Raw genomic sequence first — 57,671 nt, forward strand, 5'->3', positions numbered from 1 at the left:
CGTTGAAAAACAACACCCCACACCCACAAAGGACGCGAGGAAAAAGAGATGCCTGACAAGAACAAAACCCTGACATGATGTCAGAATCATTGTCTTACCAAAGAAACCATCAACCAACCCCCAAAAAAGGAGATCAGCCAACGGGGCATAACAAACTAATTCGTCGACTATGACACACTGTTGAGTTCTCAAGAATCAGACGCACACCGTCCTGCGACCTTGCGGTCGAAGCGGCGGGGCAACCTGCAGAAACTTACCGGTCCGACCTCAGCGCGTCAACTCCGTCGGAGTGACTCCCTGCCGTACGATCCGGCCGCCGCACGTGCGTCAACCACTCGGGTGACCTCTCGGTCCGAGTGGCAGCTGCTCGCTGCGACAGGAAGAACGTTACACACGTGTTGCGGGCAGGCCAAATCAGGGCGTCAACACCCCAACGGGGGTGCCTTGCGGTAGGCGCTGACGGTCGGCTCGTCCGCGATCCAGAAGCGCCACGGCCGCTCGGCGTCGCCCCGGAGCCCCACCCGTGGCCCCCGCTCCACGGACGTGACCAGCTCCCCCGGCTGCAGGGTGACGGTGCTCGGGGTCAGGAGATCCGTGCCGTCGAGGTCGAGCCGCAGGCCGAGGGCCTGGCCGAGCCGCCCCGGCCCCCGGGCGAGGTCGCGGGCGACGCCGGTGCGCCGTCGGGACCGGGCCTCGTCGGCACCCGCCACGACCTCGCCGGCACGCAGCAGCACCGCACCGGGCGATCCCTCGGGACCGGTGACGACGTTGGCGCACACGTGCAGGCCGTAGGAGAGGTAGACGTAGAGCCGCCCGGCGGGGCCGAACATCGTGGCGTTGCGGCGGGTGGGACCGCGATGGGCGTGGGAGCCGGCGTCGTCGGCGCCGCCGTAGGCCTCGACCTCCGTGAGGCGGATCGACACCCCGGCGTGGGAGACCACGGCACCGAGCAGCAGCGGCGCGACGCGCTCCACCGGGCCGGCGAGCAGCGCCGCCAGGTCGTCGGGCCCGGGACGCGCGCCGCTCATGTGTGTCGGCTCAGGAGCCGAGCCGTGCGCGGTGCGCGGCCACGACCGCACCGAGCTCGTCGAGCTGCTCGCGCACCCGGACGGGCGCGGTGCCACCGCGACCGTCGCGGGAGGCGACGGAGCCCTCGGCGCTGAGCACGTCGCGCACCCCCGGGGTCAAGGCCGGCGAGATCGCCGCGAACTGCTCGTCGGTGAGCTCGTGCAGCTCCAGGCCCAGTTCCTCGCACCGGCGCACGCAGGCGCCCGCGAGCTCGTGGGCGACGCGGAACGGCACGTTCTGCCGCACCAGCCACTCGGCGACGTCGGTGGCGAGGGAGAACCCCTGGGGAGCGAGCTCAGCGAGCCGCTCACGGTCGAAGACGAGGGTCGCGACCATGCCGGTGAAGGCCGGGAGCAGCACCTCGAGGGTGTCGACGGAGTCGAAGACCGGCTCCTTGTCCTCCTGGAGGTCGCGGTTGTAGGCCAGGGGGAGAGCCTTCAGGGTGGCGAGCAGACCCGAGAGGTTGCCGACGAGCCGTCCGGCCTTGCCGCGGGCCAGCTCGGCGATGTCGGGGTTCTTCTTCTGCGGCATGATGCTCGAGCCCGTCGACCAGGAGTCGTGCAGCGTCACGAAGCCGAACTCCCGGGTCGACCAGAGGATGACCTCCTCGGCCAGGCGGCTGACGTCGACCCCGATCTGGGCGCACACGAAGGCGAACTCGGCCACGAAGTCGCGCGCGGCGGTGCCGTCGATGGAGTTGGCGCTGGAGCCGGTGAACCCGAGCTCGGCGCTCACGCCCACCGGGTCGAGCCCCAGGCTCTGGCCCGCGAGAGCGCCGGAGCCGTACGGCGAGTCGGCCGCGACACGGGCGTCCCAGTCGAGGAACCGGTCGACGTCGCGCAGCAGGGGCCAGGCGTGGGCCATCAGGTGGTGGGCCAGCAGCACCGGCTGCGCGTGCTGCAGGTGGGTGCGGCCGGGCATGACGGTGGGCGTGCCCGCCAGGTGGTCGGAGGCCTGGGCCGCCAGCACGCCCACGAGGTCAAGCACCTGCCCGACCACCACGCGGCAGTGGTCACGCAGGAAGACCTTGAAGAGCGTCGCGATCTGGTCGTTGCGGCTGCGACCCGCCCGCAGTCGCCCGCCGACGTCGGGTCCGACCTCCTCGAGCAGCAGCCGCTCGAGGGCGCCGTGCACGTCCTCGTCGGAGTCGTCTGGCCGCAGGGTGCCGGCGGCGTACCGCTCCCCCAGCGCGTCGAGGCCGCGCAACAGCTCGGCGTGGTCGGCCTCGGTGAGCAGGCCGGCGCGGTGCAGCGCGTTGGCGTGGGCGCGCGACCCGGCGAGGTCGTAGGGCGTGAGTCGCCAGTCGAAGTGGGTGGAGCGCGACAGCGCCTCCAGCTCCGGCGACGGGCCGCCGGCGAAGCGGCCTCCCCACAGCTTGCCGGTGTTCGTGGTGCTCACTGGTCTCCTCCCAGGACGGCCCGGACGGCCGCGGTCATGATGTCGCACAGGTCGGGCGAGACGAGCCGGCCGTCGTCGGCCAGGTCGTCGGGGGTCCACCAGCGCGCCTCGAGGACGACCCCCACCTCGGCCTCCTCGAGGTGGTCGAAGACGACCTCCTGCGCCCGGTCGAGGGCGAGGGCGAAGAAGGTCGCGTCGCCCCGGTAGGTCGTGCCGCGCCAGGAGAAGTCCTGCACCTGGTGGTGGAAGGGCCCCACCAGGTCGGCCGCCCCCGCCCGGACCCCGGTCTCCTCGTGCAGCTCGCGCAGGGCGGCGTCGACGAGGGACTCCCCCTCGTCGACGCCACCGCCGACGGTGCCCCAGCGCGGAGCGTCGGGACGCTCGGGGTCGTGGTCGAGCAGCAGCAGGACCTCGCCAGTGGCGCTGACCGGCACCACCCGGGCGCTGCGGCGCAGGATCGGCTCCATCAGTCGGTGCCGAACTCCATGGCCGCATGGTCGAGCGCCTCGTCGTCGATGTCGCCCTCGCCGGCCGGGCGCGTGGCGATGCGCTTCGCACCGCCCGGCTCCAGCTCACCGAAGAGGGTGCCGTTCTCGACCAGCACCTGGCCCTGGTCGAGCGGCTGGGTGGCGTAGAGCTCGAGCTTGGCGCGCGAGTCGGCGATGTCGAGGTTGCGCATCGTGAGCTGGCCGATGCGGTCGGTGGGCCCGAACGCGGCGTTCTCGGTGCGCTCCATGGACAGCTTGTCGGGGTGGTAGGAGAAGGCCGGCCCGTCGGTGCGCAGGACGGTGTAGTCCTCGCCGCGCCGCAGGCGCAGCGTGACCTCGCCGGTGACCAGCGAGGCGATCCAGCGCTGGATCGACTCCCTCAGCATGAGCGCCTGGGGGTCCAGCCAGCGGCCCTCGTAGAGCAGCCGGCCGAGGCGGCGGCCCTCGTTGTGGTAGCTGGCGACCGTGTCCTCGTTGTGGATCGCGTTGAGCAGGCGCTCGTAGGCGATCCACAGCAGCGCCATGCCCGGGGCCTCGTAGATGCCGCGCGACTTGGCCTCGATGATGCGGTTCTCGATCTGGTCCGACATGCCCAGCCCGTGACGCCCGCCCACGGTGTTGGCCTCGTGCACCAGAGCCACGGGGTCGGCGAAGGTCTGGCCGTTGATCGCCACGGGGCGGCCCTGGTCGAAGCGGATCGTGACGTCCTCGGTGGCGATGTCGACCGCGGGGTCCCAGAACTTCACGCCCATGATCGGCTCGACCAGCTCGAGGGAGGCGTCGAGGTGCTCGAGCACCTTGGCCTCGTGGGTGGCGCCCCAGATGTTGGCGTCGGTGGAGTAGGCCTTCTCGGCGCTGTCGCGGTACGGCAGACCGTGCTCGGTCAGCCACTGGCTCATCTCGGCGCGACCGCCCAGCTCGTGCACGAAGTCGGCGTCGAGCCAGGGCTTGTAGATGCGCAGGGCGGGGTTGGCCAGCAGCCCGTAGCGGTAGAACCGCTCGATGTCGTTGCCCTTGAAGGTCGACCCGTCGCCCCAGATGTCGACGCCGTCCTCGTGCATGGCTCGCACCAGCATCGTGCCGGTGACGGCGCGGCCGAGCGGGGTGGTGTTGAAGTAGGTGCGGCCGCCGGAGCGGATGTGGAACGCACCGCAGGCGATGGCGGCGAAGCCCTCCTCGACCAGCTGGGTGCGGCAGTCGACGGCGCGGGCGATCTCGGCGCCGTACTGCAGGGCGCGGTCGGGCACCCCGGAGATGTCGGGCTCGTCGTACTGCCCGATGTCGGCGGTGTAGGTGCAGGGCACCGCACCCTTGTCGCGCATCCACGCGACGGCGACGGAGGTGTCGAGGCCGCCGGAGAACGCGATGCCGACGCGCTCGCCCTTCGGCAGGGTGGTGAGGACCTTGCTCACGGTGGGGCTCCTTGGGGATCGGGACGGAAGTCTGGTGGGGCGGCGCACGCTCCGAGCGGGGCGGGGCGCCGCGGCGTCAGGACGTGCGGGGAGGTGCGACGGGGGTCAGGGCGCCGGCGGGACGTGGGTCTCGGCCAGCGCCAGGAATCGTCGGGCCAGGTCGTCGCCGCCCGCGGGGTCGCGACCGATGACCAGGACGGTGTCGTCACCGGCGATGGTGCCGAGGATGTCGGGGAAGTCGGCCTTGTCGAAGGCGCTGCCGAGGAACTGCGCCGCGCCGGGCGGGGTGCGCAGCACCACGAGGTTGGCGCTCGCGTCGGCGCTCACGAGGAGCTCCGCGCACAGCCGGGCCAGTCGCGCGCGGGCAGCGGCGGAGTCGGCCGGCGGGGCCGGGCGACGGTCGCCGCCCTCACCGGGCACGGCGTAGACCAGCGCACCGGAGGCGGCGCGCACCTTGACGGCGTCGAGCTCGACCAGGTCGCGCGAGAGCGTGGCCTGGGTGACCCGGACACCGCTCTCGGCCAGCAGCACGGCGAGCTCGCCCTGCGAGTGGACCTCCTGGGTGGAGACCAGCTCGACGATCAGCTGGTGGCGCGCGTTCTTGGTCGCGGGCCGCAGGACCGACTCGGTCATCAGGCTCACCTCTCCCCCGCCGTCGGGTCCTGCGCGAGCGAGGGGTCGAGCAGGAAGGCCAGGACGGCTTTCTGGGCGTGGCGCCGGTTCTCCGCCTCGTCCCAGACCACGCTCTGCGGTCCCTCGAGCACCTCGGCGTCGATCTCCTTGCCGCGGTAGGCCGGCAGGCAGTGCAGCGCCACGGCGTCGGGTCGCGCGTGGGCCAGGAGCCGCGTCGTCAGCGACCACGGCGCGAACACCGCCGCCCTCGCCTCGGCCTCCTCCTCCTTGCCCATCGAGACCCAGGTGTCGGTGACCACGACGTCGGCGCCGGTGACCGCGGCCACCGGGTCGGCGACCGCCGCCACCGAGCCGCCGGTGCCGGCGGCGATCTCGGCGGCCCGCGCGAACATCGCCTCGTCGGGCAGGTAGCCCTCCGGGGCGCTGACACGCACGTGCATGCCGGCGGTGGCCCCGGCCAGCAGCCAGGAGTTGCCCATGTTGCACGCCGCGTCGCCGACGAAGGCGGCCGTCAGGCCGGCGAGGTCGCCCTTGTGCTCGCGCACCGTCAGCAGGTCGGCCACCAGCTGGCAGGGGTGGAACTCGTCGGTGAGGGCGTTGACGACCGGCACGCCGGCGTGGGCGGCCATCGTGTCGAGGTCGGACTGGTGGAAGGTGCGCCACACGACGGCGGCCACCTGGCGACCGAGCACCCGCGCGACGTCCTCGACCGACTCGCGCACGCCGATGCCGGCCAGCCTGCCCTCGACGACCATGGGGAACCCGCCGAGTTCGGCGATGCCGGCCGAGAACGAGGTCTGGGTGCGCAGCGTCGGCTTGTCGAAGATCATCGCCACCGACCGGGGACCGGCCAGGGGGCGCTGCTGGTGCGGGGAGGCCTTGAGCTCGGCGGCGAGGTCGAGCACGCGGGACTGCTCGGCCGGCGACAGGTCGTCGTCGCGCAGGAAGTGCCGCAGGGCCACCGCGGGAGGCAGGACCGCTCCGGTGGGGGCCGGGGCGCTCACGAGACGCCCGCGTCGTCGAGGATCCGCGGCCACGCCGCGAGGAAGGCGTCGACGTCGGCGGTGCCCAGCACGAGCGGCGGGGCGAGCCGGATCCGACGAGGCGTGGGGTTGTTGACGATGTAGCCGTGGGCCATCGCGGCCGCGGTGACCTCGGCGGCGTGCTCCGAGACCAGGTCGAGGCCGATCAGCAGTCCCTCACCCCTGACCTCCGTCACCCGCGGGTCGGCGATCAGACCGGCGCGCAGCCGGTCACCCGCCTCGACGGCGTGGGCCAGCAGGCCCTCGGACTCGATGGTGCGCACGACGGCCAGCGCGGCGGCGCAGGCCACCGGGTTGCCGCCGAAGGTCGTGCCGTGGTTGCCGGGGTCGAAGAGGTCCGCGGCACGGCCCAGTCCGAGGACCGCGCCGATGGGGAAGCCCCCGCCCAGGCCCTTGGCCAGCGTGATCACGTCGGGCACCACGCCGGAGGGCAGGTGGGCGTACCAGGAGCCGGTGCGGCCCATGCCCGACTGGACCTCGTCGAACCACAGCAGCGCGCCGTGCTCGTCGGCGACGCGCCGCGCCGCGGCGAGGTAGCCCTCGGGCGCGACCACGACACCGGCCTCGCCCTGGATCGGCTCGAGCAGGACCGCGGCGGTGTCGTCGGTGACGGCGGCGGCCAGCGCCGCCTCGTCGCCGTACGGCACGAACTCGACGTGGCCCGGCAGCGGCTCGAAGGGAGCGCGGTAGGCCTGCTTCGAGGTCAGGGCGAGCGCGCCCATGGTGCGGCCGTGGAAGCCGCCCTCGGCGACCACCACGTGGGTGCGCCCGGTGCGGCGGGTCAGCTTGAAGGCGGCCTCGTTGGCCTCCGCGCCGGAGTTGGCGAAGAAGGCCTTGCCGTCGGCGCCCGCGAACGCCAGGAGACGCTCGGCCAGCTCGACCTGGGGGGCGCTGGTGAAGAAGTTGGAGATGTGGCCCAGCGTCGACAGCTGCGTCGTGACCGCCTCGACCAGCGCGGGGTGGGCGTGGCCCAGGGCGTTGACGGCGATGCCGCCGAGCAGGTCGACGTACTCCTTGCCGTCGGCGTCCCACACGTGCGCACCCTTCCCGCGCGTCAGCACGAGCTTGGGCGGGCCGAAGGTGTTCATCAGCGAGTCGGCGTAGCGCTCCTGCAGCGCCTGCTGCTCGGTCATGGCTGGGTCTCCCGGGCCTTGCGAGTCTTGGTCTCGACGCCGGGCAGCACCTGCGTGCCGACGCCCTCCTTGGTGAACAGCTCCAGCAGCACGGCGTGCGGCTCGCGCCCGTCGACGACGGTGGCGCGCGGCACCCCGCCCTCGACCGCCAGCAGGCACGCGCCCATCTTCGGGACCATGCCGCTGGCCAGCGAGGGGATGACCTCGGCCAGGGACTCGGGGCTGATCTCGCCCACGACGTCCTCGGAGTCGGGCCAGTCGAGGAAGAGCCCCTCGACGTCGGTCAGCACGAGCAGCTTCTCCGCCTTCAGCGCCACGGCCAGGGCGGCGGCCGCGGAGTCGGCGTTGACGTTGTGGACGGTGCCGTCCTCGTCGGGGGCCACCGAGGAGACCACCGGGATGCGGCCGGCCTCGATGAGGTCGAGCACCGACTCCGGACGCACGCGGGTCACCTCGCCGACCAGGCCGAGGTCGACCTCCTCGCCGTCGACGACCGTGCCGGTGGCGGTGGCGGTGAACAGCCCGGCGTCCTCGCCGGAGCAGCCCACGGCCAGCGGGCCGTGCTCGTTGATGAGGCCCACCAGCTCGCGCTGGACCTGCCCCACCAGCACCATGCGCACGACGTCCATCGCCTCCGGCGTGGTCACGCGCAGGCCGCCGCGGAACTCCGACTCGATGCCGAGGCGGTCGAGCATGCTGGAGATCTGCGGCCCGCCGCCGTGCACGACGACGGGTCGGAAGCCGGCGAAGCGCAGGAAGGCGATGTCCTCGGCGAAGGCCCGCTTGAGGGAGTCGTCGGTCATGGCGTTGCCGCCGTACTTCACGACCACGATCTTGCCGTGGTACTGCTTCAGCCAGGGCAGGGCGGCGGCGAGCGTGCGGGCCTTGGCCTGGTCGGGCTTGCCGACGGTGAATTCTCCGGTGCTGGAATCGTTCATGATGAGTAGGCGCTGTTCTCGTGGACGTAGGCGTGGGTGAGGTCGTTGGTCCAGACGGTGGCCCGCTCGGAGCCCGCCTTGAGGTCGATGGTCACGCTGACCTCGCGGCCGGTGAGGTCGACGGTCTCGGGGTCGGCGTGCGGGGTGGAGCGCTGGCAGACCCAGACGCCGTTCATGGCGACGTCGAGGTCGGCGGGGTCGAAGGCCGCCTGCGTGGTGCCGATGCTGGCGAGCACGCGGCCCCAGTTGGGGTCGTTGCCGAAGATCGCGGCCTTGAAGAGGTTGCTGCGGGCCACGCTGCGCCCGACCTCGACGGCGTCCTCCTCGGAGGCGGCGTTGAGGGTCGTGATCGCGATCTCGTGGTCGGCGCCCTCGGCGTCCTTGAGCAGCTGCATCGCCAGGTCGGTGCACGCCTGGGTCAGGGCGTCGGTGAAGTCGTCGACCGAGGGCGTGATGCCGCTGGCGCCGCTGGCCATCACCGTGACGGTGTCGTTGGTCGACATGCAGCCGTCGGAGTCGAGCCGGTCGAAGGAGACCCGGGTCGCCGCGCGCAGCGAGGTGTCGAGGTCGGCGGCGGGCACGACGGCGTCGGTGGTGAGCACGACGAGCATCGTGGCCAGCTGCGGCGCCAGCATGCCGGCGCCCTTGGCCATGCCGCCGACCGACCAGCCCGCGCCCTCGACCACGACCTGCTTGCTCACCGAGTCGGTGGTCATGATCGCGTGGGCGGCCTGGTCGCCGCCGTCGGCGGAGAGAGCGGCGTGGGCGGCGTCGACGCCCGCGAGGACCTGCTCGCGGTCGTTGGTCAGGCCGATCAGACCCGTCGAGCAGACGACGACGTCGAGCGCCCCGATGCCGAGGTGGTCGGCGACGCGCTCGGCGACCGCGTGGGTGGTCTGGAAGCCCTCGGGGCCGGTGTAGCAGTTGGCGCCGCCGGAGTTGAGGACGACCGCGCGCACGGTGCCGTCCTTGACGACCTCCTGGCTCCACAGCACCGGGTTGGCCTTGCAGCGGTTGGCGGTGAAGACGGTGGCGGAGTCGTGGGAGGGTCCCTGGTTGACCACCAGGGCGACGTCCTTGCCGCCGGAGGCCTTCAGGCCGGCCTCGACGCCGGCGGCGACGAAGCCGGCGGGGGTGGTGACGCTCATCTCTTCCTCTTCTCGCTGCTGCTGGAGCCGGAACGCCGGTCCGGCTGCTGGTCGGACTGCGGATCCTTGCGGGAGCGACCGGTCGTGCGCGGGGGCTTGTCGGTGCCGTTGCCGGCGCGCGGCTCGCGCTCGCGCGGTGCCCGTGACGCGCCGACGGGCACCGCGGGTCGCACCGTGTGGCCGTGACGGCGCCAGGCCTCGGTGGCGCGCTCGGTGGCGCCCGAGGGCACCAGCACCCAGTCGGTCTCGAAGGTGGAGATCGAGAAGACGCTGATCTGCTCCTCGGCCAGCGGCACCAGCAGCGCGGCCAGCACCCCGGTCGCCTCGGTCGGGATCGGCCCCTGCACCGAGAAGGCGACCAGGCCCTTGTGGGCGACCTGCTTGGTGGGCACGTTGCGGCCCGCGCAGATCAGCGTGGTCTCGGTGGCGGTCGCCGTGACGGAGAACAGCGACGACGACTCCGCCCAGCTCGGCACCTCGGCGCCGACCGGGAGCTTCACCAGCGCGAGCTTCTCGGGGAACTGCTGCAGCACGTACGACACCGTGCCGCCCGACGCGGCGGGGCCGTCCTCGTGGGTGCCGGTCTCCGCCGGCTGATCGACGCTCACGGCGCGATCCCGACGGCGGTGAGGCCGGTGGTCTCGTCGATGCCGAGCGCGATGTTCATGCACTGCACCGCCGCACCGCCGGTGCCCTTGGCGAGGTTGTCGACCGCACCGACCGCCACCAGGCGGCCGGCGGCCTCGTCGACGGTGACCTGCACGTGCACCGCGTTGGAGCCCGTCACCGACTTGGTCTGGGGCCACAGGCCCGCGGGCAGCAGGTGCACGAACGGCTCGTCGGCGTAGGCCTCGGCGTAGACGTCGTAGGCCTCCTCCGCGCTGACCGGATCGACCAGCGGGGCCGAGCAGGTGGCCAGGATGCCCCGTGGCATCGGCACCAGCAGCGGGGTGAAGCTGACGCTGACCGTGCCCTCGACGAGGCGCGAGAGGTTCTGGGTGATCTCGGGGGTGTGACGGTGGGTGCCGCCGACGCCGTAGGCGCTGGCGTTGCCCATCACCTCGCTGCCCAGCAGGTTGGTCTTGGCCGCCTTGCCGGCGCCGCTCGTGCCGGAGGCCGCGACCACGACGACCTCGGGGTGCACCAGCCCTGCGGCGATGGCCGGGGCGAGGGTCAGCGAGGACACGGTGGGGTAGCAGCCCGGCACAGCGAAGCGCGTGCGGCCCTCGAGACGCTCGCGCTGGCCGGGGAGCTCGGGCAGGCCGTAGGGCCAGGTGCCGGCGTGGTCGCCGCCGTAGAACTGCGCCCAGGCGGCGGGGTCCTCGAGACGGAAGTCGGCGCCGCAGTCGATGACGATCGTGTCGTCACCGAGCTGGGCGGCGAGCTCGCCGGACTGGCCGTGGGGCAGGGCGAGGAAGACGACGTCGTGACCCGAGAGGACCTCGAGCGTCGTCTCCTCCAGCACCCGGTCGGCCAGCGGCACCAGGTGCGGCTGCAGCGCGCCCAGGGGCTGGCCCGCGTTGGAGGCACCGGTCAGGGCGCCGATCTCCACCTCGGGATGGCCCAGCAGCAGGCGCAGGACCTCTCCCCCGGCATAACCGCTGGCACCGGCGACAGCGACACGTCTCCTCGTCATGTGCATGACTATACAAGTCAATGCATGAGCATGTGCAAGTCGGTCGTCGACGTGACGCCTGCGTTGGTCGTAGCGACGCCGGAAGCGCCGCGCCCGCCGCGGGCCCGGTCGCACGCGGTGCGGGTCGCACGCGGTGCGGGGGGGGCGGGCGAAGCCGCTGACGGGCGAGCGGGCCGGGCGTCCGCAGCAGCCGCGCGAGAGGCGGCACGCGGCGGCGCGCAATTGCGCCGGTTGCGCACCCGACTCAGCCCCGCATCGGCACCAGCCACGCAAACCCACGCGACCACGCCAGCGACCCCACGCACTTGCGCCACTTGCGCACACCACCCAGCACCCCACCAGCACCAGCCGCGCAAACACACGCGACCACGCCAGCGACCCCACGCAATTGCGCCGGTTGCGCACGGGTGGGGTGTTGCGGTGGGGGCCCGGGGCGGGCGACCGCGGCTCCGCACGCAGGGTGCGGAGCCGCGGGGACCTCAGACGCGCTGGACGGCGCCGGTGCGCTCGACGGCCGCGTCGACGGCGGACTGTCGGGCCGCGACGATCTCGTCGTCGGTCAGCGTGCGGTCGGGGGCACGCAGGCGCAGGGCGAAGGCCAGCGACTTGCGTCCCTCGCCGAGCTGCTCGGAGCGGTAGACGTCGAAGAGCCGGATCGACTCCAGCAGCTCGCCGGCGCCCGCCACCAGGGCGGCCTCGACGTCGGCGGCCGTCACCGACTCCGCCACCACGAGGGCGACGTCCTCCTTGGCGAGCGGGAAGCCGGAGACCACCGGGCCCGGCACGACGTCGACCGCGTGGCGCAGGAGGGCGTCGAGGTCGACCTCGACCGCGGCGGAGCGTGCCGGGAGGTCGAAGGCCTTGCAGACCCGCGGGTGCAGCTCGCCGGCGTGGCCGACCACGACCCGGTCGTCACCGTCGCCGACGGCGACCTCGGCGCAGCGGCCCGGGTGCCAGGGCATCCGGGTGGCCGCGGCGACCTCCAGCCCGATGCCGAGCTCGGTCGCGACGCGGCGCAGCACGGCGAGAGCATCGGCCCAGCCGGCGTCGCGGCCCTCGCCCCACCAGCCGGCGCGCTCGCGCTCACCGGCCAGCACCACCGACAGGTGCTGCGGCTGGCGCGGGATGGCGTCGAGCAGGGCCTGCAGCTCGGCGTCGGAGGGGCGCTGCTCGACGCCGTAGATCGGGGCGGGGCCGCCGTCGACCGGGAAGGCCACCGTGCCGGTCTCGAAGAGGGCGACGCCGGCGGCCCCGCGCCCCAGGTTGCGGGCCGCGGCGCGCAGCAGGCCCGGCAGCAGCGTCGTGGTGTACGCCGGCTCCTCGGAGCTGATCGGGTTGGCCAGGCGCACCGTGCGGCGCAGCGGGTCCTCGGCCGGCAGCCCGAGCGCGTCGAACGTCGCCTCGCCGACGAACGGGAAGCTGATCGCCTCCACGCACCCGGCGCCCGCGAGCACCCGGCCCACCCGACGGCGCAGTCGCTGCTCGCGGGTCAGACCGCGCCCCGCGGCCTCGGTGGGCAGCACCGAGGGCACCTCGTCGTAGCCGACGATGCGGGCGACCTCCTCGACCAGGTCGAAGGGGTCGGTGACGTCGGGGCGCCAGGTCGGCGCCGTGACCGTGAGGGCCTCGCCGTCGACCTCGACCGTGCAGCCGACCGCGCGCAGGTGCGCGACCGTCGTCTCGGCGCTGATCGACATGCCGGTCACCCGCGCGGGGAGGTCGGCACGGGCGTGGACCACGGCCGGAGCGGGCGCCTGGCCGACCACGGTCACCCCCGTGTCGGCCCGGCCCCCGCCCAGGGCGGTGAGCAGCTCGACGGCGCGGTCGGCGGCCACCTCGGGCAGCCGCGGGTCGACGCCGCGCTCGTTGCGCTTGCCGGCCTCGGAGCTGATGCGGTGGCGCTTGCCGGAGCGGAAGACCGAGGTGGCGTCGAAGTGGGCCGACTCCACCACCACGTGGGTCGTCGAGGCCGACATCTCGGTGCGGGCGCCGCCCATGACGCCGGCGATGCCGATCGGGCCGGTCGCGTCGGCGATGAGCAGGTCCTCGGGCGAGAGCTCGCGGTCGGTGTCGTCGAGGGTGGTGATGCGCTCCCCCGGCTCGGCGCGACGCACGCGGATCGCCCCGTCGAGGGTGTCGCCGTCGTAGGCGTGCAGGGGCTGGCCCAGCTCGAGCATGACGTAGTTGGTCACGTCGACGCCGAGGGAGATCGAGCGCATGCCGGCCTGCTGGAGGCGGCGGACCATCCAGTCCGGCGTGGGGGCCGTGGCGTCGAAGCCGGTGACCGTGCGCGCCACGAAGAGCGGGCAGCCCGCGGCGTCGTCGACCACCACCGGGTGGCCGTGGTCGTCGGCGGGCGGCACGTCGCGCTCGGCGGGGTCGACGTAGGGCAGGTCGTAGGCCAGGGCCGCCTCACGGGCGATGCCGCGCAGCGACAGGGCGTAGGCACGGTCGGGGTTGATCTCGAACTCGATGACCTCCTCCCGCAGGCCGAGCAGGTCGAAGACGTCGTCGCCCGGCTCGCCGGCGTCGGCGGGCAGCACGATGATGCCGTCGTGCTCCTCGCCCAGCCCGAGCTCGGAGGAGGAGCAGATCATGCCGGCCGAGACGTGGCCGTAGGTCTTGCGCGCCGAGATCCGGAAGTCACCGGGCAGCACGCCGCCGGGCAGGACGGTGACGACGAGGTCGCCGGGGGCGAAGTTGTGGGCTCCGCAGACGATGCCCTGCGGCTCGCCGGTGCCGTTGGCGTCACCGACGTCGACGGTGCACCAGTTGATGGTCTTGCCGTTCTTCTGCGGCTCCGGCTCCATGGTGAGCACGCGGCCCACGACGAGCGGGCCGGTGATGCCGGCACCGGCGCGCTCCACGGCCTCGAGCTTGAGGCCCAGGGCGGTCAGGCGTGCGGTGAGGTCGTCGGTGGTGACGTCGGCGGGCAGGTCGACGAGCTCGCGGATCCACGAGACAGGGGCCTTCATCAGATCTCACTCCCGAACGCGGTGGTGAAGCGGACGTCGGCCTCGAAGAGCGCGCGCAGGTCCTCGATGCCGTGGCGGAACATCAGCATCCGGTCGATGCCGAAGCCGAACGCGAAGCCGGTGTAGCGCTCCGCGTCGATGCCGCAGGCGGTGAGCACCCGGGGGTTGACCACCCCGCAGCCGCCGAGCTCGATCCAGCCCTCGCCGCGGCACGTGCGGCAGGACGCGGCGTCGGCAGCGCCGTCGTCGCCCGTGGCGAGCCCCGTGCCGCGGCACACGAAGCAGACCATGTCCATCTCCGCCGACGGCTCGGTGAAGGGGAAGTACGACGGGCGGAAGCGCGTGGAGATCCCGGCGCCGAACAGCGAGGAGACCAGGTGGTCGAGGGTGCCCTTGAGGTGGGCCATGGTGATGCCCTCGTCGATGGCCAGGCCCTCGACCTGGTGGAAGACCGGGCTGTGGGTCGCGTCGTACTCGTCGGTGCGGAAGACGCGACCGGGGCAGGCGATGTAGATCGGCGGGGTGCGGGTCAGCATCGAGCGCGCCTGCACCGGCGAGGTGTGCGTGCGCAGGACGACGCCGTGGTCGGCCGGGTCGGCCCAGAAGGTGTCCTGCATCGTGCGCGCCGGGTGGTCGGGGCCGAGGTTGAGGGCGTCGAAGTTCAGCCACTCGGCCTCGAGCACCGGCCCCTCCGCGATCTCCCAGCCCATCGCGACGAAGATGTCGGCGATCAGCTCCGAGCCGGTGGTCACGGGGTGGCGGGCGCCGACCGGGAGCCGGTCGGTGGGCAGGGTGACGTCGACGGTCTCCTCGACGAGCATCCGCTCCTCGTGCTCGACCTCGAGCACCTGCTGGCGGCGTGCGAGCGCCTGGTTGACGGCACCGCGCGCCTGGCCGATGCGCTTGCCGGCCTCCTTGCGGGCCTGCGGGGGCAGCGCGCCGATCTCGCGGTTGGCCAGGGCGAGCGCCGAGCGGTCGCCCGCGTGCTCGAGCCGGGCCGCCTTGAGCTGCTCCAGGTCGGTCGCGGCCTCGATGGCCGCAACGGCGGCGTCGCGCGCCGCCTCGACCTCCTCGGACTTCAAGGGGGTGACCTCCACGGGGTCGAAGTCGGTGTTGGGACCGGACATGACTGCCTTTCCAGCGGGTGGCCGCGCACTCCGGCGCGCGACGTGGTCAGTCTAGGAAGCCGCGGCCCCCGCCCGCGAACCGGTTGCCGGCCCTGGACGACGCCGTGCCCCCGCGCCCGGCCCGTGGACGACCGCCGCGCCGGGGCAGCCCCGACCGGGGTCACTCCGGTCGGCGGTCCTGGCTGGGCCAGGTGAGCACGATGCTGGCGCCGCCGCCGGGGGCGTCGCCGATGCTGACCGTGCCGCCGTGGGCACGGGTCAGGCCCCCGACGATGTACATGCCCAGGCCGGTGCCGCCACGCGCCCCGCCCTTCCAGAACTTCGTGAAGACGCGGCGCCGCAGGTCGAGCGGGATGCCCTCGCCCTCGTCCTGCACGACGACCCGGACCCCGGCGTGGTCGTGGTCGGGGCCGAGCGGGTCCAGGGTCACCGACACCGTCCCCTCGCCGTGACGCACGCCGTTCTCGACCAGGTTGGTGACGACCTGGGTGAACTTGTCGGGGTCGGCGGAGATCTCCGGCAAGTCGGCAGCGACGTGCAGCACCACCGGGCGCGAGGTGCCGGCCTGCACCGACTCCACGATGCGCCCGGTCAGCACGGCGGCGTCGCTGGGGCGGGGGTAGAGCTGGAGTCGCCCGGTGTCGATGCGGGCGACGTCGAGCAGCTCGGCGATGAGACGGCTCAGCCGGTCGGAGTCGGCGCTGACGGTGGTGAGCATCAGCTTCTTCTGGTCGTCGCTCAGCTTGTCCCAGCGGTTGAGCATGGCCTGGACGAAGCCCTTGACCCCGGTGAGCGGGGAGCGCAGCTCGTGGGCCACCGTGGCCACCAGGTCGGAGCGCTCCCGGTCGAGCCGGGCCCGGCCGCGACCGGAGCGGAGGGTGACCACCACGCTGCTCACGGGGCGGTCGAGCGCCGGACGGTGGATGCGCGCGGCCACGAGCACCTCGGTGCCGTCGGGCAGCAGCCACGACTGCTCCGGCACGGCCGTGCGCGTCGCCAGCCCCCGGTAGGGGCAGTTGTGGTCGAACCACGCCGCGCCGTCCTGGTCCTGGAGGGCCAGCACCTCGGCCAGGCCGCGGCCCACCGCGTCGAGGGCGCTGCGGCCGAGCATCTGCACCGCCACGCGGGAGACGAGTGTGACGCGGCCCTCGGCATCGGCGACGACGACACCGTCGGGCAGGGAGTCGGCGAGCTGCTGGGCGTCCACGCCGCCCACCCTAGGCCCCGGCGAGGCACCCCACCGGCTGCCCGAGGGACGGGTCAGACGCGGTGCGCGCGGGCGGAGGCGTAGAGGCAGAGCGCCGCGGCGGTGGAGAGGTTGAGGCTCTCGGCCCGCCCGAGGATCGGGATGCGGACCCGGTGGTCGGCCAGTGCCGCCAGCTCCTCGGGCAGTCCCCACGCCTCGTTGCCGAAAAGCCACGCGGTGGGGGCCGCCAGCAGGTCGTCGGCCTCGAAGAGGTCGACCTCGCCGGCGCCGTCGGCGGCGAGGACCTGCAGCCCCGCGGACTGCGCGCGGCGTACGGCGTCGGCCGGGTCGGCCGCCACGGCGACCGGCACCTGGAACAGGCTGCCGACGCTGGCGCGCACCGTCTTGGGGTTGTAGGCGTCGACCGAGCTGCCGGCCAGCACCACGGCTCCGGCTCCGGCGGCGTCGGCCGTGCGGACGACCGTGCCGGCGTTGCCGGGGTCGCGCACGTCGGCGCAGAGGGCGACTAGGCGGGGCGCCGGGTCGAGCAGGTGCTCCAGCGGCCGGTCGAGGAACCGGCACACCGCCACGACCCCCGCCGGGTTGACGGCGTCGCTCAGCGAGGCCAGGGCGCGCTCGTCGACGAGGGTCCAGGCCGCCTCGGCCGCTGTGGCCGCGGCGGACAGCGCGGCGTGGCGCTCGGTGGCGGCGGGAGTGGCGAAGACCTCCACCACGCATCCGGGCACCACGATCGCCGACTCGACGGCCTTCGGACCGTCGGCAAGGAACAGCCGCCGCTCGGATCGGGCCGAGCGGCGGCTGAGCTTGCGCGCTTCCTTGACACGACCGTTGCCGGTCGTCAGGGGGACGGTGGTCAGGCCGAGGCCTCCGCCTTGGGCGCGTTGACGTCGGCGGGCAGGGCGGCCTTGGCCGTCTCCACCAGCGCGTTGAACGCGGCGACGTCGTTGACGGCCAGCTCGGCGAGGATCTTGCGGTCGACCTCGACGCCGGCCAGGTTGAGGCCCTGGATGAAGCGGTTGTAGGTCATGCCCTGCGCACGCGCGGCGGCGTTGATGCGCTGGATCCACAGCTTGCGGAAGTTGCCCTTGTTCTTGCGGCGGTCGTTGTAGCTGTAGACCAGGGAGTGGGTGACCTGCTCCTTGGCCTTGCGGTACAGGCGCGAGCGCTGGCCGCGGTAGCCGCTGGCGCGCTCGAGGGTCGTCCGGCGCTTCTTCTGGGCGTTCACTGCCCGCTTGACGCGTGCCACGTTGTTACTCCTTGTTGCGGTGGAAGATCTGAGGTGGTGCCGACCGGGTCGGCGTGGGCGGTCGCGACGGGCGCGGCCGCCAGGGGCGGACGAGGGTCAGAGACCCAGCATCTTCTTGGCGCGCGGGACGTCGGCCTTGGCGACCTCCACGGTGCCGGTGAGGCGACGCGTGACCTTGGAGGCCTTCTTCTCCAGGTTGTGGCGCTTGCCGGCCTTCTCGCGGAGGATCTTGCCCGAGCCGGTCACGCGGAAGCGCTTGCCGGCACCGGAGTGGCTCTTGTTCTTCGGCATCTGTATCTCTCTCTCGTCGTCAGCCACGGGCACGGTGGTGCCCCGGCGGGAGTCTCAGGCCTCGATCTCGGGATCGAGGTTCTCGGAGCGTCCACGCTCCTTCTTCTTGGCCACGGGCCCGGCGGCGTGGGCGGCGTCGCGCTCCGCGCGCTCACCGGCCTCGAGCGCGGCACGCTCGGCGGCCTTGTTGTCCTTCTGGGCCTGCATGTCGACCTTGGCCTCGGCCTTCTTCTTGTGCGGGCCCAGGACCATGATCATGTTGCGGCCGTCCTGCTTGGGCGAGGACTCCACGAAGCCGAGCTCGGTGACGTCCTCGGCCAGACGCTGCAGCAGACGGAAGCCCAGCTCGGGACGGTGCTGCTCACGACCGCGGAACATGATCGTGATCTTGACCTTGTCCCCGGCGCGGAGGAACCGCACGACGTGACCCTTCTTGGTCTCGTAGTCGTGGGCGTCGATCTTCGGACGAAGCTTCATCTCCTTGATGATCACGTTCGTCTGGTTGCGACGGGCCTCGCGCGCCTTCTGGGCGTTCTCGTACTTGAACTTGCCGTAGTCCATGAGCTTGCAGACCGGCGGGCGGGCCATCGGGGCGATCTCGACGAGGTCGAGGTCGGCTTCCTGGGCAAGGCGCAGCGCGTCGGCGGTGGGAACGATGCCGACGGTCTCGCCACTGGGGCCAACGAGGCGGACCTCGGAAACCCGGATCCGGTCGTTGATTCGAAGCTCGGTGCTGATGTGTCCTCCTGGTTGGGATCTGTCCGGAGGCCTCGCGCCGTCCACGCTCGGCGTGGAAATGAACAAAGGCTCCCGCTGGTGACCCAAGCGGAAGCCAGTCGCGACACGCCTCCCCTGCCGGGTGACGCATCCTCTGCCGAGGTCCTGCACCGTGCTGGCACGACGCGTGGTGGATCCTCGGTAGACCGGTGACCCGACGACCTGTGCCTCGGACTGCTCCGTGGCGGCGGTCGGTGCGGGTGGGAGACGTGTGCTGCTGGTCCCCGCTTGGAGATCGCCCCGTCGCAACGTGCACGGCGGAACTGATCGGTCAACACCGAACCCTAGCCGAGCATTCCGACGCCGCGCCAATCAGCGGAGCCGTCGGCCGGGCCGGGCCAGCCGGCCGGGTCAGCCGGCCGGGTCAGTCGGCCGGAGGGTCGGCGTCGGGCCGCACCCATCCCGAGCGCTCGCCGACGCGCGCCAGCGTCCACCCGGCCGCCAGCGCCTCGAGGTCCTGACCCTCGATCGCCACCACCACCGGGCCGGCCAGGTCGACCACGAGGGCGGCGGCCTCCTCCTGCACCGCCGACCGCGCCGCACCCGACGCCGACACCGGCACCGGCCGGGCCTGCGGGTCCCAGGCCGCCATGGTCTCCAGCGAGGTGAAGGCCAGCAGGGCGCGCCGCCCGTCGCGGCCGGTCATCAGCACCGCTGCCATGTCGCTGGTCTTGTCGTGGGCCAGGCCGGCGTCGTCGACCTCGACCTCGCCGAGCACGGCCACCACCGGCACCAGCAGGCGCGAGGTCGACAGGGCCGCGAGGGCGTCGACGTAGGCACCGCGGTCGGAGGAGTACGCCGCCAGGGCCGCCACCACGTCGGGGGCGGCACGCCCGTCGTCGTCGGGGAAGGCCGGTCCCTGCAGCTGGCGGGGCAGGCCGGGCGGCTGGTCGCTCACCGGCCCATCCTCCCCGACACCGCGGCGCGCGGCGAACCGGGGCGAGACCGGGTGGGGCGGCCGCGCGGCTCGACATGTGATCCACAACGTAAGTCGAGTGTCTGAGTTGACTTACAGGTATTGCTTTGCAGAGGGTGGAGCCATGACCGTGACCCCCGTGCTCGCCGGCCCGGCCGCGCCCACCCCCACGACCCCACCCCCACGACCCCTGCGACGTCCCCGCCTGCGGCACTTCCGCCGGTGGGTCTCCCCCCTCGTCATCCTCACGCTGTGGCAGCTCGCCAGCAGCACGGGGCTCCTCGACCCCCGCACCATGGCCTCGCCCGCGCAGATCGCCGTGCAGGCGGTCGAGCTGGTGCGCGACGGGACACTGGGCCCAGCCGTGCTGACCTCGGTGCAGCGCGTCGTCCTGGGCTTCCTCATCGGCGCCGTCATCGGCGTGGTCCTCGCCGTGCTGGCCGGTCTGAGCCGCGTCGGCGACGACGCGGTCGACCCGCCGATGCAGATGCTGCGCACGCTTCCCCACCTCGGGCTCGTGCCGCTGTTCATCATCTGGATGGGGCTCGGGGAGACCCCGAAGATCGCCCTGATCGCGATGGGGGTGATGTTCCCGCTCTACCTCAACACCCTCGGCGGCATCCGCAGCATCGACCGCAAGACGATGGAGGTGGCCAAGGCGCTGCACCTCACGCGGGCCCAGCGGATCCGTCACGTCGTCGTGCCGGGCGCCATGCCGCAGACCCTCGTCGGCCTGCGCCAGAGCCTGGGCATCGCGTGGCTCACCCTCATCGTCGCGGAGACCCTCAGCGCCACCTCCGGGCTCGGGTTCATGATCAACAACGCCCGGGAGTTCCTCCGCATCGACGTCATCGTCGTGGGCCTCGTGGTCTACAGCCTGCTCGGCCTGCTCACCGACGTCGTCGTCCGCCACCTCGAGAGAAGGGCCCTGTCATGGCGTTCCTGAAGTCCCGCTCCGCCCAGGGCGAGAGCCGCTCGGCCCGACGGGGGGCCCCGGCCCTCGACCCGTCGCTGGTCGCCCGGGTCCGCTCCCACCACCGCTCCTTCGGCCAGACCCACGTGCTCAAGGACGTCGACCTCGACATCGCCCCCGGCGAGTTCGTGGCCCTCCTGGGTCGCAGCGGCTGCGGCAAGTCGACGCTGCTGCGCAGCCTCGCCGGGCTCGACCCCGCCCCCGTCGACGAGGTGCAGGTCAGCGGACGCACCTCGGTGGCCTTCCAGGAGCCGCGACTGCTGCCGTGGCGCGACGTGCGCGAGAACGTCGCCCTCGCGCTGCTCAACGCCCCCGAGCGCGCCGAGCGGCACCGCCTGGCCGACGAGCGGATCACCGAGGTCGGCCTCAGCGGCAAGAGCGACGCCTGGCCGCTGCAGCTCTCCGGCGGGCAGGCCCAACGGGTCTCCCTGGCCCGCGCGCTGGTCAGCAACCCCTCGCTGCTGCTGCTCGACGAGCCCTTCAGCGCCCTCGACGCCCTGACCCGCATCGAGATGCACCAGCTCGTCATCGACCTGTGGCGACGCCACTCCATGGCCATCCTCATCGTCACCCACGACGTCGACGAGGCGCTCGCCCTGGCCGACCGCCTCATCGTGCTCGACGAGGGCAAGGTCGCCGACTCCTGGCAGATCACCCTGCCGCGCTCCGACCGCGACCACTCCCAGCCCGAGATCGCCCGCACCCGCTCCGCGGTGCTGCAGGCCCTCGGCGTCAGGCCCACTCCCCCCAACCCGAACCGTCAGACCCAGAAGCAAGGTGCCGCATGAACCACGTCTCCCCCACCTCCCTCCGCCGCGTCCGCCGTCGAGGCCTGCTCGCCGGCGCCGTCGCCGCCGGGCTGCTGCTCACCGGCTGCGGTGGCGGCACGGGCAACGAGGACGCCGTCGCCGACGACGGCTCGGTCGACCTCAGCAAGGTGACCCTCATCGTCGGCGACCAGCGCTCCAGCAGCGTGCGCGCGCTCCTCGAGGCGGCCGACCTGGCCGACACGCCGTACGACATCGAGTGGAAGGAGTTCACCTCCGGCCCGCCGATGCTCGAGTCGATCAACGCCGGGGCCGTGCACGTCGGGCTCGTCGGCAACACCCCGCCGCTCTTCGCGGCCGCGGCCCAGGGGCAGTTCAAGATGGTCCAGGCCGTCACGTTCTCCGGCAAGGGCGACGCGATCCTCGTGCCGAAGGACTCCCCCATCGAGTCGGTGGCCGACCTGGCCGGCAAGGACGTCGGCGTGGCCGTCGGCAGCTCGGCCAACTACAACCTGCTGGCCCAGCTCGGCGAGGCCGGCGTGGGCTACGACGAGATCGAGGTCAAGAACCTCCAGCCCGCCGACGCACTCGCCGCCTTCACCTCCGGCAGCCTCGACGCCTGGGCGGTGTGGGACCCCTTCACCTCCCAGGCCGTCATCGACGAGGGCGCCCGGGTGCTCGTCGACGGCGAGGGGCTGGTCAACGGCTACAACTTCCAGGTCGCTTCCGACGAGGCCATCGACGACACCGCGACCGCGGCGGCCCTCGAGGACTACCTCGCCCGGGTCACCGAGGCGCAGCTGTGGTCGGGCGAGCACCAGCAGGAGTGGGCCGACGTGTGGGCCGAGCAGACCGGCCTGACCCCCGAGGTCACGCTGGCCGCGGCCAAGCAGCGCCCGGTCACCATCGTGCCGATCGACGAGGAGGTCGTCGCCTCGGAGCAGGAGATGGCCGACGCCTTCACCGAGAACGGGCTGCTGCCGGAGTCGGTGGACGTGGCCGACTACTTCTCCGACGCCTTCAACGACGTCACCGCCACCCAGCAGAGCCCGACCGCCGGAGCGGCCCGCTGATGCCGGGCGCGAGGCTCCACTGGTTCCTGCCGACCTCCGGCGACAACCGGGGCCTGGTCGGGGCCGGGCAGGGTGTGCCGGCCTCCGTGCGTGCGGGTCTCGACGAGACCGTCACCCACGGCTTCCGCGCCCCGAGCATCGACTACCTCGCCCAGGTCGCGCGTACGGCGGAGCAGCTCGGCTTCGAGGGGGTGCTGACCCCGACCGGCACGTTCTGCGAGGACGCGTGGCTGACCACGGCGGCGCTCATCCGCGAGACCACGCGGCTGAAGTTCCTCGTCGCCTTCCGACCCGGCGTGGTCAACCCGGTGCTGGCCGCCCAGATGGCCGCGACCTACCAGCGCATCTCCGGGGGCCGGCTGATGCTCAACGTCGTGACCGGCGGTGAGCCGCGCGAGCAGGCGCGCTTCGGCGACACCGCGGCCAAGGAGGTGCGCTACGCCCGCACCGAGGAGTTCCTCGCCGTGGTGCGCGGCACCTGGTCGCAGGCGCCCTTCGACTTCGACGGGGACCACTTCCGCGTGGAGGGGGCGATGGTCAGCGGTGGCATCGACCCGGTGCCCGACGTCTACTTCGGCGGCTCCTCCGGGCCGGCCGGCCCGGTCGCGGCCAAGCACGCCGACGTCTACCTGACCTGGGGCGAGCCGCCGGAGCTGGTGGCGGAGAAGATCGCCTGGATGCGTGAGCTCGCCCGGGCCGAGGGACGCACGCTGCGCTTCGGGCTGCGCGTGCACACCCTGTCGCGTGACACGAGCGAGGCCGCCTGGGCCCACGCCCAGACGCTGCTCGACGGCCTCGACCCCGCCACCGTCGCCGGGGCCCAGGAGGCCCTGCGGGCCAGCGAGTCGACCGGGCAGCAGCGGATGCTCGCCCTGCGCGACGGGCGCACGAGCTTCGACTCCGCGCGTGAGCTGGAGGTGTCGCCGAACCTGTGGACCGGCGTCGGGCTCGTGCGTGGCGGGGCCGGCACCGCGCTGGTGGGCAGCCACGACGAGGTCGCCGCCCGCATCGCCGACTACCACGCGGTGGGGGTGGACGAGTTCATCCTGTCCGGCTACCCGCACGTGGAGGAGGCCTACTGGTTCGCCGAGGGGGTCATGCCTCGACTGGCCGCCCTGGGCGTCACCGGAGCGGCCACCACGACGCGCGGTCGCGAGGCGGTCGCCGCGGGGCGCTGAGGCACCGAGCACGCCGCACCACGCACGCGGCACCACCCGACCCCGGGCCTCGCACGAGGCCCGGGGTCGCTCGCGTGTGTCAGGCTGGAGGGGTGGACGACGCCGCCTGGGCCGCACTGACCCTCACCCTCACCGCGCTGGGCGCGGTGGGCACCTGGCTGGTCTGGCGGCGACGCGGCCCGGCCCCCGCCCTGCGGATCGGCGGGCTGACCCTGCTGCCCCTGGCGGCCTACCTCACCGACACCCTGCAGATGGCCACCCGCATCGGCACCGCGGTCTCCGACTGGGCGGCAGGCCTCGTGCTGAGCCCGGTCGTGTGGACCGGGATCGTGCTGGCCGGCGTGGGGGTCGGCCTCGTGCTGCTCGCCGGGTCGCTCACCGCCCGCGGCATCGGGGTGCGCGGCGTGCAGCGCGAGGGCGCCCTGGGCCCGGCCCGCGGCGCGGCCCCCGCGGGCGCCGACGGCTCCGCCGCACCGACCCGCGCGACCCGGACGAGCCGGGCCGAGCGGAAGGCCGCCACCGCGAGCGGGGCCGGCAAGGGCGAGCCCGCCATCGACGACGACCTCGCCGACATCGAGGCCCTGCTGCGCAAGCGCGGCATCTCCTGACCCCCGCCCGGAGCGCCCGGGTGGTGCTCGACCTGGCCCGGGAGCGGGCGCCACGGCTGGCCGGCTCGCGGCTGGTGTGCCTGGACGGGCCGGCCGGGTCGGGCAAGACCACCCTGGCCGTGGCCCTGGCCGACCTGGCGACCTCCGCGGGGCTCGACGCCCACGTCGTCCACATGGACGACCTCTACGACGGCTGGGAGGGGCTACCCCGCGTCGGCGAGGCGCTCGCACCGCTGCTGGGCCCCCTCGCCACCGGGGCCCCCGGCCGCTACCGCCGCTACGACTGGCACCGGGCGGCCCTCGCCGAGACCGTGACCGTGCCCCCGGCCCCGTTGCTGGTGCTCGAGGGCGTGGGCTCGGGCCTCGCCGCGTGGTCGCACCACCAGACCCTGCTGGTCTGGGTCGAGGCCCCGTCGGCGCTGCGACTGGCGCGCGGCCTCGAGCGCGACGGGGCCGACCTGGCCGACCGGTGGCGGGCGTGGCGCACGGCCGAGGACCTCCACCACACCGCCGACCGCACCCGGGAGCGGGCCGACCTCGTCGTCGACGGCACCGGCCGGACGCCTCCCGGGCCGCCGGGCGAGGCGCCCTAGGGTGGGGCCCATGCGTGCTCCCAGCGGTGACCAGTTCGAGATCGCCGGCGGCGGCTACCGCGCCGTCGTCACCGAGAGCGGGGCCGCGCTCCGCACGCTCGAGCACGCCGGGCGTCCCCTCGTCGACGGCTTCGCCGAGGAGGAGATGACCTCCGGCGGGCGCGGCCAGCTGCTCATGCCCTGGCCCAACCGGCTGCGCGACGGCCGCTACCGCTGGGGCGGACGCGAGCACCAGCTCGCCCTGACCGAGCCCGGCCGCGCCAACGCCTCCCACGGGCTCGTGCGCTGGGTGGCCTGGACCGCCGAGGAGCACACCGGCCACTCGGTGTCGCTGTCCTACCGCCTCATGGCGCAGAGCGGCTACCCCTGGACGCTGGACCTGCACGTCGTCTACGACCTCTCCGCCGACGGGCTCACCGTGACCCAGACCGCCAGCAACACCTCGACCACGCCCGCGCCGTGGGCCAGCGGGGCCCACCCCTACCTCCGCGTCGGCGCCGGCCCCGTCGACCCCCTCGAGCTCACGCTGCCGGCGGCGACCCGGATCCTGGTCGACCCCGAGCGGCTGCTGCCGGTCGGCACCGAGGAGGTCGAGGGCACGACGTACGACTTCCGGGTGGCGCGGCCGCTGCGCGACCTGCCGCTCGACGACGGCTTCACCGACCTCGTGCGCGACGACGACGGCACCGCCACCGCGGTGCTGCGCGACCCGCGCTCCGGCGAGGGCGTGGCGCTGTGGGTCGACCGCCACCACACCGCGCTGCAGGTCTACAGCGCCGACGAGGTCGCCGCCACCGCGCGGCGCTCGCTGGCCGTGGAGCCGATGACGGCTCCCGCCGACGCCTTCTCCTCCGGCACCGGTGTCGTCACCCTCGGCGCCGCGGGCGAGCCCGACGACTCCTTCTCCGCCACGTGGGGCATCCGGGCGCTGGACTGAGCCGCCGCGCACCACTTACCGACCGTTGCGACCACTACCCGACTGTCGTGACGGTCGGGTAGTGGTCGCAACGGTCAGTAGGACGTGCCGGTCGGGGCGCAGCTCAGCGGGGCAACTCGGCGGCCAGGGCGCGGAGCTGGCGGGCGTGGGCCTGGGCGCGGGCGCCGTCGGAGCCCTGGATGCCCATCACCGCGGCGGTCGTGCCGTCGGCGAGGTCGAGGGTGACCCACGGGGCACCCGGCGGGAGGTTGACCGAGACGATCTGCGGCCAGCTGTACTCGCGGCGGCGGTAGCCGTTGACCACGATCAGCCGGTCGCGCTCGGCCACGACGCGGGAGCGCACGAGGGCGAACATGCAGGCGTAGCCCAGCCCCACCAGCACGAAGAGCGTGCCGATCTGGAAGGCCGTGAACTTGGCCTGGGTCTCGTCGTCGAAGCTGAACCACGCGGCGGCGAACATCGCGAGCAGGCCGACGCCGAGCACCGCGCCGACGATGCGCGGGCCCAGCGGGCGCCAGGTGTGGGGCAGGGTGGGCGCGAGGTCGCGTCGCGCCGGACCCTCAGAGGCGGCAGGCATGGATGTCGGTGGTGAGGATGCCGCGGGCGCCGACCTGCCAGAGCTCGTCCATGAGGCGCTGGGCACCGCTGCGCGGCACCATCACCCGCACGGCCGACCAGCCCTCGCGGTGCAGCGGGGCCACGGTGGGGCTCTCGATGCCGGGGGTCAGGGCGACCGCGGCGGCGACCGCCTCGCTGGGGATGTCGTAGTCCATCATCACGTAGGAGCGGGCCACCAGCACGCCCTCCACGCGACGGCGGAAGACCTCGAAGCCGTCGGGAGCGGCCGCGCCGGAGCGGGTGATGACCACCGCCTCCGACTCCAGGATCGTCTCGCCGAAGACCTCGAGCCCCGCCTGGCGCAGCGTGCTGCCGGTCTCGACGACGTCGGCGATCGCGTCGGCCACACCGAGCTGGATGCTGGTCTCCACGGCCCCGTCGAGGCGGATCACCGTGGCCTCGATGCCGCGCTCGGCCAGGAAGGACCGCACGACCCCGACGTACGACGTGGCGATGCGGGCGCCCTGGAGCTGCGCCAGGTCGGTGAACGCACCGCGGGGGCCGGCGAAGCGGAAGCGGCTGCGGCCGAAGCCCAGGCGCATGGCCTCGTCGGCCTGCGCCCCGGAATCCTGGAGCAGGTCGCGCCCCGTGACCCCGACGTCGAGGGTGCCCTCGCCGACGTAGAGCGCGATGTCGCGCGGGCGGAGGTAGAAGAACTCCACGCCGTTGTCGGCGTCGATGAGGGTGAGCTGCTTGGAGTCGTCGCGCTGGCGGTAGCCCGCTTCGCGCAGGATCTCCGAGGCCGACTGCGACAGCGAGCCCTTGTTGGGCACCGCGACACGCAGCAGCGGGGTGGCGGGAGAGGTCATCGGGTCGGCCTTCGCGGGTGCGGTCACAGGTGGGCGTAGACGTCGTCGAGCTCGAGGCCGCTCGCCAGCATGAGGCACTGGGCGTGGTAGAGCAGCTGGCTGATCTCCTCGGCCGTGCGCTCCTTGCCCTCGTGCTCGGCCGCCATCCACGACTCCGCGGCCTCCTCGACCAGCTTCTTGCCGATGGCGTGCACGCCAGCGTCGAGCTGGGCCACGGTGCCGGATCCTGCGGGGCGGGTCCGGGCCTTGTCCTGCAGCTCGGCCCACAGCTCGTCGAACGTCTTCACAGCAGAGCAGCCTAGGCGGTGCCGTCGCGGCGGCCTACGACGGGACCGCGCGACGGCACCCGCCGTGGCCTGGGCCACGCCGTCCGGGGCGACTGCGGCCCGACTGCAGCCCAGCTGCGGCCCGGGAGGGATCAGGCCAGCCGACCGCGGCGCAGCCGCTTGAGCACGTGCGCGGTCTGGAGCGCGGCCGAGGTGGCCTCGTGGCCCTTGTCCTCCTTCGAGCCCTCCAGGCCGGCGCGGTCGAGCGCCTGCTGGTCGTCGTCGCAGGTGAGCACGCCGAAGCCGACCGCGACCTGGTGGTCGAGCGCGACCCGGGTCAGGCCGTCGGTGGCGGCGTTGCACACGTAGTCGAAGTGGGGCGTGCCGCCGCGCACGACGACACCGAGCGCGACGACCGCGTCGTAGCCCTGGGCGGCCAGGGTCGCGGCCACGACGGGGAGCTCGAAGGTGCCGGGCACCCGCACGACCAGCGGGTTGCCCACGGAGTACTCCTCCAGGGCACGGTGGGCACCGGCGAGCAGGCCGTCCATGACCTCGGTGTGCCAGCTGGCCGCGACGACGGCGACGCGCAGGTCGGAGGCGTCGACGGCCTCGGGGGTGGGTGCTCCGTGGCCGCTCATCGGGTGGCTCCGTTCGTCTCGAGGTCGGTGCCGGCCACCGTGCTGGTGCCGGCTGCGGGGTCTGCTGCGGGGGCCGGGACCTCGCTGTGGAGGTCGGGCAGGACGTGGCCCATCCGGTCACGCTTGGTGAGCAGGTAGGCCAGGTTGTGGTCGTTGGGGTGCGGGGTGAGCGGCACGCGCTCGGCGACGGTGATGCCGAAGTCCTCGAGGTTGCTCACCTTGTCGGGGTTGTTGGTCATCAGGCGCACGCTGGCCACGCCCAGGTCGCGCAGGACCTGGGTCGCGGTGCCGTAGTGGCGGGCGTCGGCGGGCAGGCCGAGGTCGAGGTTGGCGTCGACCGTGTCGCGCCCGCCGTCCTGCAGGGCGTAGGCCTGGAGCTTGGCCAGCAGCCCGATGCCGCGACCCTCGTGGCCGCGCAGGTAGATCACCACGCCGCGCCCCTCGGCGACGACGCGCTCGAGGGCCTCGTCGAGCTGCGGCCCGCAGTCGCAGCGGTGGCTGCCGAAGACGTCGCCGGTGAGGCACTCGGAGTGGACCCGGGTCAGCACCGGCTCCTCGCCGGAGAGGTCACCGTGCACGAGGGCGATGTGCTCGGAGCCGTCGACGGTGATGCGGTAGCCCACGGCGGTGAAGTCGCCGGCGCGGGTGGGCAGGCGGGTCTCGGTGACCCGCTCGACGAGGTTCTCCACCCGGCGGCGGTGCCGCACGAGGTCCTCGATGGAGATCATGGCCAGGTCGTGCTCGTCGGCGAAGGCGCGCAGCTCGGGGGCGCGCTTCATGGTGCCGTCGTCGTTGACGACCTCCACCAGCACCCCGGCGGGGGTCAGCCCGGCGAGGCGGGCCAGGTCGACCGCCGCCTCGGTGTGGCCGCGGCGCACGAGCACACCGCCCTCGCGGTAGCGCAGGGGGAAGACGTGACCGGGGCGGGTCAGCTCCCAGGGCTCGGTGGCGGAGTCGGCGAGCACCCGGGCGGTGTGGGCCCGGTCGGCGGCCGAGATGCCGGTGGACACGCCGTCGCGGGCGTCGACGGAGATCGTGTAGGCCGTGCGCAGCTTGTCCTTGTTGTGCGGCGTCATCAGCGGGATCTCGAGCCGGTCGAGCATGTCGGCGGGCATCGGCACGCAGATCACGCCGCTGGAGTGGCGGATGGTGAAGGCCATCAGCTCGGGGGTCGCCTTGGCCGCGGCGAAGATGATGTCGCCCTCGTTCTCCCGGCCCTCGTCGTCGACGACCACGACGGCCCGGCCCGCCGCGATGTCGGCGATGGCGCGCTCGACGCTGTCGAGGCGCACGCCGCCGTGCTGCTCGGCGTGCTGCGCGGTGTAGGCGTCGACCAGGGGCTCGGCCTGCTCGACCGGCTCGTCGTGGGGTGCGGGGGTCTGGGTCATGCGTGTGCTCCTTCGAGGGCGGTCGTCTCCTCGACGACCGTGCGGGTGGCGCGCCACCAGGTGACGAGCCCGGCGACGCAGAAGCCGCCGTAGAACAGGTACATGCCGGCGGTCGGGTAGTAGCCGGCCCGGACGAGGGTGGTGACGCCGACGGCGTCGACGGCGATCCACACCAGCCAGAACTCCACCCAGCCGCGCGCCATGCCGTAGGTCGCCAGCAGCGAGCCGGCGAGGATCCAGGCCTCGGTGGCGGGGCTGTAGGAGCCGATCCGCGCCAGCACCTCGTGGGCCACGGCGTAGCCGACCGCCGCGAGGGCGAGCAGCTGGAGCCGCTCGGCCCCGGTGGCCCAGCGCGGCGCGATCGCCCCGCCGTCGCTGCCGGAGCGGGCGTGGCTCCAGCGCCACCAGCCGTAGACGCCGGCCACGGCGAAGAACACCTGACGCCCGGCCTGGCCCCACAGCGGCTCGGCGACGGTGCCGCTGATCTCGCCGCTCACGAAGACGGTGAAGAGCAGCGCGTTGCCGACCAAGCCGACCGGCCAGGCCCAGGTGAGGCGGCGCATGCCCAGGAGGGCGCTGGCCAGGCCGAAGCCGTTGCCCACGACCTCGCGCACGCTGAGCGCTCCCCCGCCGACCGGGATCGAGCCGTGCAGCAGCCACTGCACCACGGCGTCGAGCATCAGGTGCCCTCCCCGAGGCGGCGCACCAGCGCGTCGAGGTGACCGCCCACGAGCAGCTTCTCGACGTGCTTGGCCAGCACGTCGGCCTCGAGGTTGACCCGGTCGCCGACGCGGCGCGAGCCCAGCGTGGTGCGCGCCAGGGTCTCGGGGATCAGGCTGACGGTGAAGCTGCGCTCGCCGGCCTCGACCACGGTGAGGCTGACGCCGTCGACGGTGATGGAGCCCTTGTCGACCAGGTAGCGGCCCAGGTCGCCGCCGGGCCCCTGCGGCAGGGAGACCTCGACGACCTCCCAGTGCTCGCTCGGGGTGCGACGCAGCACCTCGCCGACGCCGTCGACGTGGCCCTGCACGATGTGCCCGCCCAGCCGCTTGTCGGCGGTGACCGCACGCTCGAGGTTGACCCGGTCGCCCGGCGCGACGCCGCGCAGGCCGGTCTTGTCGAGGGTCTCCTGCATGACGTCGGCGGTCCAGGTCGTGGCCGTGCGCTCCGCGACGGTCAGGCAGCAGCCGTTGACCGAGATCGAGTCGCCGAGACCGGCGTCCTCGAGCACGACCGAGGCCTCGACGGTGAGGCGGATCGCGTCGCCCTGCTCCTCGACGGCGGCCACGGTGCCGAGCTCCTCGACGATTCCGGTGAACATCAGCGGGTCCCTCCTGGGATGGGCGCCGGCGGGGCGGCCGGCTGGTCGACGGGGTGGTCGGACCCGCGCGGGGCGGGCACCAGGGTGAGGCGTACGTCGGGCTGCTCGCCCGCCACGCCCTCGATGACGGTGACGTCGGTGAGCACCGGTCGCAACGCTGCGGCGACGGTGCTGATTCCGAGGTCGCCCACGGCGCTGGCGCCCGCACCCAGCAGCACGGGGGCGACGTAGGCGACGATCTCGTCGACGAGCCCGGCGCGCACGAACGCCGCGGCCAGGCGCGGGCCGCCCTCGAGGAAGACGTGGCGGCGCTCGAGCCCGGCGAGCTGGGCCAGCGCGGCCCGGGGGTCGCGGGTGCGCAGGTGCACGGTCTCGGCGGAGCCGTCGAGGACCCGGCGACCCGGCTCGAGGTCGCTCTCCCCCATGACGGCGCGCAGCGGCTGGCGCTCCAGCGGGCGGTCCTGCTCGTCGCGCACGGTGAGCGCGGGGTCGTCGGCGGCCACCGTGCCGGTGCCCACGAGCACGGTGTCGGCGAGGGCGCGCAGCCGGTGCACGTCGCGGCGGCTGGCGCGCCCCGAGATCCAGCGGCTGGTGCCGTCGGCGGCCGCGCTGCGCCCGTCGAGGGTGGCCGCCAGCTTCCAGGTCACGAAGGGGCGGCCGTGCTCGACCGCGAAGGTCCACACCCGGTTGAGCGCGCGGGCGTCGTGCTCGAGCAGGCCGGCCTCGACCACGAGGCCGGCCGCACGCAGGGTCTCGGCGCCGCCCCGGGCCACCGGGTTGGGGTCGGACTGGGCGTAGACGACCCGGCGTACGCCGGCCTCCACCAGCGCCTGCGCGCACGGTCCGGTGCGGCCGGTGTGGTTGCAGGGCTCCAGGGTGACCACGGCGGTGGTGCCGCGAGCGGCCGCTCCCGCGCGGGCCAGCGCGTCGGCCTCGGCGTGGGGCGTGCCGGCCCCGCGGTGGAAGCCCTCGGCCACGGTGGCGCCGTCGTCGGCGAGCAGGACGCAGCCGACCCGCGGGTTCGGCGACAGCGGCACGCCCGGGGTGGCGGCCAGGGCGAGGGCGCGACGCATGGCCGCCGCCTCGTGCCCGGCGCCGTCGGTCCGACCGGTGCCGTGCCCGGCGTCGTGTCCGGTGCCGTGCTCGCTGCTCACCGCCGCCCCTCTCTGGTCCGTGCTCGGACTCCGGGGCTGACTGCGGTGGTCGACGACGGCACGCGTCGCGTGCGCCGACGGGTCACCTGCGTGCACTTCCCATCCGGACTTTGACCGTCGGTCCAGGAGTTCCACCTGGTCAACCGGTCACTGGAGGTGACCGGGTCGCGGACTTTCACCGCCGGCTCGGATTTTCACCGACCCCAGAGCACGCGAGCAATGTTGACTCGTCAGGTGCAGTTTAACCACACCCGTGTCGTCCGCGGGTGTGAGCACCCGCACAGCGGGGTCGGCGTAGCGGTCCGGGCAGGCGGCCGGGGGCCTGCGACCGGGGCGCGTCATGCGGACCGTGGATGCGCCTCCAGCCCTCGCATGACGCCGGCAGGGACACGCGGCAGGCGGGCACGGGCGGCGGCACAGGCGGCCGGGGTGGCGCTGCTCAGGCGGTGGCGTCCTCGCGGCGGCCGAAGGGCAGCAGCGCCAGGCCCTGGCGGTCCAGGCCGGCGGGGTCGGCGGCGTCGCCCTCGAGGCGTGCGAAGCCCTCCTCGGCGTAGAGCGTGTCGCCGGCCTCGCGCGCGAGCACCTCGAGGAAGGTCAGCTGGTCCTCGCCCAGGCGCAGGTCGGCCTCCAGGGCGCGTGCGACGTCCCAGGCGTGGAGGGTCAGCTCGAGGGTGTCGTAGGGCGCGGTGGCGGCCAGGGCGGGGTCGTCGGGGATGGCGGCGGCGTAGGTGGCCATCAGGTCGCCGGTGACGTCGCCGGCCAGGTGCGCCCCGAGCACGTGCTCGTGGTGCTCGAGGACGTGGGTCACGACGTCGGAGACCGTCCACCCCGGGCAGGAGGGCACGGGCCTGACCAGGTCGGCCGCACCGACGCGGTCGAGCACGGCGCGGAAGGTGTGGGCGGCGCGCAGGTAGGTGGCCTGGAGGGTCGGCACGGCTCAGGCCCCCGGCACGTCGGTGCCCGTGGCCGCGGCGCCCGTGGCGGCCTCGGCGGCCGCGCGCAGGCGGCCCACCATCTCGTCGGGGTCCTCGGCGGAGTAGACCGCGGAGCCCGCCACGAAGACGTCGGCGCCGGCCTCGGCGCACCGCTCGATGGTCTCCAGCGAGACGCCGCCGTCGACCTGGAGCCAGGTCTCGACGCCGTGGCGCTCCAGCAGGGCGCGGGTGCGGCGGATCTTGGGCAGCACCAGGTCGAGGAACGTCTGACCGCCGAAGCCGGGCTCCACGGTCATCAGCAGCACCATGTCGAGCTCGGGCAGCAGGTCGGCGTAGGGCTCGATCGGGGTGGCCGGGCGCAGGCCCATGCTGGCGCGACCGCCGGCGGCGCGGATCTCGCGGGCCAGCCGCACCGGCGCACGGGCCGCCTCGACGTGGAAGGTCACCGAGGCGCAGCCGGCCTCGACGTACGCCGGGGCGTGGGAGTCGGGGTCCTCGATCATCAGGTGCGCGTCGAGGGGCAGGTCCGTGGAGCGCGCGAGGGCCTCGACCATCGTCGGGCCGAAGGTCAGGTTGGGCACGAAGTGGTTGTCCATGACGTCGACGTGCACCCAGTCGGCGCTGCCGATGCGGCCCACCTCCTCGCCCAGGCGGGAGAAGTCGGCGTTGAGGATGCTCGGCGTGATCTGGATGCCCACGGGGGGTGAGCCTAGGCGAGGGCCGGGGTCGGGGCCCCCCGGGGGCGGGCTCGCGGGGAAGGCCCGACCGGCTCAGCCCGCGGCCAGCAGGTCGTGGTCGCGCACGACGTCGAGGGCCAGCGTGCGGTAGCCGACGCTGTCGAAGAGCACGGTGACCCGGTCGGCCTCCAGCTCGGTGACCACACCGTCGCCGAACTCGGGGTGGTGCACCTGCTCCTGCAGGCGGTAACCCACCTCGTCGGGGTCGACCGCGTCGGGGACGACGCCGGCACGGCAGGTGTCGCAGCGCCCGCAGGGCCCGTCGAGCTGCTCGCCGAGGTACTCCACCAGCACCTGGGAGCGGCAGCGGTCGGTCTCGGCGTAGTGGCGCACCAGCTCCACGCGGGAGCGCTCCAGGTCGCGGCGGCGGGTGGCCAGCTCGCGGGCGGCGTCGACCCCGGTGCCCCGCCCGGACTCCTCGGCGTCGCGCAGCAGGTTGACCAGGCGGCCCGCCTTGCGACGACCGCAGCCCACCCGCTCGCCGACGAGCTCGACGGGGTCGAGGTCGGCGACGTCGTCGTCACCCTCGGCGCGGGCCGCGTCGAGGGCGTCGAGCGCGGCCCGGGCCTTCCTCAGGTCGCCCCGCGACGGCACGGTGGCCGAGAAGAACCGGCCCAGCGCCAGGTCCTCCTCGCGGTGCACCAGGGTCGCGGTGGCGTCGGCGCCGTCACGACCGGCCCGTCCCGCCTCCTGGTAGTAGGTGTCGGGCGACTCCGGCGCGTGGGCGTGCACCACGAAGCGCACGTCGGGCTTGTCGATGCCCATGCCGAAGGCCGAGGTGGCCACGACGATGTCGACCCCGCCGCCGACGAAGGCCTCCTGGGTCTCGCGGCGCCGGCGGTGGGCCAGACCCGCGTGGTAGGCCTCGACCGTGCGCTCGCCGAGGCGCTCGTCGGCGCGCAGCAGCTCGACGTAGCGCGCCGTGGCCGGGCGGGTGCGGCAGTAGACGATGCCCGCGGCGTCGGGGGGCCCGGCGAGGGCCGCGTCGAGCACCGCACGCTCCTGCTCGTCCTCGCCCGCGACGCGCACCACGTCGAGCACGAGGTTGTCACGGGCGAAGTCGGTGACGACCAGGCGCGGGTCGCGCAGCTCGAGCCGCTCGGCGATCTCCTCGCGCACCGGCGGCGCGGCGGTGGCCGTCATCGCCACCACCCGAGGGCGCCCCGAGGGGCTGGCCTCGCGGTCGCCCAGCTCGTCGAGCAGGGCGCCGAGGCGGTGGTAGTCGGGCCGGAAGTCGTGCCCCCACGCCGAGACGCAGTGCGCCTCGTCGACGGCCACCAGACCCGGGCGGGCCACCGCGAGGCGGCGGCGTACGTCGTCGAGCGCCAGCTGCTCGGGGGCGAGGAAGAGGAAGTCGAGCTCGCCGGCCTCGGCCGCGGCGAGCACCTCCTCGCGCCGGGTGGCGCTCTCGGCCGAGCTCAGCCGGGCCGCCCGCACGTCGCCGCGCAGCGCCTCGAGGTGGTCGACCTGGTCCTGCTGCAGGGCCAGCAGGGGCGAGACCACGAGGGTCAGCCGCTCCAGGATCGTGCCGGCCAGCTGGTAGGTCAGCGACTTGCCCGCGCCCGTGGGCGAGATCAGCAGCACGTCGTGGCCCTCGAGCAGCGCGGTCGTCGCCTCGAGCTGGCCCGGCAGCAGGTCGGCGTGGCCGAAGACGTCGTGGGCGGCGCGGCGGACTCGGTGCTCGGTGGCGGAGGAGGTCACCTGCCCACCCTCGCCCGGCGCCGCCCTCCCGCGGACCGCCCGCAGGGGTGGAGGGGCCGCGCGGTCTCACCCCTTCGGCCCGCCCCACCCCGGCCCCCTGGTCCCCCGGCCCTGGCCTGCGCCCTGGCGCCGGAGCGGGCTCAGTCCTCCGGGTCGGCCGGCGGGGACGCCCCGTCGCGCTCGTCACGTGCGGCCCACTCGAGCAGCGGTGCGAGGTCGAAGGGGTGCTCACCGTCGTCGAGCCCCGCGTGCAGGTCGCCGAGCTCGGCGAAGCGGGCCGGGACCGTGGCGATGGTGAAGTCGCGCGGGTCGGCGTCGTCGACCTCGTCCCAGCGGATCGGGGTCGAGACGCGGGCGTCGGGCAGTCCGCGCACCGAGTACGCCGCTGCGATCGTGTGGTCGCGGGCGTTCTGGTTGTAGTCGGGGAAGACCGCGCGGGGGTCGCGGTCCTTGCGCCACCAGGTGGTCGTGACGTCCTGCGGGCTGCGCCGCTCCACCTCGCGGGCGAACGCGAGCGCGGCGCGGCGTACGTCCTTGAAGCCGTGGTCCGGCGCGATCCTCACGTAGACGTGGAGGCCCTTGCTCCCGCTGGTCTTGGGGAAGCCGGTGGCCCCGAGGTCGTCGAGCACCTCGTGGGCGACGTGGGCGACCCGGCGCACCGTGTCGTAGTCGCACTCGGGGCCGGGATCGAGGTCGATGCGCCACTCGTCGGGCTTCTCGGTGTCCTCGCGGCGGCTGTTCCACGGGTGGAATTCCACGGTCGACATCTGCACCGCCCACACCACCGCGGCCAGCTCGGTCACGCACAGCTCGTCGGCCGTGCGGTCCCACCGGGGGAAGTGCAGCCGGACGGTCTCGACCCAGTCCGGCGCCCCCGCCGGCAGCCGCTTCTGGTGCACCTTGGGGCCGGCCAGGCCCTTCGGGAAGCGGTGGAGCATGCAGGGGCGGTCCTCGAGGGCGTGCACGATCCCGGGCCCCACCGCGAGGTAGTACTCGACCAGGTCGAGCTTGGTCGCGCCCGACTCGGGGAAGTACACGCGGTCGGGGTTGCTGACCCGCACCACCCGGCCCTCCACCTCGACCTCGACCGCGGGTGCCTTCGTCGCCATGGCTCGACCTTAGGCGTGTCAGCGCGGTGACGAGGGGCGGGCCGCCGCGGGCACGTCGTCGGCGGGGCGCCCTACGGCGTGCCGGGGGCGCGCAGCAGGGCCATGAACATCGCGTCGGTCTCGTGGCGGTGGGGCCACAGCTGCAGCGTGCCGGGCAGGGGCCCGGCCGCGTCGACGACCTGCGGGAGCTGCGCGGCGAGGTCCTCCAGCACCACCCCCGGACGCTGGGCCAGGACCGAGGAGACCACCTCGGCGGTCTCGGCGAGGATCGGCGAGCAGGTGGCGTAGAGCACCACGCCTCCGGGACGCACCAGGTCGAGGGCCGAGGTCACCAGCGCGCGCTGGAGCAGCACGAGGGTCAGCAGGTCGTCAGGGCGGCGGCGCCAGCGCGCCTCGGGACGCCGGCGCAGCGCCCCGAGCCCGGTGCAGGGTGCGTCGACCAGCACCCGGTCGAAGGAGCCGTGGCGCCACGGCGGGGCCGTGCCGTCGGCCGTCACCACGCCGAGCACCCCGTCGGCACCGCGCAGGGCGCGCGCCACCAGCCGGGCGCGGTGGGGCTGCCGCTCCCCCGCCACCAGCGTGGCGCCACGCCGGGACGCCAGGGCGGCCAGCAGGGCCGCCTTGCCGCCAGGACCGGCGCACAGGTCGAGCCAGCGCTCGTCGGGGCCCTCGAGGGGTGCCTGCGCGAGGGCCTCGGCGACCAGCTGGGAGCCCTCGTCCTGCACCCCGGCGCGCCCCTCGGCGACCGCCGCCACCTCACCCGGGTCGCCGCCCTCCAGCACCACGCCGTACGGCGAGAGCCGGGTCGGCGTGCCGGGCAGCTCGTCGCGGGTCGAGCGACCCGGGCGCGCGACCAGCGTGACCCGCGGCGCCACGTTGTCGGCCGCGAGCAGGTCCGGCAGCTCGCCCGCGGCCTCTCCCAGGGCGCGGCGCAGTGCCGCCACCACCCAGGTGGGGTGGCTCCACGCGATGGAGGCCTGCTTGTCGTCGCTCGCGGCACGGGGCGCGAGCTCGGCGACCCACGCCTCGAGGTCGCGCTGGGCGACCTTGCGCAGCACGGCGTTGCTGAAGTTGCCGGCGCCGTGGCTGACCTTGCCGCGCACCAGGTCGACCGTGGAGCTGATCGCGGCGTGGTCGGGCACCCGCATCGACAGCAGCTGGTGCACCCCCAGTCGCAGGGCGTCGAGCACCTTGGCCTCGATCTTGCGCAACGGCCGGTCGGCGCAGGCGGCGATGACGGCGTCGTAGGTGCCCTGGCGGCGGATCGTGCCCGAGACCAGCTCGGTGGTGAAGGCGGCGTCGCGGCCGCTGAGACCGGCCTCGCGCAGGACGCCGGGCAGCACCAGGTTGGCGTAGGCGTCGTCGACGCGCACGGCCTTGAGCACCTCGAGCGCCGCCAGGCGTGCCGGGTCGGCCCGCACCTGCCCCCCGGCCGGCCGCCGCGCGGGCGGACGCCGCCCCGGGGCCGTGCCGCCCGCCGCGCGCCGGTCGGCCGCCCCGCTCACGCGGTCGGCTCGGCGCCGGGGGCGGCGCTGGCGTCGGGGACGTCTGCGGGCGCGCCGAGCCGGGCGCCGCTCTCGAGACGCACCCCGCGGGCCCAGTCGGCGGCGCGCATCTGCTTCTTGCCGAAGGCCTTGACCTCGCCGAGGCTGACCGCGTGGGTGCCGGTGCCGACGACGACGTGGTTCTTGCCGACAACGATCTCGCCCGGCGGCAGCGCTCCGTCGGTGATCTCGACGGGCCCGATCTTGATCCGCTCGCCCTCGAAGGTCGACCACGCACCCGGCCCGGGGGTGCAGGCCCGGATCCGGCGGTCCACGGCGGGGGCCGGCTCGCGCCAGTCGACCTCGGCGTCCTCGACGAGGATCTTCGGGGCCAGGCTGACGCCGTCCTCGGGCTGCTCGCGGGCGACGAGCGAGCCGTCCTCGATCCCGTCGAGGGTCGCCACGAGCAGTCCGGCTCCGCCCTCGGCGAGGCGGCCGAGCAGGTCGCCGGCGGTGTCGGTGGGGCGGATCCGCTCGGTCATCACGCCGAAGGTGGGGCCGGCGTCCATGGCCTTGACGATGCGGAAGGTCGTGGCGCCGGTGACCTCGTCGCCGGCCCACACCGCGTGCTGCACGGGGGCCGCCCCTCGCCAGGCCGGGAGGCAGGAGAAGTGCAGGTTGACCCAGCCGTGGGGCGGGATGTCGAGGGCCGACTGGGGCAGCAGGGCGCCGTAGGCCACGACCGGGCAGCAGTCGGGGCGCAGCGCCCGCAGGGCCTCCTGGAAGTCGGGGTCGCGCGGGTGCTCGGGCTTGAGCACCGGCACCCCGAGCTCGACGGCGCGCTGGGCGACGGGGCTGGCGGTGAGCCTGCGGCCCCGTCCGGACGGCGCGTCGGGCCGGGTGACGACGCCGACGAGCTCGTGGCCGGAGGCCGCGACGGCCTCCAGGGACGGGACGGCGACCTCGGGGGTCCCGGCGAAGACGACTCTCACTGCTCTCCTCAGGTGGTGACGGTGCGCGACGGGTGCTCACCGCCGGTGTGGCTCGTGGTGTGGCTCGTGGTGCGGATCGTGCTGTGGCTCGTGCTGTGGCTCGTGCTGTGGCTCGTGGTGCGGATCGTGGGAGTGGACCGCGGCGGGGTCGGAGGACGGGTCGCGCCGGGGCCCGTCGGCCCGGCTAGAGGCCGAAGCCCAGGGTGGCGTGGGGGCTGACCTTGACGGTGGGGCGCTCCAGGCCGAACCACTCCGCCTCGCGGATCTCGCGCATCGCGGCCTTGCGGGCGGCCTGGTCGAGACGGTCGACGAAGAGCACCCCGTCGAGGTGGTCGGTCTCGTGCTGGATGGCGCGGGCCAGCAGGTCGCTGCCGTGGACGGTGACCGGCTCGCCGTGCATGTCGAAGCCGCGCGCCACCACCGAGAGCGCGCGGGTGCACTCGAAGGACAGGTCGGGGATCGACAAGCAGCCCTCGAGACCGTGCTGCTCCTCCTCCGACAGCTCGAGGCGCGGGTTGACGAGGTGACCGAGCTCGCCGTCGACGTGCCAGGTGAAGACGCGCAGCCCGACGCCGATCTGGGGCGCCGCGAGCCCGGCCCCCGGCGCCTCCACCATGGTGTCGGTGAGGTCGGCCACGAGCTTGTGCAGCTCGCGGTCGAAGTCGACGACCTCGAGCGCCGGCTTGCGCAGCACGGGGTCACCGAAGAGGCGGATGGGCTGGACGGCCACGGGACTCCTTGGCGGGGCGACGGATGTGCGGTCGGTCGGCGGTGGATCGGTGGTGGACCGGTGGTGGACCGGTGGCCGTTCACGACCGTCGCCCACCTCCACCGTCGACGTCCCAGTCTAGGCCCGCCGCGTCGGGCCCCCTAGCCGAGGCTGGGCGGGTCGACCTGGATGCGGACCGGGTCGAGCTTGCGCGAGGACCGCAGGCGCTGGAGGTCGCCGAGGGCGCGCGAGAGCTCCGGGCCGCGGTGGCGCGGGACCCTCACCACGACCCGCTCGGGGTGGTCGGGACCCTCGCCCTCCGGCACCGGCCCCAGCACCTCCGCGCCCTCGGGGGCGGCGAGGAGCACCAGGGCGTCGTCGACCGCCCCCGCCGGCCCCGAGATCGTCGCCAGGCGCGAGGCGGGCGGCAGGTGGGCGCTACGACGCTCCTCGGCCTCGCGCTCGGCGAAGCCGGCGGGGTCCCACCGGACGAGGGCCTGCAGCGCTGGGTGGGCCGGGTCGCCGACGGCCAGGGCCCGACCGCCCGGCGCCACCAGGCCCACGGCGTTGGCCCAGCGGCGCAGCGCCTCCTCGGTGGTGCGCAGGTCGGTGCGGGCCAGGGCCAGCCAGGTGTCGAGCAGGACCACCGCGGCGTAGCCGCCCTCGGCGACGGGCTCGGCCCCGGGGGTGGCCACCACGATCGCCGGGCGCGCCTCGACCCGGGCGAGCACCTCCCCGCCGGCCGACGAGGTGCGGACGCGGGTGCCGGGGAAGGAGCGCCCCAGCTCCTCGGCGGTGCGGGCGTCGCCGACCACCGGCGCACGCAGCCCCCGGTGGCCGCACTCGGGGCACGCCCACCCCGGCGCGGGCGTCGCGCACCACCGGCAGGCCGGGGGGTCGGCCGCGCCACGCAGGTGGAGGGGGCCGGAGCACACCGCGCACCGCGCCGGCGTGCGGCAGCGCTCGCAGGCCAGCGAGGCGGCGTAGCCACCTCGCGGCACCGAGACGAGCACCGGCCCCGAGCCGAGCGCGTCACGCACCAGGTCGCGCACCTGGGTCGGCAGCCGCGCGGTGCGGGCGTGGGGGTCGCGGCGCAGGTCGTGCTCACTGGCCCCGGCCACGGTCACCGTGACCGCCCGGCGCAGCGTGCCGCGGTCGGCGACGAGCTCGCGCGCCCACCCGGTGCGGACCAGGTGGTCGCCCTCCACGGTGCGCGTGAAGCCGCCGACCAGCGCGGCCGAGCCCTGCTCGGCCGCGCGCAGCAGCAGCACCTCGCGGGCGTGGGGGTAGGGCGCCCGCTGCTCGGCGTGGTTGTCGTCGCCGTCGTCCCAGATCGCCACCAGGCCGGGGCGCGCCACGGGCGCGAAGGCCGCGGCGCGGGTGCCGACGGCGATCCGGCGTGAGCCCCGGGAGAGCTGGAGGAAGGCGCGGTAGCGCTGCGCCGGACCGGTGTCGGCGGTGAGCACGGCGTGCTGCGGGGGGAGCCCGGCGGCGGCGGCGGCCCGCTCGAGGGCCTCGGCCACCCGCGCGACGTCCTTGCCGTCGGGCAGGCAGAGCACCGCTCCCCCGGGCGCGCCGAGCGCCGCCAGGGCCAGCAGGTGCGGCCAGTCGGCGCCGGGTGGCGGGCCCCAGACCGCGCGGGGGGCCCCGCCCTCGGCGAGGTGGGCGAGGAAGGCCGCGCCGTGGGGGTGCTGGGCCCACGCCTCACGGCCCTGGGCGCCGAGGGCGGACACCGCGGCCGGGGGCAGCGGGGCCAGGTCGCCGGAGGGCTCCTCCCCGACGGCCTCCTTCTCCGCACCGGCGTGGCGCGGGGGCACGGCGAGGCGGAGGACGTCGGCACGGGCTCCGGCGTAGCGCTCGGCCACGGCCGCGGTCAGCGCCGCGACGCCGGGCAGCAGCACCGGCTCCGGGCTGACGACGCGGCGCAGCGGCTGGAGGACGCCGGGGTGGTCGGAGGAGGCGGCGCGCTCGACGAGGAAGCCGTCGACGTCGTGCCCGGCGAAGCGCACCTTGACCCGGACCCCGGGGCGAGCGTCGTCGGCCATCGCGGCCGGCACGGCGTAGTCGAAGGGACGGTCGAGGTGGGCCAGCGGCACGTCGACGAGCACCCGGGCGACGGGGTCGACCTCGGCGATCTCCACCTCGCGGCGCTTGCGCTCGCGGGTGGCGCGCGCCTTGGCCTGCGACTCCTTCAGCGTGGCGCGCACCAGCCCCGGCAGCAGCTCGGGCTGCTCGTCGCGGCGGGGGTCGGCAGGGGGCACGGGCAGATGTCTACCAGCGTCCGCCGACCGGCCCGTCGGCCCTCGACCGCCCGTCCACAGACACAGCCACGGACACAGCCACGGACGCAGCGCACCCGCCGGCCTCGAGGGGCCGGCGGGTGCGGGTGGTGCAGGAGTCGTGCGGGGTGCGGGCTCAGGCGCCGACGGCGGCCTTGAGGGCCTCGGCGCGGTCGGTGCGCTCCCAGGTGAACTCCGGGAGCTCGCGGCCGAAGTGGCCGTAGGCCGCGGTCCTGGCGTAGATCGGGCGCAGCAGGTCGAGGTCGGCGATGATCGCGGCCGGGCGCAGGTCGAAGACGCTCAGCACGGCCTGCTGGATCTGCTCGTCGGGCACGGTGCCGGTGCCGAAGGTCTCGATGAAGACCCCGACGGGCTGGGCCTTGCCGATCGCGTAGGCGACCTGGGCCTCGCAGCGGCGGGCCAGGCCCGCGGCCACGACGTTCTTGGCCACCCAGCGCATGGCGTAGGCCGCGGAGCGGTCGACCTTCGAGGGGTCCTTGCCCGAGAAGGCGCCACCGCCGTGGCGGGCCATGCCGCCGTAGGTGTCGACGATGATCTTGCGACCGGTCAGGCCGGCGTCGCCCATGGGGCCACCGACGACGAAGCGGCCGGTGGGGTTGACCAGGAGGCGGTAGCCCTCGGAGGAGATGTCGAAGGCCGAGAGCACCGGGTCGATGACGTGCTTCTTGACGTCGGGCTGGAGCACGGTGGCGAGGTCGACGTCGTCGGCGTGCTGGGTGGAGAGCACGACGGTGTCGATGCGCACGGGTCGGTTGTCGGCGTCGTACTCGATGGTGACCTGGGTCTTGCCGTCGGGGCGCAGGTAGTCCATGGTGCCGTCCTTGCGGACCTCCGAGAGCCGCTCGGAGAGCGTCTGCGCGATCTTGATCGGCAGGGGCATCAGCTCGGGGGTGTCGTCGCAGGCGTAGCCGAACATCAGGCCCTGGTCGCCCGCGCCCTGCTTGTCCATCGCGTCGACGGACTCCTCCAGGCGCGACTCGTAGCCGGTGTCGACGCCCTGGGCGATGTCGCCGGACTGTCCGCCGATGGCGACCATCACGCCGCAGGTCTCGCCGTCGAAGCCCTTGTCGGAGTGGTCGTAGCCGATGCTCAGGATCCGGTCGCGCACGACCTTCTTGATGTCGACGTAGCCGGTGGTGCTGACCTCGCCGGCCACGACGACCAGGCCGGTCGTCAGCAGCGTCTCGACCGCGACCCGCGAGTGGGGGTCCTGCTCGAGCATCGCGTCGAGGATCGAGTCGCTGATCTGGTCGGCGATCTTGTCCGGGTGACCCTCGGTCACGGACTCCGAGGTGAACAGACGTCCGGGCACAGTGCTTCTCGCTCTCGTAGGAAGGGTGCTGCGGGCAGTGCTGGTGGTGCGCGCAACGATAACGACCGTCCCACAGTGCGGGACGCCGGTCTCAGTTGTACGCCGGGACCGGTCGGGTGCGGCTCACCCGGGGGGCTGGCCGGGGCCCGGCGGCCGGTCGGGTGGGACCGGGCCGAGCCGGAGCGCCACCTGGTCCCAGACGGCGTGGGCCAGGTGGGCCTTGGAGCCGTGGCCCACCTCCACGGCGGCGCCGTCGGCGGCCAGGACCACGGCGTCGTTGTCGGGGCTGCCGAAGACCGCTCCCCCGCTGACGTCGTTGACGACGAGCAGGTCGCAGCCCTTGCGGGTCAGCTTGGCCCGCGCCAGGTCGAGCACGCCGGAGTGGGCGTCGCCGGTCTCGGCGGCGAAGCCGACCACGACGCCGGGCCGGGTCGGACCGACGGGTCGGGCGGCCACCTCGCGCAGGATGTCGGGGTTCTGCACCAGCGCGATCGGCGGGGCAGCGCCGTCGTCGGACTTCTTGATCTTCGCCGTGCTGACCTCGGTGGGCCGGAAGTCGGCCGGGGCGGCGGCCATGACGAGCGCGTCGGCGCCCTCCGCGGCGGCCAGGACCGCCTCGCGGAGCTGGGCCGTCGTCTCCACGCGCACGACGCGGGCTCCCGCGGGGTCGGGCAGCGTGGCGTTGGCGGCCACCAGCGTCACCGAGGCCCCCCGCGCCACGGCGGCGCGGGCCAGGGCCCAGCCCTGGAGGCCCGAGGAGCGGTTGCCGAGGAAGCGCACGGGGTCGAGCGGCTCGCGGGTGCCGCCGGCGGAGACGACCACGCGGCGACCGGCGAGGTCCTGGGCCGGCGCGGCGTCGCCGGAGCGGGCGAGCACCTGCACGCACGTCTCGAAGATCTCGCCGGGGTCGGGCAGCCGGCCCTTGCCGGTGTCGGCGCCGGTGAGGCGACCCTCCGCCGGCTCCAGCACCAGCACGCCGCGCGAGCGCAGCGTCGCGACGTTGGCGACGGTGGCGGGGTGCTCCCACATCTCGGTGTGCATCGCGGGGGCGAGCACCACCGGGCAGCGCGCGGTGAGCAGCGTGTTGGTGAGCAGGTCGTCGGCCAGGCCGTGGGCGGCGCGCGCCAGCAGGTCGGCGGTGGCGGGGGCGACCACGACGAGGTCGGCGGACTTGCCGATGCGCACGTGGGGCACCTCGTGGACCGAGGTCCACACGTCGCTGGCCACCGGCTTGCCCGACAGCGCCGACCAGGTGGGGGCGCCGACGAACTCCAGCGCCGCGGCGGTGGGGACCACGGTGACGTCGTGGCCCGACTCGGTGAGCCGGCGCAGCAGCTCGCAGGCCTTGTAGGCCGCGATGCCGCCGGCGACGCCGAGGACGACGCGAGGCCGCTCCCCATCGTGGGGGGCGGCCTCGTCGGTGGTGCTGGTGCTCAGGGGAGGATCACTCGTCGCCGGGCGCGAAGGACGCGTCGAGGGCGGCGGCCTTGGCAGCGGCCTCCTCGGCGGCGAGCTCGGCCGGGTCGACGTCCTCGCAGGTCAGCAGGTCGTCGTTGATCTCGCGCAGCGCGATCGACAGCGGCTTCTCCTGCACGTGGGTCTCCACGAGGGGGCCGACGTACTCCAGCAGGCCCTCGCCGAGCTGGGAGTAGTAGGCGTTGATCTGGCGGGCGCGCTTGGCGCTGTAGAGGACCAGCTTGTACTTGCTGTCGGTCTTGGTGAGCAGGTCGTCGATCGAGGGGTTGGTGACGCCCTCGGCGGCGATGTTGGGAGCAGACACGCGGAAGCCTCGCTGGGGTTGGAACGGGTCAGGGCCGGTCGGGCCGTGACGGCTCCTGCTGGAGCATCATCAAGGTTACCAAGTCGTCGGCCGCAGCGTGAACTTCGTGGTTGACGACGGTGACGTCGAACTCGGGCTCGGCGGCCAGCTCCTCCTGCGCGGTCTCCAGGCGCCGCTCCCGCTCCTCGGCGGTCTCGGTGCCCCGTCCGACGAGCCGGCGCACCAGCTCCTCCCAGGAGGGGGGCTTGAGGAAGACGAAGAGGGCCTGCGGCATGGTGCGACGCACCTGGCGCGCGCCCTGGAGGTCGATCTCGAGCATGGCCGGCCGGCCGGCGGCCAGGGCCTCCTCGACCGGTCCGCGCGGGGTGCCGTAGCGGGCCCGCTTGTGGACCACGGCCCACTCCAGCAGCTCGTCCTCGGCGACCATGCGGTCGAAGGCCTCGTCGGAGACGAAGCGGTAGTGGACCCCGTCGACCTCGCCCGGGCGGGGCGCCCGGGTGGTGGCCGAGACGGAGATCCACACGTCGGGGTGCATCTCGCGCACCGCGGCGGCCACGGTGCCCTTGCCGACGGCGGTGGGGCCGGCGAGCACGAGCAGCCGCGTGGGCGGGCCGTCGGGGGCGACGGGGGTGGCGGTGGAGGTCTCGGGGGGCGTGGCGGCGCTCACGTGGCGTCTCGGGGGCCGAACTCGCGCTCGAGCGCGGCGACCTGCTTGATGCCCAGCCCGCGCACCCGGCGGCTCTCGGCGATGCCGAGCCGCTCCATGACCTGGCGGGCGCGCACCTTGCCCAGCCCCGGCAGCGACTGGAGCAGGTCGACGACCCGCATCTTGCCGATCACCTCGTTGGTGCTGCCCTCGCGCAGCACGTCGACGATGGAGGCCCCGGAGTTCTTCAGCCGGTTCTTCACCTCCGCCCGCTCACGGCGCGACGCGGCGGCCTTGTCGAGAGCGGCCTGACGTTGCTCGGGCGTGAGGGGAGGGAGAGCCACGGGTGAGAGGTCCTTGATCGACGCGACGGTGGAGGGGGCCAGGGTCAATCTAGTCAGAACTCTCAGACGGCGGCAACGAGGGGCGGCTGACCCCGGGCCGCGTGCTGCACCCGCGGGCTCCCGTCGACCCGCTCACAGGTAGAGCGGGGTCTGGCACACGTCGCGCACCTGCTGCTCCACGCTGGCCAGGGCCTGCACGGTGGCCGGCGAGGCCAGGTCGTCGGCGGCCGCGGTGATCCGGGCGCGGTCGTCGTCGGAGAGGTCGTCGGGGGGCTCGTCGGGATCGTAGTCCTCGGGGGCGACGTCGGCGGTCTCCAGCGCGTCGCGCAGCGCCTCCAGCCTGCCGACGACCTGCTGCCACTCGTCGGCCACGTCGTCGGGGGCGCTGGCCTGGAGCGCCTCGAGCTCGGGCAGGACGCCGATGAGGGCGCCGGGCCCGCCGTCGGCGACGGCCTCGGTGATCGCCTCCTGGCTCTCCCCCACCGTCTCGCAGTAGTCCGGCTCGGCGCACCCCGCGGCCAGGAGCGCCCCGGCCAGCGCCAGCACGAGCGGAGCGCGCCGCAGGAGCTGGGACCGGCGACGGCGGCGTACGACGGTGGAGGGGCTCACGGCGCCGAACCTAGCCCGGCGGCCCACCGACGGCGCGGGCACGCGCTCAGCCGAGCGCGGCGAGCGCGTCGTGGGTGCGTGCGACGGCGTCGCGCAGCGCCACGGGGTCCGGGCCGGCGGCGAGGACCTCGCGCGAGGAGCTGGGCAGCACCAGGCGCGCCGCGGGGCCGAAGACCCGCCGCAGGTCGGCGACCGTGCCGCCCTGGGCGCCGAAGCCGGGGGCGAGCAGGGGGCCGCGCACGTCGAGGTCCTCGGCGGTCGGGTCGACGGTGGCGCCGACGACGGCGCCGAAGGAGCCCAGCGCGTCGTCGTCGACGCCGGCGTTGAGCGCACGGAGGTGGTCGAGCACGACGCCGGCCACGCTGCGGCCGTCGGGCGCCGTGGCGTGCTGCACCTCGGGGCCCTCGGGGTTGGAGGTCAGCGCGAGCACCAGGAGCCCGGCGCCGTGGGCACGGGCGGTCTCCACGAAGGGGGTCAGCGAGCCGAAGCCGAGGTAGGGGCTCACCGTCACCGCGTCGCTGGCCAGCGGCGAGGACGGGTCGAGGTAGGCCTCGGCGTAGGCCTGGGAGGTGGAGCCGATGTCGCCCCGCTTGGCGTCCATCAGCACCAGGGCGCCCGCCTCGCGGGCGGTGGCGACCACGCGCTCGAGCACCGCGACGCCGCGCGACCCGAAGCGCTCGAAGAACGCCGACTGCGGCTTGAGCACCGAGCAGTACGGCGCCAGCGCCTCGGTCGCCGACAGCGCGAAGCGCTCCAGGCCGGCCACGTCGTCGTCGAGTCCCCACGCGCGCAGCAGCGCCGCGTGGGGGTCGATGCCGACGCAGAGCCGGCCGCGGGCCGCCGTCGCGGCCTGCAGGCGGGCGCCGAACGGCGCGGGGGTCGTGCGGGCGGCCATGGAATCGGTCGTGCGGTCGGTCACGGGCGGTCTCCCGGTGCGGGGGTCGGGTCGTAGGTCGGGTCGGAGGTCGGGTCGGAGGTCGGGTCGGAGGTCGGGTCGGAGGTCGCAGCGACGGCCGGGTCGTCGGCCAGCTCCCGGACGATGCGCGCGGCCGCGGTGGGGTCGTGCAGCAGGGCCGAGCCGACCTGCACCGCCGTGGCGCCGGCGCGCAGGTGGGCGCGGGCGTCGGCCGCGGTGGCGATGCCTCCGGCGCCGACGACCTGGAGACCGGGCAGGGCCGCGCGGACCTCGGTGACGCAGCGCAGGGCGAGGGGGCCGATCGCGGGTCCGCTGAGGCCCGCGGGCCGGCCGTCGGGCATGGCCGCGGGCAGCGCGTTGCCGACCACGACCGCCGCGGCGCCGGAGTCGCGGGCCACGCGGGCGGTCTCGACCACGCGCTGCAGGTCGGGGCGCAGCTTGGCCAGCACCGGGAGCCCACGGGGCAGCTCGCGCAGCACCGCGGCGATCGCCCCGCCGGCGTGGAAGGGCTCGCGCGCGTCGAGCACCCCGGCCACGACGGCGTCGGGCGCCGAGAGGTTGACCTCGATGGCGGCGACACCGGGTGCGCTGGCCAGGCGGCGCGCGATCTCGGCGTACTCCCCCAGGGAGCGGCCGGCCACCGACACCACGACGCGCGCCCCCTGCTGCACCAGCCAGGGCAGCTCGGTGGCCAGGAACAGGTCGAGGCCGGGGTTGGGCAGGCCGGTGGCGTGCAGCAGCCCGGCCGGCGACTCCAGCAGCCGCGGCGCGGGCCCGCCGGGGCGCGGGTCGCGGGTGAGGGTGCGGGTGACGAAGGCGCCGTAGGCCGAGAGCCCGGCCGGCCCGGAGTAGCCGGCCAGCTCGCGCCCGGTGCCGCCGCAGCCCGCGGCGACCATGACGGGGCCGGCGAGGGTGATGCCGCCCAGCGAGGTGCTCACCACGCACCACCGACGGGTCCGGGCAGGTCGCGGTCGGGACCGTGGCGCCGGTCGAGATCGAGGTCGAGGTCGTCCCAGCGCACGCGGTCGCCGCGCAGCACCGGGCCGTCGACGCAGGCGCGCGCGGTGCGGGCGACGCCGTCCTCGCCGACCACCGGCACGGGGCAGCCGTGGCACAGGCCGGTGGCGCAGGTCAGCGGCTGCTCGAGGGCGACCTGGCTCCAGGCGCCGTGCTCCTCCGCGGCCAGCGCCACGGCGTGCAGCGTGGCCGCCGGGCCCGCGGCGTAGACGACCTCGGCGCCCGCCCGGCGCAGCGTCTCGGGCACGACGTCGCCGACGCGCCCGCGCACGCCCACCGAGCCGTCGCCCGTGACCACGACCACCGAGCGCGCCGAGCGTCGCGCCTCCAGCGCGGAGAGCAGCCGCGGCTCGTCGGCGGCGCCGACCACGAGGCTGACCGCGCAGCCCCGCTCGCGCAGGCGCTCGGCGAGCGGGAAGAGCGGCGCCGCGGCGTAGCCCTCGCCGACCAGCACGGTGGCCACCGGCTCCTTCGGCAGGGCGAAGGGCCGGCCCAGCGGGCCGGTCACCGGGAGGCGCGCGCCGGGCTGCAGCCCCGCCAGCCAGCCGGTGCCGCGCCCCACCGGCTCCACGACGACCTGGAGCGCCAGCCCGTGGCCGCCCACCGGACGCACCTGGTGGATCCACAGCGCGCGGCGGCCCAGCAGGTGGTCGCCGAGGGTGCCGACGGAGGCGGCGAGGAAGGTGCCGGGGCGGAAGCGCTCAGCGACGCCGGGCGCGAGCAGCGTGAGGTGCTGGTAGGCGCCGACCCGCTTGGTCGCGAGGACCTCGGCCGTGGTGTGCACCGGTCCCTGCGGCGGGCTCTGGCGACCGGGCTGCGTCGCCGGCGGGACGGGGGCGGCGGGGCTCACGCGGGGGCGTCCCCGGAGCCGGCGAGAGCGCCGGCCACCCGCCGGGGCCACGCCGGGCCCTCGTAGACGAACGCGGTGTAGGCCTGCACGAGGTCGGCCCCGGCGGCCAGGCGGGCCGCGGCGGCCTCCGGGCCGTCGATGCCGCCGACCCCGACCAGCGTCAGGTCGTCTCCGACCCGACCGCGCAGCAGCCGCAGCACGGCCTCGGCGCGCGCGGCAAGCGGGGCGCCGGAGACGCCGCCGGCGCCGAGCGCGGCGACCTCCGCGGCGGGGGTGCGCAGGCCCTCGCGGGAGATCGTGGTGTTGGTGGCGATCACCCCGTCGAGCACCTCGTCGCGCCGACCGGCCACCGCCAGGTCGGCCACGGCCAGCACGTCGTCGTCGGCGAGGTCGGGGGCGATCTTGACCAGCAGCGGCACCCGGCGCCCGGGCGTGGCGCGGTCGGCGACGCGGCGTACGTGGGCCAGCAGCGGCTCGAGCCGCTCCACGGCCTGCAGCGAGCGCAGCCCGGGGGTGTTGGGCGAGCTCACGTTGACCACGAGGTAGTCGGCGTGGGGCGCCAGCAGCGAGGCGCTGCGCTCGTAGTCGGCCTCCACCGCGCGCTGGTCGTCGTCGGGCACGACCTTGGACTTGCCGATGTTGACGCCGAGGACCGGTCCGCTCCCCCGCGGCCGGCGTACGGCGCGCCGGGCCAGGCGCTCCGCCACGGCCCGCGCGCCCTCGTTGTTGAAGCCCATGCGGTTGAGCACGGCGCGGTCGGCGGTGAGCCGGAACAGCCGCGGCGCCGGGTTGCCGGGCTGGGCCAGCCCGGTGACGGTGCCGACCTCGACGTGGCCGAAGCCGAGGCCCGCGAGCGCGTCGACGCCCACGGCGTTCTTGTCGAAGCCGGCCGCCAGGCCGAGGGCGTTGGGGAACTCCAGGCCCATCGCCCGCACCGGGGCGCCGGGCGACGGGAGCCGGGAGACCAGCGGCGCCCCGGCACGGATGCCGGCGAAGCCGAGGTGGTGGGCCCGCTCGGGGTCGATGCGCGTCGCGACGTGGTTGAAGAGCAGCGCGTAGGGCTTCACCACGGGGGTCTCACCGGCCCCGCTGCGACTCGTGCTGGGTGACCTGGGCCCACTCCTGCAGGCTGCGCACCCCGATGTCGCCACGGCGCATCGCCTCGATGCCCTGCACGGCCGCGCCGAGGCCCTGGACCGTGGTGATGCACGGGACGTTGGCCATGACCGCGGCGGTGCGGATCTCGTAGCCGTCGAGGCGGGCCTGACCGCCGCCACCGGCGCCGTAGGGGGTGTTGACGATGAGCTGGATCTCACCGTCGTGGATGAGCTGGACGGTGGTCTTCTCCCCCTGCGGGCCCGGGCCCTCGAAGTGCTTGCGCACGACGGTGCAGGCCACGCCGTTGCGGCGCAGCACCTCGGCGGTGCCCTGGGTGGCGAGGATCTCGAAGCCGAGGTCGGCGAGCACCTTGACCGGGAAGATCATGGAGCGCTTGTCGCGGTTGGCCATCGAGACGAAGACCTTGCCCTCGGTGGGCAGCGGGCCGAAGGCCGCGGCCTGCGACTTGGAGAAGGCCGTGCCGAAGTCGCGGTCGAGGCCCATCACCTCGCCGGTGGACTTCATCTCCGGGCCGAGCACGGTGTCGACCTGGGAGCCGTCGGCGGTGCGGAAGCGGTTGAAGGGCATGACCGCCTCCTTGACCGCGATGGGCTGGTCGGGCGGGAGGCTGCCGCCGTCGCCCTCGGAGCGCAGCACCCCGGCGGCGCGCAGCGAGGCCACGCTCTCGCCGAGCATGATCCGCGCGGCGGCCTTGGCCAGCGGGGTCGAGGTCGCCTTCGACACGAAGGGCACGGTGCGCGAGGCGCGCGGGTTGGCCTCGAGGACGTAGAGGATGTCGGAGCCCAGCGCGAACTGGATGTTGAGCAGGCCGCGCACGCCCACGCCCGCGGCGATGGCCTCGGTGGCCTCGCGGATGCGGGCCACCTCGTGCTCGCCGAGGGTGATCGGGGGCAGCGCGCAGGAGGAGTCGCCGGAATGGATGCCGGCCTCCTCGATGTGCTCCATGACGCCGCCGAGGTAGAGCTCGGTGCCGTCGTAGAGCGCGTCGACGTCGATCTCGACGGCGTCGTCGAGGAAGCGGTCGACCAGCACGGGCGCGGCGCGGCTGATGAGGCCGGCGGCGACGTACTTCTCCAGGTAGGCCCGGAGCGACTCGTCGCCGTAGACGATCTCCATGCCGCGCCCGCCGAGCACGTAGGAGGGCCGCACGAGCACGGGGTAGCCGATCTCGGCGGCGATGCGCTGGGCCTCGGGGAAGGAGGTGGCGGTGCCGTGCTTGGGGGCCACCAGACCGGCCTCGGCGAGCACCCGCCCGAAGGCGCCGCGCTCCTCGGCCAGGTCGATGGCGTCGGGCGAGGTGCCGACGATCGGCACGCCCGCGGCGGCCAGGCCCTGGGCCAGGCCGAGCGGGGTCTGGCCACCGAGCTGGCAGATGACGCCGGCGACGGGACCCGCGGCCATCTCGGCGTGGACGACCTCGAGCACGTCCTCGAGCGTGAGCGGCTCGAAGTAGAGCCGGTCGGAGGTGTCGTAGTCGGTGGAGACCGTCTCGGGGTTGCAGTTGACCATGACGGTGTCGTAGCCGGCCTCGGAGAGCGCCAGCGAGGCGTGCACGCAGGAGTAGTCGAACTCGATGCCCTGGCCGATGCGGTTGGGCCCGGAGCCGAGGATGACCACGGCCTCGCGCTCGCGCGGCAGCACCTCGGTCTCCTCGTCGTAGGAGGAGTAGTGGTACGGCGTGGCCGCCGCGAACTCCGCGGCGCAGGTGTCGACGGTCTTGTAGACCGGGCGGATGCCCAGCGCGTGGCGCACGCCGCGCACGACGTCGGCGCTCATGCCGCGGATCTTGCCGATCTGGGCGTCGGAGAACCCGTGCCGCTTGGCCCGGCGCAGCAGGGCCGGGGTGAGCTCCTCGGCCGCGGTGACCTCGACGGCGACCTCGTTGATGAGGGCGAGCTGGTCGACGAACCACGGGTCGATGCCGGTGGCCTCGAAGATCTCCTCGGGCGTCGCGCCGGCGCGGATGGCGTCCATGACCTTGCGCAGACGACCGTCGTGGGGGGTCGCGATGACCTCGAGCAGCGCGGCCTTGTCGAGCTCGACGTGCTCCTGGTGCCAGTCGAAGACGGCGTCGGTGGACTCCAGGGAGCGCAGCGCCTTCTGCAGCGACTCGGTGAAGCTGCGTCCGATCGCCATCGCCTCGCCCACCGACTTCATGTGGGTGGTCAGGGCCGGGTCGGCGCCGGGGAACTTCTCGAAGGCGAAGCGCGGCACCTTGGTGACGACGTAGTCGAGGGTGGGCTCGAAGGAGGCCGGGGTGCTGGTGCCGTCGGGGCGGGTGGTGATGTCGTTGGGGATCTCGTCGAGGGTGTAGCCGATGGCGACCTTCGCGGCGATCTTGGCGATCGGGTAGCCGGTGGCCTTGGAGGCCAGGGCGCTGGAGCGCGAGACGCGGGGGTTCATCTCGATGACGACGAGCCGTCCGTCGCGCGGGTTGACGGCGTACTGGATGTTGCAGCCGCCGGTGTCGACGCCGACCTCGCGGATGATGCCGATGGCCATGTCGCGCATGTGCTGGTACTCGCGGTCGGTGAGCGTCATCGCCGGCGCGACCGTGATGGAGTCACCGGTGTGCACGCCCATCGGGTCGAGGTTCTCGATGGAGCAGATGATGACCACGTTGTCGGCGGTGTCACGCATGACCTCGAGCTCGTACTCCTTCCAGCCGAGGATCGACTCCTCGAGGAGCACCTCGGTGGTCGGGCTGGCGGCCAGGCCGGAGCCGGCGATGCGGCGCAGGTCGGACTCGTCGAAGGCTATGCCCGAGCCGGTGCCGCCCATGGTGAAGGAGGGCCGCACGACGATGGGGTAGCCGAAGCGCTCGACGGCGGCGAGGCAGTCGTCCATCGTGTGGCAGATCATCGAGCCCGCGACCTCGCCGCCGAGGTCCTCGACGATCCCCTTGAACACCTGGCGGTTCTCGCCGCGGTCGATGGCCTCGATGGAGGCGCCGATGAGCTCGACGTCGTACTTCTCCAGCACCCCGGCGGCGTCGAGCGCCATCGCGGCGTTGAGCGCGGTCTGGCCCCCGAGGGTCGCCAGCAGGGCGTCGGGACGCTCCTTGGCGATGACCTTCTCCACGAACTCCGGGGTGATCGGCTCGACGTAGGTGGCGTCGGCGAACTCCGGGTCGGTCATGATCGTGGCCGGGTTGGAGTTGACCAGGACGACGCGGATGCCCTCGTCCTTGAGCACCCGGCAGGCCTGGGTGCCGGAGTAGTCGAACTCGCAGGCCTGGCCGATGATGATCGGCCCGGAGCCGATGACCAGGACGCTCTTGATGTCCTCGCGCTTGGGCATGTCAGTTGCCTCCCGTGCTCGCGGCGGTGGCGGGCCCGGCGGCGGACCGGCCCCGGGACTGCATGAGGTCGACGAAGCGGTCGAAGAGGTACGCCGCGTCGTGCGGGCCGGCCGCGGCCTCGGGGTGGTACTGCACCGAGAAGCCGAGCAGGTCGCCGTCGGGCGAGCGCAGCTCGAGGCCCTCGACGACGTCGTCGTTGAGGCAGACGTGGCTCACCGAGGCCGGGCCCCAGCGGGTCGCGAACGCCTCGTCGTGGCCCACGCCCTCGGGCCAGGCCACGGCGAAGCCGTGGTTGTGGGCGGTGACCTCGACCTTGCCGGTGGTGCGGTCCATCACGGGCTGGTTGATGCCGCGGTGGCCGTAGACCAGCTTGAAGGTGCCCAGGCCCAGGGCCCGGCCGAAGAGCTGGTTGCCGAAGCAGATCCCGAAGTACGGCACACCCGCGTCGAGCGCGGCCTGCAGCAGCTCGACCTGGCGGGTGGTGGCCGCCGGGTCGCCGGGGCCGTTGGAGTAGAAGAGTCCGTCGGGGCTCACCGCGAGCACGTCCTCGAGGCTCGAGGTCGCCGGCAGGACGTGCACCTCGATGCCGCGCTCGGCCATGCGGTGGGGGGTCATCGTCTTGATGCCGAGGTCGAGGGCGGCGACCCTCAGCCGGCGCTCGCCGACCGCGGGCACGACGTAGGCCTCGGTCGTCGAGACCTCGCCGGCCAGCTCGCTGCCGGCCATCTCGCCCGAGGCGCGCACGCGCTCGAGCAGGGCGGCGGGGTCGCTCTCGGTGGTGGAGATGCCCACGCGCATCGCCCCCCGCTCGCGCAGGTGGCGGGTCAGGGCGCGGGTGTCGACGCCGGAGATGCCGACGACGCCCTGGGCGGCCAGCTCCTCGTCGAGGGTGCGGCGGCTGCGCCAGCTGCTCGGCACGCGGGCGGGGTCGCGCACGACGTAGCCCGCCACCCAGATGCGGCGGGACTCGGGGTCCTCGTCGTTGACGCCGGTGTTGCCCACGTGAGGGGCGGTCATCACGACGACCTGGCGGTGGTAGGACGGGTCGGTGAGCGTCTCCTGGTAGCCGGTCATGCCGGTGTTGAAGACGGCCTCGCCGAAGGTCTCGCCCTCGGCTCCGAAGGCCTCGCCGTGGAACGTGCGGCCGTCCTCGAGGACGAGCACCGCGGGGGCATGCGTGGGCACGCCGTACCTCCTTCTCCGCCTCACGGGACGGATCGTTAAAGGATGTTCGAGCGGCGCCGAGCCTAGCAGCGGACGGACCGTGGCCCGGTGCGGTGTCCGGGCCGTGGCGCGTCCCCGGGCCCGGGCCGGGTCAGCGGCGCCGGCCCGTGCCCCGGGTGGCGGGCGCGGTCCAGGGGTCGTCGGGCCAGGCGTGCTTCGGGTAGCGACCACGCAGCTCGGCGCGCACCGCGGGGTAGCCGGTGGTCCAGAAGGACGCGAGGTCGGCGGTGACCGCCACCGGGCGGCGGGCCGGGGAGAGCAGGTGCACCAGCACGGGCACCCGCCCGTCGGCCACCCGCGGGGTCTCGGCCCACCCGAAGGCCTCCTGCACGCGCACGGCGAGCACCGGCTGGTCCCCCCCGTAGTCCAGGCGCACCGCCGACCCGCTGGGCACCGTGAGCCGCTCGGGCGCCAGCTCGTCGAGACGCCCGGCCTGCGGCCAGGGCAGCAGCCGGCGCAGCGCGCCGAGGACGTCGACACGGGCCAGGTCGCGGGCCGTGCGCACGCGGGCCAGCTCCGGGCCCAGCCACGACTCCGCGGACTCCAGCAGGGCGGCGTCGGAGACGTCGGGCCACGGCTCCCCCACCGCGGTGCGCAGGAAGACCAGTCGTCGGCGCAGGGCGTGCGCGGCCTCCGACCAGGGCAGGGCGGCGAGACCGTCGCGGCGCAGCCCGTCGCGCACCGCGGCCGCGACGAGCTCGGCGGGCGGCCGGGCCAGGGTGCTGCTGGCCAGCTCGACGGCCCCGAGCCGGGTCACCCGGCGGGCCCGCACCCGACCCTGCTCCCAGCGCACGTCGTCCTCCTCGCGCCACACCGGCGCGGCCGCCTCGAGCGCCAGGTCCTCGTCGAGCGGGGCCGCGGAGCGCACGGTGGCGTCGCGCTGGCCCGGGCGGCGGTCGACGCCCGCCACCGCGAGCCACTCCAGCCCGCGCAGGGCCGACTCGCCCCGGCCCAGCACCGCCCCGGTGCCGCCGACCATCACGTAGGCCTCCGAGCCGGCCCGCTTGCGGGCGATCCGGTCGGGGTGGGCCAGGGCGACGACCGCGCCCACGGCGAGGTCGTCGGTCATCGCCGGGGCCGCGGCGCCGCCACCGTGGTCGGCGGGCAGGGAGGCCCGCAGCCGCTCGGCGGTGGTGCGCCACGCGGCCGAGGCCGGGCCGCCCCGGCGTACGGCACGCAGCGCCGCGACCAGGTCGCCGCCGGGGACCCGGACGTCGTCGGCCAGGAGGGCCACCACCTCGGCGGCCCGGCGGGCCCCCACCGCCGCGGCGCCGTCGAGCAGCGCCCGCGCCAGCCGCGGGTCGGCGGGCACCCCGGCGATCGCGCGGCCACGAGCGGTGACGGCTCCGGCGTCGTCGACGGCGCCGAGGCCGGCGAGGGTGGCACGGGCCAGCGCGAGCGGACCGGGCGGGGGCGGGTCGAGGAGGGCGAGGCCGGCGCCGTCGGGGACGCCCCACACGGCGAGCTCCAGGGCGAGGGCCGTGAGGTCGGCGGTGAGGATCTCCGGCTGCGGGTGGGCCTCGAGGTGGGCGTGCTCGGCCTCCGACCAGCAGCGCAGCACCGCCCCGGCGGCCTCGCGGCCGGCGCGTCCGGCCCGCTGCTCGGCGGCGGCGCGGCTCACCCGCACCGTGACGAGGCCGGCCAGACCGCGCGCGTGGTCGGTGCGCGGCTCCCGCGACAGCCCGGCGTCGACCACCACGCGCACCCCCGGCACCGTGAGCGACGACTCCGAGACCGCGGTCGACACCACGACGCGGCGGCGCTCCCCCGGGCTCAGCGCGCGATCCTGCTCGACGGCCGGGAGGCGACCGTGCAGCGGACGGACGTCGACCCCGGCGGCGGCAGCCGCTGGCGCGAGCCGGCGCACGACGCCGTCGACCTCCGCGACGCCCGGCAGGAAGACCAGCACGTCGCCCGGGTGCTCGGCGAGCGCGACGCGGGTCGTCGCGGCCACGTGGTCGAGGAAGGCCGGGGTCACCCCGCGGTCGTCGGCGCGGCGCACGGCGGGCGGTGGCGGGCACCAGCGACGCTGCACCGGGTGGAGCGCGCCGGGCACGTCCACCACCGGCACGGCGGTGCTGACGGCGCCGGGCGACCCCGCACCTGCGCCGCGCGGGGCGCCCTCGTCGCTGGTGGCGCCGCCGTCGCTGCTGTCGCTGTCGTCGTCGCCGTCGCTGCTGTCGCTGTCGTCGCTGTCGTCGCTGTCGTCGCCGGGATCGTGGTGCGACGGCACCGCGCCCGTGCCGTCGGACGCGTCCGTGGGGTGGTGGGCCTCGGGGTGGTGGGCCTCGGGGTGGTGGGCCTCGGGGCCGAGGAGCGCGGCCGTGCGGGTCGCCTCGACGGTCGCGGACATCGCCACGAGCAGCAGGTCCTCGCGCAGGTTCTGCCGGACGTCGACGAGCAGGGCGAGCGTCAGGTCACCGTCGAGGTGGCGCTCGTGCACCTCGTCGAGCACCACCGCCCCGACCCCGGGCAGGTCGGGGTCGCGCTGGAGCCGCCGCAGCAGCACCCCGGTGGTGACCACCTCGACCCGCGTGGCGGGTCCGGCGCGTCGCTCGCCCCGCACCGTGTAGCCGACCGTCTCCCCCACGGGCTCACCGAGCAGGTGGGCCAGACGCCGGGCCGCGGCGCGTGCGGCGATGCGGCGCGGCTGGGTCACCACGACGCGACCGCCCCCGCCGCCCAGGAGGTCGGCGACCAGCGGCGGCACCAGGGTGGTCTTGCCGGTGCCGGGCGGCGCCTGCACCACCGCGGCGCCGTGGTCCTCCAGTGCGACACGCAGCGCGGGCAGTCCCGCCACCACCGGGAGGTCCGGCGGGTGGGC

Annotated in this window: 55 protein-coding genes and 1 riboswitch (1 of these 56 running past the window's edge); of the genes, 7 read left to right on the forward strand and 48 right to left on the reverse strand. The window is 74.6% G+C overall.

Annotation, left to right across the window (positions count from 1 at the left end):
- Positions 1-422: 422 nt before the first annotated feature.
- From M3673_RS00005 to M3673_RS00095, 19 genes are all read right to left on the reverse strand, one after another.
- On the reverse strand, positions 423-1,028 hold the full coding sequence (locus tag M3673_RS00005; protein WP_251530670.1) for a DNA-3-methyladenine glycosylase: 606 nt from the start codon (positions 1,026-1,028) through the stop codon (positions 423-425).
- Between the two features lie 10 nt (positions 1,029-1,038).
- Complete coding sequence (gene argH, locus M3673_RS00010) at positions 1,039-2,466, reverse strand: argininosuccinate lyase (RefSeq protein WP_251530672.1); 1,428 nt, start codon at positions 2,464-2,466, stop codon at positions 1,039-1,041.
- Positions 2,463-2,933, reverse strand: a complete 471-nt coding sequence (locus M3673_RS00015; RefSeq protein WP_193666478.1) for an NUDIX hydrolase — start codon at positions 2,931-2,933, stop codon at positions 2,463-2,465. The genes argH and M3673_RS00015 overlap by 4 nt, the downstream gene beginning before the upstream one ends.
- Entirely contained in the window at positions 2,933-4,366 is a 1,434-nt protein-coding gene (argG, locus tag M3673_RS00020; protein WP_056862825.1) for an argininosuccinate synthase, read from the reverse strand. Before argG ends, M3673_RS00015 begins: the two co-directional genes overlap by 1 nt.
- Positions 4,367-4,471: 105 nt before the next feature.
- Positions 4,472-4,999 (reverse strand): arginine repressor, encoded by a 528-nt coding sequence (locus M3673_RS00025; RefSeq protein WP_056862824.1) that lies wholly within the window; start codon positions 4,997-4,999, stop codon positions 4,472-4,474.
- A gap of 5 nt (positions 5,000-5,004) precedes the next feature.
- The gene (gene argF, locus M3673_RS00030; RefSeq protein WP_193666504.1) at positions 5,005-5,955 is read right to left on the reverse strand and encodes an ornithine carbamoyltransferase; all 951 of its coding nucleotides are present in this window, start codon (positions 5,953-5,955) and stop codon (positions 5,005-5,007) included.
- 44 nt (positions 5,956-5,999) lie between these two features.
- A complete protein-coding gene (locus M3673_RS00035; protein WP_251530674.1) occupies positions 6,000-7,175 on the reverse strand; it encodes an acetylornithine transaminase in 1,176 nt (391 codons plus the stop codon).
- The gene (argB, locus tag M3673_RS00040; RefSeq protein WP_193666480.1) at positions 7,172-8,113 is read right to left on the reverse strand and encodes an acetylglutamate kinase; all 942 of its coding nucleotides are present in this window, start codon (positions 8,111-8,113) and stop codon (positions 7,172-7,174) included. Before argB ends, M3673_RS00035 begins: the two co-directional genes overlap by 4 nt.
- Positions 8,110-9,261 (reverse strand): bifunctional glutamate N-acetyltransferase/amino-acid acetyltransferase ArgJ, encoded by a 1,152-nt coding sequence (argJ, locus tag M3673_RS00045; protein ID WP_251530675.1) that lies wholly within the window; start codon positions 9,259-9,261, stop codon positions 8,110-8,112. Before argJ ends, argB begins: the two co-directional genes overlap by 4 nt.
- Entirely contained in the window at positions 9,258-9,869 is a 612-nt protein-coding gene (locus M3673_RS19460) for an ACT domain-containing protein (RefSeq protein WP_251530677.1), read from the reverse strand. Before M3673_RS19460 ends, argJ begins: the two co-directional genes overlap by 4 nt.
- Complete coding sequence (gene argC / locus M3673_RS00055) at positions 9,866-10,903, reverse strand: N-acetyl-gamma-glutamyl-phosphate reductase (RefSeq protein ID WP_156697730.1); 1,038 nt, start codon at positions 10,901-10,903, stop codon at positions 9,866-9,868. Before argC ends, M3673_RS19460 begins: the two co-directional genes overlap by 4 nt.
- A 473-nt stretch (positions 10,904-11,376) precedes the next feature.
- Entirely contained in the window at positions 11,377-13,872 is a 2,496-nt protein-coding gene (gene pheT, locus M3673_RS00060; RefSeq protein WP_251530679.1) for a phenylalanine--tRNA ligase subunit beta, read from the reverse strand.
- Positions 13,872-14,999: a phenylalanine--tRNA ligase subunit alpha gene (gene pheS, locus M3673_RS00065; RefSeq protein WP_251530681.1), complete on the reverse strand. Its 1,128-nt coding sequence runs from the start codon at positions 14,997-14,999 to the stop codon at positions 13,872-13,874. Before pheS ends, pheT begins: the two co-directional genes overlap by 1 nt.
- Positions 15,000-15,159: 160 nt before the next feature.
- Positions 15,160-16,206 carry an ATP-binding protein gene (locus tag M3673_RS00070; RefSeq protein ID WP_251530683.1) on the reverse strand — a complete coding sequence of 349 codons (1,047 nt, stop codon included), beginning with the start codon at positions 16,204-16,206 and terminating at the stop codon, positions 15,160-15,162.
- 53 nt (positions 16,207-16,259) lie between these two features.
- Positions 16,260-17,063, reverse strand: a complete 804-nt coding sequence (locus M3673_RS00075; RefSeq protein WP_251532747.1) for an RNA methyltransferase — start codon at positions 17,061-17,063, stop codon at positions 16,260-16,262.
- Entirely contained in the window at positions 17,060-17,452 is a 393-nt protein-coding gene (gene rplT / locus M3673_RS00080) for a 50S ribosomal protein L20 (protein WP_056862816.1), read from the reverse strand. The genes M3673_RS00075 and rplT overlap by 4 nt, the downstream gene beginning before the upstream one ends.
- Positions 17,453-17,548: 96 nt before the next feature.
- Complete coding sequence (rpmI, locus tag M3673_RS00085) at positions 17,549-17,743, reverse strand: 50S ribosomal protein L35 (protein ID WP_056862815.1); 195 nt, start codon at positions 17,741-17,743, stop codon at positions 17,549-17,551.
- A 54-nt stretch (positions 17,744-17,797) separates the two neighbouring features.
- Entirely contained in the window at positions 17,798-18,631 is an 834-nt protein-coding gene (gene infC, locus M3673_RS00090; RefSeq protein ID WP_308196063.1) for a translation initiation factor IF-3, read from the reverse strand.
- 253 nt (positions 18,632-18,884) lie between these two features.
- On the reverse strand, positions 18,885-19,418 hold the full coding sequence (locus M3673_RS00095) for an SseB family protein (RefSeq protein ID WP_251530685.1): 534 nt from the start codon (positions 19,416-19,418) through the stop codon (positions 18,885-18,887).
- Positions 19,419-19,560: 142 nt separating this feature from the next.
- Between M3673_RS00095 and M3673_RS00100 the strand changes: the two genes are divergently transcribed.
- The 7 genes from M3673_RS00100 (at position 19,561) to M3673_RS00130 (ending at position 25,565) form a co-directional block, all read left to right on the forward strand.
- Positions 19,561-20,382, forward strand: coding sequence for an ABC transporter permease (locus M3673_RS00100; RefSeq protein ID WP_056862814.1), 822 nt, complete (start codon positions 19,561-19,563; stop codon positions 20,380-20,382).
- Entirely contained in the window at positions 20,370-21,197 is an 828-nt protein-coding gene (locus M3673_RS00105; protein ID WP_251530686.1) for an ABC transporter ATP-binding protein, read from the forward strand. Before M3673_RS00100 ends, M3673_RS00105 begins: the two co-directional genes overlap by 13 nt.
- Positions 21,194-22,249, forward strand: coding sequence for an ABC transporter substrate-binding protein (locus tag M3673_RS00110; RefSeq protein WP_251530688.1), 1,056 nt, complete (start codon positions 21,194-21,196; stop codon positions 22,247-22,249). Before M3673_RS00105 ends, M3673_RS00110 begins: the two co-directional genes overlap by 4 nt.
- A complete protein-coding gene (locus tag M3673_RS00115) occupies positions 22,249-23,427 on the forward strand; it encodes an LLM class flavin-dependent oxidoreductase (protein ID WP_251530690.1) in 1,179 nt (392 codons plus the stop codon). The genes M3673_RS00110 and M3673_RS00115 overlap by 1 nt, the downstream gene beginning before the upstream one ends.
- A 92-nt stretch (positions 23,428-23,519) precedes the next feature.
- Positions 23,520-24,035 (forward strand): hypothetical protein, encoded by a 516-nt coding sequence (locus tag M3673_RS00120; protein WP_251530692.1) that lies wholly within the window; start codon positions 23,520-23,522, stop codon positions 24,033-24,035.
- A 20-nt stretch (positions 24,036-24,055) separates the two neighbouring features.
- Complete coding sequence (locus M3673_RS00125; protein ID WP_251530694.1) at positions 24,056-24,628, forward strand: 4-amino-4-deoxy-L-arabinose transferase; 573 nt, start codon at positions 24,056-24,058, stop codon at positions 24,626-24,628.
- Positions 24,629-24,638: 10 nt separating this feature from the next.
- Complete coding sequence (locus tag M3673_RS00130; protein ID WP_251530695.1) at positions 24,639-25,565, forward strand: aldose 1-epimerase family protein; 927 nt, start codon at positions 24,639-24,641, stop codon at positions 25,563-25,565.
- A gap of 103 nt (positions 25,566-25,668) precedes the next feature.
- On the opposite strand, the gene M3673_RS00135 is transcribed toward M3673_RS00130, so the two are convergent.
- From M3673_RS00135 to hrpB, 29 genes are all read right to left on the reverse strand, one after another.
- Entirely contained in the window at positions 25,669-26,142 is a 474-nt protein-coding gene (locus tag M3673_RS00135) for a PH domain-containing protein (RefSeq protein WP_056862811.1), read from the reverse strand.
- On the reverse strand, positions 26,126-26,992 hold the full coding sequence (hisG, locus tag M3673_RS00140; protein WP_193666496.1) for an ATP phosphoribosyltransferase: 867 nt from the start codon (positions 26,990-26,992) through the stop codon (positions 26,126-26,128). The genes M3673_RS00135 and hisG overlap by 17 nt, the downstream gene beginning before the upstream one ends.
- Positions 26,993-27,015: 23 nt before the next feature.
- The gene (locus tag M3673_RS00145; RefSeq protein ID WP_056862810.1) at positions 27,016-27,279 is read right to left on the reverse strand and encodes a phosphoribosyl-ATP diphosphatase; all 264 of its coding nucleotides are present in this window, start codon (positions 27,277-27,279) and stop codon (positions 27,016-27,018) included.
- A gap of 131 nt (positions 27,280-27,410) precedes the next feature.
- On the reverse strand, positions 27,411-27,899 hold the full coding sequence (gene ribH / locus M3673_RS00150; protein ID WP_056904338.1) for a 6,7-dimethyl-8-ribityllumazine synthase: 489 nt from the start codon (positions 27,897-27,899) through the stop codon (positions 27,411-27,413).
- Positions 27,896-29,287 carry a bifunctional 3,4-dihydroxy-2-butanone-4-phosphate synthase/GTP cyclohydrolase II gene (locus M3673_RS00155; RefSeq protein WP_251530697.1) on the reverse strand — a complete coding sequence of 464 codons (1,392 nt, stop codon included), beginning with the start codon at positions 29,285-29,287 and terminating at the stop codon, positions 27,896-27,898. Before M3673_RS00155 ends, ribH begins: the two co-directional genes overlap by 4 nt.
- Positions 29,284-29,967 carry a nicotinamide mononucleotide transporter family protein gene (locus M3673_RS00160; protein ID WP_251530699.1) on the reverse strand — a complete coding sequence of 228 codons (684 nt, stop codon included), beginning with the start codon at positions 29,965-29,967 and terminating at the stop codon, positions 29,284-29,286. Before M3673_RS00160 ends, M3673_RS00155 begins: the two co-directional genes overlap by 4 nt.
- Entirely contained in the window at positions 29,967-30,608 is a 642-nt protein-coding gene (locus M3673_RS00165) for a riboflavin synthase (protein ID WP_193666498.1), read from the reverse strand. Before M3673_RS00165 ends, M3673_RS00160 begins: the two co-directional genes overlap by 1 nt.
- On the reverse strand, positions 30,608-31,681 hold the full coding sequence (gene ribD / locus M3673_RS00170) for a bifunctional diaminohydroxyphosphoribosylaminopyrimidine deaminase/5-amino-6-(5-phosphoribosylamino)uracil reductase RibD (RefSeq protein ID WP_251532748.1): 1,074 nt from the start codon (positions 31,679-31,681) through the stop codon (positions 30,608-30,610). Before ribD ends, M3673_RS00165 begins: the two co-directional genes overlap by 1 nt.
- A gap of 167 nt (positions 31,682-31,848) precedes the next feature.
- Positions 31,849-31,978, reverse strand: a riboswitch (FMN riboswitch).
- A 223-nt stretch (positions 31,979-32,201) separates the two neighbouring features.
- Positions 32,202-32,696: a maleylpyruvate isomerase N-terminal domain-containing protein gene (locus M3673_RS00175; protein WP_193666499.1), complete on the reverse strand. Its 495-nt coding sequence runs from the start codon at positions 32,694-32,696 to the stop codon at positions 32,202-32,204.
- Positions 32,697-32,699: 3 nt separating this feature from the next.
- A complete protein-coding gene (gene rpe / locus M3673_RS00180; RefSeq protein WP_193666500.1) occupies positions 32,700-33,395 on the reverse strand; it encodes a ribulose-phosphate 3-epimerase in 696 nt (231 codons plus the stop codon).
- 72 nt (positions 33,396-33,467) lie between these two features.
- Positions 33,468-35,135 (reverse strand): RecQ family ATP-dependent DNA helicase, encoded by a 1,668-nt coding sequence (locus tag M3673_RS00185; RefSeq protein WP_251530701.1) that lies wholly within the window; start codon positions 35,133-35,135, stop codon positions 33,468-33,470.
- Positions 35,136-35,275: 140 nt separating this feature from the next.
- Positions 35,276-36,244 (reverse strand): non-homologous end-joining DNA ligase, encoded by a 969-nt coding sequence (gene ligD, locus M3673_RS00190; RefSeq protein WP_251530703.1) that lies wholly within the window; start codon positions 36,242-36,244, stop codon positions 35,276-35,278.
- 71 nt (positions 36,245-36,315) lie between these two features.
- A complete protein-coding gene (locus M3673_RS00195) occupies positions 36,316-37,665 on the reverse strand; it encodes a transcription antitermination factor NusB (RefSeq protein ID WP_251532749.1) in 1,350 nt (449 codons plus the stop codon).
- 80 nt (positions 37,666-37,745) lie between these two features.
- A complete protein-coding gene (fmt, locus tag M3673_RS00200) occupies positions 37,746-38,720 on the reverse strand; it encodes a methionyl-tRNA formyltransferase (RefSeq protein ID WP_251530705.1) in 975 nt (324 codons plus the stop codon).
- A 184-nt stretch (positions 38,721-38,904) separates the two neighbouring features.
- Positions 38,905-39,450, reverse strand: coding sequence for a peptide deformylase (gene def, locus M3673_RS00205; RefSeq protein ID WP_251530707.1), 546 nt, complete (start codon positions 39,448-39,450; stop codon positions 38,905-38,907).
- A 140-nt stretch (positions 39,451-39,590) separates the two neighbouring features.
- The gene (locus M3673_RS00210; RefSeq protein ID WP_251530709.1) at positions 39,591-41,690 is read right to left on the reverse strand and encodes a primosomal protein N'; all 2,100 of its coding nucleotides are present in this window, start codon (positions 41,688-41,690) and stop codon (positions 39,591-39,593) included.
- A gap of 154 nt (positions 41,691-41,844) precedes the next feature.
- Entirely contained in the window at positions 41,845-43,041 is a 1,197-nt protein-coding gene (metK, locus tag M3673_RS00215; RefSeq protein WP_193664112.1) for a methionine adenosyltransferase, read from the reverse strand.
- Positions 43,042-43,164: 123 nt separating this feature from the next.
- Entirely contained in the window at positions 43,165-44,478 is a 1,314-nt protein-coding gene (gene coaBC, locus M3673_RS00220) for a bifunctional phosphopantothenoylcysteine decarboxylase/phosphopantothenate--cysteine ligase CoaBC (protein WP_251532750.1), read from the reverse strand.
- A 7-nt stretch (positions 44,479-44,485) separates the two neighbouring features.
- Complete coding sequence (gene rpoZ, locus M3673_RS00225) at positions 44,486-44,821, reverse strand: DNA-directed RNA polymerase subunit omega (RefSeq protein WP_056862795.1); 336 nt, start codon at positions 44,819-44,821, stop codon at positions 44,486-44,488.
- A 28-nt stretch (positions 44,822-44,849) separates the two neighbouring features.
- Positions 44,850-45,419 (reverse strand): guanylate kinase, encoded by a 570-nt coding sequence (gmk, locus tag M3673_RS00230; protein ID WP_056862999.1) that lies wholly within the window; start codon positions 45,417-45,419, stop codon positions 44,850-44,852.
- Positions 45,420-45,484: 65 nt separating this feature from the next.
- Complete coding sequence (gene mihF, locus M3673_RS00235) at positions 45,485-45,811, reverse strand: integration host factor, actinobacterial type (RefSeq protein ID WP_056862998.1); 327 nt, start codon at positions 45,809-45,811, stop codon at positions 45,485-45,487.
- Positions 45,812-45,943: 132 nt separating this feature from the next.
- Positions 45,944-46,420 carry a hypothetical protein gene (locus tag M3673_RS00240; protein ID WP_251530711.1) on the reverse strand — a complete coding sequence of 159 codons (477 nt, stop codon included), beginning with the start codon at positions 46,418-46,420 and terminating at the stop codon, positions 45,944-45,946.
- A 46-nt stretch (positions 46,421-46,466) separates the two neighbouring features.
- Positions 46,467-47,315 (reverse strand): orotidine-5'-phosphate decarboxylase, encoded by an 849-nt coding sequence (pyrF, locus tag M3673_RS00245; RefSeq protein ID WP_251532752.1) that lies wholly within the window; start codon positions 47,313-47,315, stop codon positions 46,467-46,469.
- A gap of 20 nt (positions 47,316-47,335) precedes the next feature.
- Positions 47,336-48,274 carry a tRNA-dihydrouridine synthase gene (locus tag M3673_RS00250; RefSeq protein ID WP_251530713.1) on the reverse strand — a complete coding sequence of 313 codons (939 nt, stop codon included), beginning with the start codon at positions 48,272-48,274 and terminating at the stop codon, positions 47,336-47,338.
- The gene (locus M3673_RS19465; RefSeq protein WP_251530715.1) at positions 48,271-49,203 is read right to left on the reverse strand and encodes a hypothetical protein; all 933 of its coding nucleotides are present in this window, start codon (positions 49,201-49,203) and stop codon (positions 48,271-48,273) included. Before M3673_RS19465 ends, M3673_RS00250 begins: the two co-directional genes overlap by 4 nt.
- Complete coding sequence (locus M3673_RS00260) at positions 49,200-50,273, reverse strand: quinone-dependent dihydroorotate dehydrogenase (protein WP_251530717.1); 1,074 nt, start codon at positions 50,271-50,273, stop codon at positions 49,200-49,202. The genes M3673_RS19465 and M3673_RS00260 overlap by 4 nt, the downstream gene beginning before the upstream one ends.
- Positions 50,274-50,280: 7 nt before the next feature.
- Entirely contained in the window at positions 50,281-53,622 is a 3,342-nt protein-coding gene (carB, locus tag M3673_RS00265; RefSeq protein WP_251530726.1) for a carbamoyl-phosphate synthase large subunit, read from the reverse strand.
- 1 nt (position 53,623) lies between these two features.
- Positions 53,624-54,808: a glutamine-hydrolyzing carbamoyl-phosphate synthase small subunit gene (gene carA, locus M3673_RS00270; protein ID WP_251530728.1), complete on the reverse strand. Its 1,185-nt coding sequence runs from the start codon at positions 54,806-54,808 to the stop codon at positions 53,624-53,626.
- Positions 54,809-54,938: 130 nt separating this feature from the next.
- A protein-coding gene (gene hrpB, locus M3673_RS00275; RefSeq protein ID WP_308196066.1) for an ATP-dependent helicase HrpB crosses the window boundary here: on the reverse strand, positions 54,939-57,671 show its 3' portion. It continues 27 nt past the right edge of the window; only the last 2,733 of its 2,760 coding nucleotides appear in the window; the start codon falls outside the window, past its right edge; the stop codon is at positions 54,939-54,941.

This window comes from Nocardioides sp. P86 (assembly GCF_023712465.1).
In the GTDB taxonomy this organism is placed as follows: Bacteria; Actinomycetota; Actinomycetes; order Propionibacteriales; family Nocardioidaceae; genus Nocardioides; species Nocardioides kribbensis.

Coding starts and splice junctions, on each gene's coding strand:
- M3673_RS00155 (WP_251530697.1), bottom strand. CDS start 29,287: ATGACCCAGACCCCCGCACCCCACGACGAGCCGGTCGAGCAGGCCGAG.
- M3673_RS00115 (WP_251530690.1), top strand. CDS start 22,249: ATGCCGGGCGCGAGGCTCCACTGGTTCCTGCCGACCTCCGGCGACAAC.
- argB (WP_193666480.1), bottom strand. CDS start 8,113: ATGAACGATTCCAGCACCGGAGAATTCACCGTCGGCAAGCCCGACCAG.
- M3673_RS00005 (WP_251530670.1), bottom strand. CDS start 1,028: ATGAGCGGCGCGCGTCCCGGGCCCGACGACCTGGCGGCGCTGCTCGCC.
- M3673_RS00160 (WP_251530699.1), bottom strand. CDS start 29,967: ATGCTCGACGCCGTGGTGCAGTGGCTGCTGCACGGCTCGATCCCGGTC.
- M3673_RS00035 (WP_251530674.1), bottom strand. CDS start 7,175: ATGACCGAGCAGCAGGCGCTGCAGGAGCGCTACGCCGACTCGCTGATG.
- hisG (WP_193666496.1), bottom strand. CDS start 26,992: ATGACCTCTCCCGCCACCCCGCTGCTGCGTGTCGCGGTGCCCAACAAG.
- pyrF (WP_251532752.1), bottom strand. CDS start 47,315: ATGGCCGCCCGCACGACCCCCGCGCCGTTCGGCGCCCGCCTGCAGGCC.
- M3673_RS00110 (WP_251530688.1), top strand. CDS start 21,194: ATGAACCACGTCTCCCCCACCTCCCTCCGCCGCGTCCGCCGTCGAGGC.
- argJ (WP_251530675.1), bottom strand. CDS start 9,261: ATGAGCGTCACCACCCCCGCCGGCTTCGTCGCCGCCGGCGTCGAGGCC.
- M3673_RS00015 (WP_193666478.1), bottom strand. CDS start 2,933: ATGGAGCCGATCCTGCGCCGCAGCGCCCGGGTGGTGCCGGTCAGCGCC.
- pheS (WP_251530681.1), bottom strand. CDS start 14,999: ATGTCCGGTCCCAACACCGACTTCGACCCCGTGGAGGTCACCCCCTTG.
- rpmI (WP_056862815.1), bottom strand. CDS start 17,743: ATGCCGAAGAACAAGAGCCACTCCGGTGCCGGCAAGCGCTTCCGCGTG.
- M3673_RS00165 (WP_193666498.1), bottom strand. CDS start 30,608: ATGTTCACCGGAATCGTCGAGGAGCTCGGCACCGTGGCCGCCGTCGAG.
- M3673_RS00105 (WP_251530686.1), top strand. CDS start 20,370: ATGGCGTTCCTGAAGTCCCGCTCCGCCCAGGGCGAGAGCCGCTCGGCC.
- argC (WP_156697730.1), bottom strand. CDS start 10,903: ATGCACATGACGAGGAGACGTGTCGCTGTCGCCGGTGCCAGCGGTTAT.
- ligD (WP_251530703.1), bottom strand. CDS start 36,244: ATGGCGACGAAGGCACCCGCGGTCGAGGTCGAGGTGGAGGGCCGGGTG.
- ribH (WP_056904338.1), bottom strand. CDS start 27,899: ATGAGCGGCCACGGAGCACCCACCCCCGAGGCCGTCGACGCCTCCGAC.
- M3673_RS00025 (WP_056862824.1), bottom strand. CDS start 4,999: ATGACCGAGTCGGTCCTGCGGCCCGCGACCAAGAACGCGCGCCACCAG.
- M3673_RS00130 (WP_251530695.1), top strand. CDS start 24,639: ATGCGTGCTCCCAGCGGTGACCAGTTCGAGATCGCCGGCGGCGGCTAC.
- pheT (WP_251530679.1), bottom strand. CDS start 13,872: ATGAAGGCCCCTGTCTCGTGGATCCGCGAGCTCGTCGACCTGCCCGCC.
- carB (WP_251530726.1), bottom strand. CDS start 53,622: ATGCCCAAGCGCGAGGACATCAAGAGCGTCCTGGTCATCGGCTCCGGG.
- ribD (WP_251532748.1), bottom strand. CDS start 31,681: ATGCGTCGCGCCCTCGCCCTGGCCGCCACCCCGGGCGTGCCGCTGTCG.
- M3673_RS00135 (WP_056862811.1), bottom strand. CDS start 26,142: ATGCCTGCCGCCTCTGAGGGTCCGGCGCGACGCGACCTCGCGCCCACC.
- M3673_RS00100 (WP_056862814.1), top strand. CDS start 19,561: ATGACCGTGACCCCCGTGCTCGCCGGCCCGGCCGCGCCCACCCCCACG.